Below are 50,162 nucleotides of genomic sequence, written 5' to 3'. Positions count from 1 at the left end.
CGCCCACGGCGGCAAGGGGACGTGCCGGGGGGTGTCCGCCCGCAGTGGCCGGCGTCAACACGCGGCCCCTCCTGGCTTAAGGCGACCGCCGGTCCGAGGACGGACACCCCCCGGCACGGCCCCGACCCACCCACCGCACCGCAAGCGCTACGCGCACCCCCACCGAACCGCGACAGGCCGCCGCAGGCACCCCTCAGCTCGCCCCGGCGAAATGCTCCCCGACCAGGGCACGCACCACATCCACATCCCCGGCGATCAACGCATCCAGCAGAGCCGTGTGTTCCGCCGCGTCGGCGAGGAGGTCCGCGTGGCCGCGGCCGGACGGGCGGGCGGGGCTCACCAGGGGCCACTGGGCGCGGCGGTGGAGGTCGTCGGCGATCTGGACGAGTTGTTCGTTGCCGCACAGGGACAGCACAGCGCGGTGGAAGGTACGGTCCGTCTCCGCGTAGGTCGCCCGGCAGCCGGTCGCCGCCGCGCGGACCGTCGCCTCCGCCAACGGCCGCAGTTCCGCCCACCGTTCGGCGGCGACCGTGCGAGCGAGCCGGAGCATCACCGGGACCTCGATCAGCGCTCGCACCTCGACCAGCTCCGCCAACTCCCGGGCACCGCGCTCGACCACCCGGAACCCCCGGTTAGGGACGACCTCGACGGCCCCCTCCAGCGCGAGTTGCTGCATGGCCTCACGGACCGGCGTCGCGGAGACGCCGAAGCGTTCGCCGAGGACCGGGGCCGAGTAGACCACCCCGGGCGTCAGCTCACCGGTGACGAGCGCGGTGCGCAGGGCGTCGAGGATCTGCCCCCGCACCGAGGCCCGCTGGACAACCGCCCGAGGCCGCGGAATCGGCGTCTCGCTGTGGGTGTGCTCACCCCGGGCCGTCGGCGCCGGGACACCCCGTCCCGCGTCCGCACCCGAAGCGGCACCCGCATCCACTCCCGGGGCTCGCCCCTGCGACGGCACCCGCGCCACACCCGCACCCGTACCGTCCGCGCCCGCCCGGGCCTCCAAGCCCTGCGACACCGGCAAAATCCCCGTCACCGCGGAGCTCTGCGCGCCCTGCTTCACGGGTCCTCCTCCGGATGTATCGGTACTTGGGGTCATTACGGCGGCTTGTTACTCACCCGTCAAGCACCTTAGGCGCAGAACGCGACAGTTCAAACCGCAGCGATCTTGGGTAAGGTAAGCCTTACCTTCACCACCTCACGGATCGGCGGTCCGGAATGCCTGTGCCCCCCTCCGCCCTCGCGGACGCCTACACCCGTCTCGCCGAGGTCTTCCCGGGGCTCGCCATCACCCAGCCGGCCACCGACGCACAGCTCCCCCGACACGACGGCTGGGTCACCGCAGCCGCGCTCGCGGACGGGGGCGCCGACCTGGACACGTTCCTGGCCTGGGACGACGCGCAGATACAGCGCGACTACGGACAGTCCGCGCGCGCGGACGTCGTCGCCAGCTTCGGCCTGCACCGCTACGCCTGGCCCGTCTGCCTGCTGATCACCGTCCCCTGGTTCCTGCTCCGCCGCGTCCCCCGCTTCCCCGTGACGCATGTCTCGTACGACCGCACGGCCCCGGACCTCCCGATGGGCGCCCTCGCCGCCCGCCCCGCCACCTTCGCCTGCCTCCCCGGCGACCCGGCCGCCACCGTGCCCGGCGCGCGGGTCGTGCCCGACGAGGAGGCGCTGCGCGCCGAGGTGCGCGCGGCGATAGCGGAGCACCTCGAACCCGTGCTCACCGGCTTCGGCCCCCGCATGCGACGCCGCGGACGCGCGCTGTGGGGCATGGCGACCGACGAGGTCGTCGAGAGCCTGTGGTACGTCGCCCATCTGCTCGGCGACGGCGAGCAGGACCGGGCGCGCCGCGAACTGGAGCTGCTGCTGCCGGGCGCGACGAAGCCGTACGTCGGCTCGGCCGCCTTCCGTGAACTGACCGGCCCGAACGGCGAGTCGCTGCCCACCCGGGACCGGGCGAGCTGCTGCATGTTCTACACACTTCGCCCCGAGGACACCTGCGCCACCTGCCCGCGCACCTGCGACGCGGACCGGGTCACCAAGCTTCTGGCCGCGGCCAGTTGACGCCCCCTCAGGCACGCGCGTCAGCCTTCGTGCCGTAAGATCACCCGCGAGCAGGGCACCCGTTACGGTTACAGGCGTTTCACAAATTCCTCACTTCGCGCAGGAACTTTCCGTGGAACCACCCGCACGGGTAGTGTTGTTCGAACTCAACTCCTGCCCCTCAAGCGGCAGTTCGAGCAGAACGCCGCCCCGGGCATCCCCTCGCACTTCCTTGGCGGCCTCTTGCCCCGAAACCCCCTGAGGGCCAGTGGGATTGGGCCAATATGGCGGGCGTTACGCCCTATCCCAATGCAAGGGACCCCAGATGAGATTGACCGACATATCGCTGAACTGGTTGCTTCCGGGCGCCGTCCTGCTCCTGGGCCTGCTGGCGGCGATAGCGGTGCTCCGGCGCGGGAAGTCCGCGGGGAAGGACACGAGCGCGGACGACTCGTGGGAGCGCAGCGAGGAGCGCCGTCGCCGCAAGGAGGCCCTCTACGGCACCGTCTCCTATGTCCTGCTGTTCTGCTGTGCGGCGGTGGCCGCGGCACTCTCCTTCCATGGCCTGGTCGGCTTCGGTGAGCAGAACCTCGGCCTCACCAACGGCTGGCAGTACCTCGTGCCGTTCGGCCTCGACGGCGCGGCGATGTTCTGCTCCGTACTCGCCGTCCGCGAGGCCAGCCACGGCGACGCGGCCCTCGGCTCCCGGATACTCGTGTGGACGTTCGCCTTCGCCGCGGCCTGGTTCAACTGGGTGCACGCGCCCAGGGGCATCGGCCACGACGGCGCGCCGCACTTCTTCGCCGGCATGTCCCTGTCCGCGGCCGTGCTGTTCGACCGGGCGCTGAAGCAGACCCGCCGTGCCGCTCTGCGTGAGCAGGGTCTGGTGCCCAGGCCTCTCCCGCAGATCCGCATCGTCCGCTGGCTGCGGGCCCCCCGCGAGACCTACAAGGCCTGGTCGCTGATGCTCCTGGAGAACGTGCGCAGCCTGGACGAGGCGGTCGACGAGGTCCGCGAGGACATGCGGCAGAAGGAGACGGCCCGGCTGCGCCGCCGCGAGCAGCAGCGCATGGAGCGGGCCCAGCTGAAGGCGATCAGCCGGGGCCACCGCGGCTTCGTCGGCCGTGGCGCCCGGCAGGGCGAGACGCAGGCTCTGGAGCGCGCGTCGGCCCAAGTCTCCGCGGAGCCTGCCATATCGGCGCCGGAGCAACTGCCCGTGCGCTCACGTCCGTCACTTCAGCCCGTCCGCACCGGTTCTGACCCGGTGACCGTCGACCTCACCTCGGAGGACGACACAATGGCCCTGCCAAGGCTCGACTCCCTGGAGCGCAAGCTCAAGGATCTCGAGCAGCAGTTCGGCTGAGCACTCCGCTCGTCAACGGCATCGACGGCCGTTGACGGCATCGACGGGAAGGGGGCGCGACCCGAGGCTCGGGTCGCGCCCCCTTCCCGTCGTCGTACGACATGCGACACCGGCATCGCGCATCACGCGGCATCCGCGTCGAGTGCGAACCACACCGCCTTCCCCACCCCGTGCGTCCGCACGCCCCAGTCGTCCGCGAGGGACTGGACCAGCACCAGGCCTCGGCCGTTCGTACAGCTGTCGGCGTTCGGTACGCGCAGTCTGGGCCGGCGGGCCACGAAGTCCCTCACCTCCACCCTGAGTCCGTGCGGCCCGACGATCGCCGTCAGGATGGCGTCATGGTCGGTGTGGACGATCGCATTGGTGACGAGCTCGCTGGTGAGCAGTTCGGCTATGTCCGATCGTCCGGGTTTCCCCCAGTGCCGTAACAGCTCGCGCAGAGCCCTGCGTGCCTCCGGTACGGCCCGCAGGTCCGCCCGTCCGAGTCTGCGCCTGAGCTGCGGCGACTGCGCGTGTTCCCCGGCGCTCGCGGCCTTGTCCTCCACTGTCTGTGCCGAGGAGGCCCCGATGGTGATGGGACCGCCTCCCCGTGCCTGCCTTTTCATGACCCCCGCCCGCGTGCCGATGTCGGTTCCCCTCCTGCTCGAACACGTTCACGGGAACCATTTCCCAGTCGGACCGGCGGCAGTCATGTCGAATCGTCAACGACCAGGTGTTCGGCCACGGTTACGGCAGGCCATCGCCAGTGGATGAAACCCGGAACGTCACCCGCCGGCCGCCCGAAGGCCGCCTCTGACGACGACCGGATCGAGTCGGTCACCGGCCACGGTCTCGGGCTGCGGGCCGCGGGTGTGATTCTGGCGAGGGGAGGCAAGGCGGTGCAATCCGCCCCCGCAGGGGCGGCCGACCAGGGCAGTCCCGCACGGCATGGTGACGATGTCCCCGAGGGGCTGCGGACCACTGGGGATCGGACCGTTCGGCGACCCCGCTCTGCGGAGATGGCCGTACCCGACCCGGACACCCGGCGGGTGAGGCTCGACGTCGAGGAGCCGTAGAAGCCGCTGCGCGCGGTCTGTGAATCTGGCCGGAATTCGCTACCGCAGCGGTGCCGGTGGTGCCGCGTGGTGGCGGGGCCGCCCGCCCGACCCCCGTCCGGGAGGGCGGCCCCGCTGGTGAGGTGGGCCTGTGGTGCGCCGGTCAGTAGAGCTTGTTGACGGCGGTGGTGGTCGTCTTCTTGAAGGCCTTCACCGGTGCGTCCGTGAAGTCGCCCATCTGCCCCCACTGCACGACGGTGACGGTGCCGCCGTCCCGGCCGACCGAGACGAGGTGGATGTCCATGGCCCCCCACGAGGCACGCGTCGCGAAACCGTGGACGCGGGCGCCCTCCTCGACCGGCAGGCTGCCGTAGCTCTTGTGGTCGGCCTCGATCTCCGGGTCGGCGTCCATGCGCGTGACGCAGCGCTTGATCTCCTTGTCGAGGCGGGTGGCGAGGGCCTTGGCCTTGGCGTTGTCACCGACGACGACGTTGAGCTGCTCGGCACCGGTGTCGAGTTCGGTGCGGAAGGTGCGGTAGCGGGAGTCGTAGGCGAGCAGCGCTTCGCCGAAGCAGTACTGCATCTCCTCCGGCACCCCGTCGGCGACCGGGGCGGCGGTCCAGCCGGACGAGGGGTGCGGCGGGAGCTCGGTCGCCGACAGGAACTTCGGCGCGGGCGCCTTCGTCACGGCGCCGGCGGGTGCGGCGGTGAGTGCGGCGCCCGCGGCGAGGCCCGCGACGGTGAGTGCGGCGAGCGTGCCGGTGCGAGTGCGCTTGGACATGGGTGTCCCCCCGTGAATGACATGACAGCGTGAACGATCGGAAGTGAGCCGGCACCGACGGCGGATGGTCCGTCCGGCCCTGGTCGGTGCGACACCAAGAGCATCAGCCGTCACAGCGGGAGACCGCAAGGGCCGACACCCGATCCGCGACGGTGGAACCATCCCAGCCCTTCTGACGTGCAGGTATATGGAGTGCCTGGGATGCCGTCCCGGGACGGTGAGGACTCGGGGGAACGGTGTCGGCAGCACAGGACGACGTCCAGGAGTTCGCGGCGTTGCTCAGCCGCCTGAAGGACCGCACCGACCGCAGCTACGGTCAGCTGGCCCGCCGCCTGCACATGAACACCTCCACGCTGCACCGCTACTGCGCCGGCGACGCCGTCCCCGTCGACTTCGCCCCCGTGGAACGCTTCGCCGCGCTGTGCGAGGCGACCTCGCAGGAGCGGCTGGAGCTGCACCGGCTGTGGATCCTGGCGGTGGCGGCACGGCAGCGGTCCCGCTCGGCGGCTACCGGCACGGCCGGCAGCGCCCCTTCCGCGGCGGACGACTCCCCCACGGACGCGGCCGAGGAGCCGACGGGGCTTGTGACCGCGGACCCGACTCCGACCGACACCCCTCCCCGTCACCCCTGGTATCGCCGCCGGCGCCTGCTCGTCTCGGCGGCCGTGGCGACGGCTCTGCTCGCCACGCTCGGCAGCCTGTCCGCCCTGCCTGACGACGACCGTCCCCGCGCGAGCGACTCCGTCCAGGGCACCGAGCCGCCCCGTACGACGCCCACAGGCTCTCCCCGCCCGGAGTCGACGGCCTCGCCGAGCCCGTCCCCCAGCGCCCCCTCCCCCTCGGCCGACGCCTCGAAGAAGTCCTCGCCGAAGTCGGCCCCGCCCACCGACCGCCCCTCGAAGGGAGCCGGACCGCAGCAGGCCCCGGCCGGCGTGCCGCTCACCTGGAGCGCCAACTCCCATGTGTGGCAGGCCGGCTGCGGCCACGACTACGTGGTCGCCCGGCCGCCGAGCCAGGTACCTCCGCCTCCCGCGCCGCAGGATGCCGAGGTGTGGGCGGGCTCTCAGGGCGCGGTGCACGGGGAGCAGACGATGGTCGAGATCTCCGTGCAGGGCAGGACCTCCACGGCCGTCGTGCTGAAGGCCCTGAGGGTGCGCGTCGTCGGCCGCTCAGTGCCTTCCAAAGGCACCGTCTACACCATGGACCAGGGCTGCGGCGGAGCGCTGACACCTCGTTACTTCGACGTCGACCTGGACAAGGACCGCCCCATCGCCCGCCCGGCCGACGGCAACGACACGGGCGTCACGATCCCGGCCATGCGCCTGCCGTACCGCGTGTCCGCCGAGGACCCGGAGGTGCTGCTGGTCGACGCGCGGACGCAGAACTGCGACTGCAGCTGGTACCTGGAGCTGGACTGGTCCTCCCAGGGCCGCACCGGCACGGTCCGCATCGACGACCACGGCCGCCCCTTCCGCACGACGGGCATCAAGGGGCTGCCCATGTACGTGTACGACACCTCGGCCCGTTCGTGGGTGACGTACCGGCCGTAGCCGAAGCCGCCGTCAGGCCTCCCAGACGGCCGCCGCCGTACGGTCGTCGGCGTACCCCTTCACCCGGACCTGGGTGTCGGCGAGGAACTCGGCGAGGCCGGGCGGTTCGGGAGCGGACCACCGGCCGGTGAGATGGGCGGCGAGTTCGGGCTCGCCGCGCAGGGGGTCGGCGAGGCCGCCGGTGCACATCAGGAGGGTGTCCCCGGGGCGGGCCACGGACGCGCGGAAGCGGAAGGGTTCCCGGGGTGGTTCGGGGGCGGGGTCGTAGGGGCTCGGGGGTGTGGTGATGCCGAGGTCCATGGTGAGGCGGTCGCCCTCGGGGGTCTCGGCGGGGAGCGAGCCGAAGCCGACGACGGGTTCGCCGGTGACGTCGGTGACGCGGGGTTCGATGTCCTGCCATTCGCCGCCCCGCAGGCGGAAGAGTCCGCCCGCGCCGACTCCGAAGAAGACCCGGGTCCGGCACTCGGGGTCGGCGGGGAGGAGAAGGCAGCGCAGGGTCGCCGCGTACTCCTCGGGTTCGATGCCCTGTTCGGCCGCGCTGGCGCGGAGCTTGCCGAGGCTGCGGTCGGTGAGGCGGTGCAGGCCGGACTTCAGGTCGCCGCGCCTCGCTGCCCTTATGTCGTCCGCGAGCCTCCCGTGACTGCGGCCGACGGCCCGGCCGATCCAGTGGCAGGCCTCGGCGGCGGCGCGGTGCGCGCCCGGAGTGGCTCGGGCGCCGGTGGCCATCGCCACCAGGACCAGGGCGTGTTCGCCGGTGCCGAAGCGGGCGGTGAGCAGGCAGTCGCGGCGGGGTTCGCCCCGGTAGCGGGCGGAGTCGCCGCGCAGGGACACGGCACGCAGGGTTGAGGCGCCGTAGCGGGCGCCGTCGAGGACGGTGTCGGCGACCAGGTCGTCCAGGTCGTCGGGGTCCGCCGGTGGCAGAGCGGTGGGTTCGGCGGCGTAGGTGGGAGGGCCGTCGCCCACGTAGTCGAGGGGGGCCGGGGGGTGGGTGGGGAGGTCCACCTGGGTCGCGGTGCGGGGCTCGTCGTCCGTCGTCGGAGCCGCCCGCTCCCGGGGCTCCTCCACGGTGAATCCCGGCGGTTTCGGCAGGCCCGCGGGGAAGGTCGACGGACCCGCCACGGCATCCGTGCCGGCCCGCGGAGCCGGAACCGGGGCGCCGGTTCCCGACACCCCCGCCGCCGAGGCGAACCGGTCGTCCAGTGTGTCGGGCGCCTTGGTCGGGCCCGTGTCATCGGTGAAGTCACCGTACAGCTGCCCCCACCAGTCGTCCTCGTGACCGGTGGCCTTTCCCCCCTGCTGGCTCATGCCCCCAATTGTCCACCGCACGGCCCGTATGAAAACGGGGCATCCGGAAAATCCGACCCGGTGAACCGCCTCGAAAGGCGTGGTCGAGTGAGGTGTTGAACACTTGTGCGAGGCAAGTGACGGAACGGGACGTGAAACAGGTCGCCGGGCAGTCCCACCCCCCACGGGAGAACCGCCCGGCGACTGTCGGGTGACCCGGGCCCGGATCCCCCTCGCGCGCCTCAGCGCACGTCGTAGGCCCGGGTCACGATCTGGGTGACCGATGTGCCGTTCGTGTCGGTCAGGACGGTTTTGAGTGTGACCTGCTTTCCTGCCGCTCCGCTGTGGTTCACCTTCGCGGTCCAGGTCCCGTCGTCCTGCTGTGCCGTCCGCGCCTCGGTCCAGGTACCGCCTTCGTCGTAGGAATAGGCGAGTTGGGCCTGTGTCAACTCACCGGGCCGGTAGCCCGCGTGGCCGGTCGCCGTCAGCGTGATCACCTGTCCGTCCTCGGCGGGGAGTGTCTTCAGGCCGTCCTCCGGCAGCGCGTACCGCGGGAAGAGCATCGGTATGCCTTGCGAGTACGCGGCCTCGTCCGGTGCGGAGCGGAAGGTCCAGGTCGTCGTCGTGCTCGTGGAGCGCTTCCAGGCCGCGGCCGGAGGGCCTATCTTCGCGGTGTTCAGGGTGAGTTCGTACGTCGAGTCGGTGGCCGGGACGGTGAACACCCCGAACGGATACGGACTTTCCCCGATCGTCTCGCCGTCCCGCCGCAGCGTCATGCCGCCGATGTCGCCGAAGCTGCCCTGCACGCCCTGGTGTTGACCGTCGCCCCAGAAGCCGGGTGCCACGCCGATCAGGTTGCCCTGCCGTTCACCGGCGAGGGCGGGTCGGCCACTGTCGTCGAGCGGCGTGGCCGGGGCGAGGACACCGCCGTACCACTTCTCGGTCCGCCGCTCCCCCTTCCCGTACGTCCGCATGGGGTCGATCATGAACTCGCCCCACGGGAAGCTGCTGGACACCTCGTGCTCCCAGCCGGTCGTGCCCGGCGAGTGGTACTCGGTGCGGGTGAAGGGCGCGGCGACCGTCTCCAACCCGCCGAAGTAGCCGCTCAGTCCGTTCGGGCGGGTCATGGCCGTCAGGTCGATGTGGTCGGTGCCGGCGGACGCCATCGAGTTGTACGTCGCCGTCGTCGCCGCCAGGTCCCGGTCCCGGACGCGATAGGTGCGGTCGCCGCCGATCGGGCCCTGCTCCGGGAAGGCGAGGTTGTAGACGTACGGGCTCTTGGCGGTGGCCTTCCAGCGCAGGGTCACGTCCGCGGCGGCGAGCAACGCCTTCGCCTCGTCAGCGGGGATGGCGAGGACGGGCAGTGCGCCGCCGGTGAAGCCGGCCGAGGGGTACCAGCGGCCGGGGGCGTCACGGTGGACGAGGAGCGCCACCGCACCGGCCTCCTTCGCGCGCCGCGCGACCTCGTAGGCGCTCCCGCCGTCCGGGATCCCGACGAGCGCGATCTTCCCTGCCGCCCCCGAAAGCTCCTCCTGTGTACCGGACTTGGCATCGACGAGCGGCGCCCGGCCCGTGCCGTCGAGGTTGGCCGAGTTGAAGGACGCGGTCATCGGATGCAGCGACCGGCCGCCCACGACGGCGAGTTCGGTGATCTGCGGGGCCGCCGCGCGCCAGAAGCTGTCGAACTCGAAGTCCCCGTCGGCCGCCCTGCCCGTGACGGAGGCGTAGTAGCCGCGCAGTTCTCGCCCACCGGCTGCCGTGCCCGCGTGCAGCCAGGTGTCGTCCCAGCTGCGGGCGAACCCGAGTGTGGCGCCGCGGAGTTCGGTCGGCCGGTCCGTCCTGATGTTCAGCCGGTTGGCCTTTCGGGCGTCGAGGACGACGGTCGTGTCGTCGCGGAGATCCAGCTGCGGACGGCCGAGGTAGGTGAGGGAGTCCAGGAGCGTGCCGCCGGTCTCGGGGGTCGTGATGAAGCTGGAGAGGAAGTAGGCGCCCGGACGGATCCGGTACGTCTGGTCCGCGGCGCCCTCGTTGAAGCGCCGCTCGCCGGCCGCGTCGTCGGTGCCGATCAGGTCGACGGAGGAGGCGCCGTCGGCGGGCCTGCCGAGGCGGTCGGTCAGCTTCACGCGCAGGGTGACGGTCTCCGGCTGGACGTAGAGCGCGAAGGGGGTCGAGACCGTGCGGCCGTCCTTGGCGGCGGCGAGGACGCGGCCCGTGACGTCGCCGTACTGGGCCCGCGTGAGCGTCGCCGTCGGATCGATCCGCAGCGGGACCTCGACCGTTCCGCCCGCCGGAACGGTGACCGAGCGGGCGCCGAGGCGGGCGATCGACGAGCGGACGGTGGAGCCGTCGTTGCCGGTTACGGCGGGCACCGACAGCTTCAGCTCCACCGCCCTGTCCGTGGTGTTGGTGTAGGGCACGGCGACCGTCGTGCGGTCGCTCGCGTCCTGGGGCCAGTTGAACGTGCCGGCCTGGACCGCGGCTGCGCCCAGCACCTGCTGCCCGATCGCGGCACGTACGTCGAGGCGTCCACCGCCCGTCTCACGGGCGTCTCCGGGGATGTCCGTGTCGGCGGCGGAGACGAGGGCCGCCTTGATCTGCCGGGCCTTCCAGCCCGGGTGGCGTTGCTTGACGACGGCGGCCGCGCCCGCGACGTGCGGGGTCGCCATCGACGTACCGCTCATGGACTGGTAGGCGTACGCGCCACGTCCGCCGGCCTGCGCGGCGGAGATGCCGACGCCCGGTGCGGCGATCTCCGGCTTGAGGGTGTGCGAGCCGTACGCCGGGCCGCGGCTGGAGAAGGGTGCCGTGGAGTCGTCGCGGTCGACGGCACCGACGGTGAGGACGCTCGGTGCGCAACCCGGGGACGAGATCGTGTTGTTGCCGGGCCCGGTGTTGCCCGCGGCGATGACGAACAGGGTGTTCTCGCTCGACCGGGCGAGCTCCTCCGTCGCCTGGGCCATCGGGTCGGTGCAGTCGGTGCGGGCCGGGTTGCCGAGGCTCATCGAGACGACGTCGGCGCCCTGGTCGACGGCCCACTGCATGCCGGCGATGATCCACGAGGTCTCGCCCTGGCCGTAGTCGTTGAGGACCTTGCCGTGGAGGAGGTCGGCACCGGGCGCGACGCCCTTCTTCCTTCCGTCGCTCGCAGCGCCCGTGCCGCCGACGGTGGAGGTGGTGTGGGTGCCGTGACCGTCGTGGTCGTCGGCGTCCGGGGAGTCGGTGAAGTTCTTCGAGGCGGTGATACGGCCCTTGAGGTCGGGGTGTTCCGCATCGGCACCGGTGTCCAGGACGGCGACCTTGGTGCCCTTGCCGTCGTAACCGGCGGCCCAGGCCTCGGGAGCGTGCACCTGGCGGGTCGAACGCTCGAGGGTCGCCCGGACCTTGGCGTCGAGCCACAGTTTCTTCAGGTCGCCGGCCGTGCGGGAGCGGGAACTCGTGACGTCCGCCCAGAAGTCGGCGGCCTGCTTCTTGTCGGCCTCCAGGGCCACACCGTCTATCGGGTCGAGGACGAGACCCCGTTCGGCTCCGCGTGGGGCGGGCGGGACGGCTCGGGCGACGGAGCGGTCGTACGTGGCGATCAGCGGGAGCGTCTTGCGGTGGGCGTCGTCGTAGCCCTGGCGGATCAGACCGGTGACGTTGAAGAGCTCCTCGTCGACGCGGCCGGCGGCGATCGCCTCGACCGCGCCCGCGGGGTAGACGTACAGGTCCTCGCCGGAGCGGCGGGTCTGCGTGAAGGGGGCCGTGCCGTCCTCGCCCGGCAGTGCGACGGCCCCGTCGCGGGTGACGAGGACGCGGTCGCCGGTGACGAGGGTGACGACGGAGCCGGAGCCGGCGGCGGGGGTGGCCCGGTCGCCGGTCAGCTGCCTCGGGCCGTCGGTGGTCGGCTGCGCGGCTACAGCGGTGGCCGCATGCGTGGGTACGGCTGTCGTCACGGCCAGGATCGCGGCGGTCGCCGCACCCGTGGCCGTACGCGAGATCGCTCTCCCCAAGATCGCCCTCTTCCCTTGCTGCCGCCTGCCGACGGGCGCGAAAGCGCAGACCGGGAAGGCCCAAGTCGGACAAAGCGGGCGGTGGTTGATGCTGCGGTGGCGTCACCTTGGCAGAGTGGCGGGTGGTACGGCGATGATGTGCGAAGGCGGTTTTGCGCCGTGGCCGTTTTCCGCCACGGCCCGAACACCGGTGTTCTTTTTGCGGATGTGCGGATGTGCGGATGTGCGGATGTTCTTCGGGGAGGGCGCGGCCCGATGCTGGGAGCGATAGGTCTCGACGAGACACACGAGTCGGCGTACCGCGTCCTGGTGTCCGTGGGCGCCGCCGACGTACCCGATCTCGCGCGACGGCTGACGCTCGGTGAACACGACACCGAGCGCGCCCTGCGCCGCCTGGAACGGCACGGGCTCGCGGCGCAGTCCTCGGCCCGGCCCGGCCGCTGGGTCGCCGCGCCGCCCGGGGTGGCGCTGGGCGCGCTGCTCACCCAGCAGCGGCACGAGCTGGAGAAGGCGGAGCTGGCGGCCGCGATGCTCGCCGAGGAGTACCGGGCGGGGGTCGCCGAACCGGCGGTGCACGACCTGGTCGAGGTGGTGATCGGTGCGGCCGCTGTGTCGCAGCGCTTCCTGCAGCTCCAGCTCGGGGCGAGCGAGGAGGTGTGCGCCCTGGTCACCGGCAACCCCGTCGCCGTCACCGGCGTCGAGAACGAGGCGGAGGAGCAGGCCGCCCACCGCGGCGTCCGCTACCGGGTGGTCCTGGAGCGCTCGGTCCTCGACCAGCCGCACGGCATCACCGAGCTGTCCGCCGCCCTCGGCCGCGAGGAACAGGTACGGGTCGTGGACCAGGTGCCGACCAAGCTGGTGATCGCCGACCGCACGCTCGCCCTGGTGCCGCTGACCTCGCACACCGCGGAGCCGGCCGCGCTGGTCGTCCACGCGAGCGGGCTGCTGGAGCTGCTCTCCGGGCTGTTCGAGTCGGTGTGGCGGGAGGCGCTGCCGGTACGCCTCGGCACGTCCGGCGTCACCGAGCAGCAGCCGGACGGCCCCGACGACACCGACCTGGAGGTGCTCTCCCTGCTGCTGGCCGGCCTGACCGACGCGAGCGTGGCCAAGCAGCTGGACCTCGGGCTGCGGACCGTGCAGCGCCGGGTGAAGCGGCTGATGGAGCTGACCGGGGTGACGACCCGACTGCAGCTGGGGTGGCACGCGTACGAGCGGGGGTGGGTGGCGCGGGAGCGGCAGGGGTGACGGGCGTCCAGGTGCGGGCAGGGTGACGGTGGCACACCCCCGCCGGCCAGGCTGATCTGCGCTTTCTCCCGGGCTCCGGCAGTCTGGTCAGATGGGAGTGTGGGACCTTGTGCTGGTCGGCCTGGTCCTCCTGCTCGGCCTCTGCGGAGTGCTGGTACCCGGCGTGCCGGGGTCGTGGCTGGTGTGGGCCGGGGTCATGTGGTGGGCGCTGAAGGACCCACAGCCGGTCGCGTGGTGGGTACTCGTCGGGGCCACCGTCGCGCTGTTCCTCTCCCAGGTGGTGCGCTGGGCACTCCCGCCCCGCCGAATGCGCCCGAACTGGGCCGCACCTCGCATCGTGGTCTACGCCGGATCGGGTTCGTTCCTGGGCTTCCTCCTGATCCCCGTGCTCGGTTCGATCCCCGGTTTCATGGCCGGCATCTACCTGGGGGAACGGCTCCGGCTGGGCCGCCACGGCGAGGCGAGGGCCGCGCTGCGGACGGCGATGCGGGCGGGCGGTTCCAGCGTGCTGGCGGAGCTGTTCACGTGCCAGCTGATCGCGGGGGCGTGGCTGGGCGCGGTGATCTGGGGCTGATACATCCGACCCAGCTGATACATCGGGTCTATTCGCAACCCGTGGGCCGCCTCCGGCGAGCGCACGGTCCGCATCGCCCTGCGGAAGGGCGACTCGGCGCTGATCACGGCGCGCGGCGACCGGCCGGACCTGACGATCGCGCCGGTGCGGCCCAACGAGCCGGCCCCGCGCTGGGGACTCCCCGCGCAGCAGGGGGTGCGGCCGGAGTAGGCCCGTGGCCCTAGGGCGAGCAGCCGATGCGCCGACGAGACGAGGGTGTTTCGCTGGCCGTATGACCGAATTCAGCGAGGCGGAACGGGCGTACCTGAGGTCGCAGCGGCTGGGGCGGCTGGCCACCGTGGACCCGGCGGGTCAGCCGCAGGCCAACCCGGTCGGCTTCTTCCCCCAGGACGACGGGACGATCCTGATCGGCGGCCAATCGATGGGCACCACCAAGAAGTGGCGCAATCTGCGCAACAACCCGAAGCTCGCCCTGGTCGTCGACGATCTCGTCAGCGTACGGCCGTGGCGGGTGCGCGGGATCGAGATCCGCGGGGACGCGGAACTCCTCACGGGCCCGCACGAGCTGGGCCCGCACTTCAGCGAGGAGGTCATCCGCATCCATCCGCGGTGGGTCCGCAGTTGGGGACTGGAGGCGGACTAGAGCCTGCCCTCCAGCGTGAGCAGCCGCATCTTGCGCTCCAGGCCACCCGCGTACCCGGTCAGCGACCCGTCGGACCCGATCACCCGGTGGCACGGGCGGACGATCAGCAGCGGGTTGGCGCCGATGGCGCCGCCGACGGCCCGTACGGCGGCACGGGAGGCACCGATCCGCGCGGCGATCTCGCCGTACGTCGTGGTGGTGCCGTAGGGAACGGAGTCGAGAGCGGCCCAGACCTGCTCCCGGAACTCACTGCCCGCTGTCCGCAACTCCAGCTGGAACTCCTTGAGTTCACCGGCGAAGTAGGCGGCGAGCTGTTCCTCGGCCGCGCCGAAGAGGGCGGGGTCGCGCCGCCAGCCGTCCTGGACGGTACGGCCGCCCTTCTGGCCCGGCACGGAGAGGGAGGCCAGGGCGCCGGTGGCCGGGTCGGCGGTGAGGAGGAGGGGTCCGACGGGGCTGTCGACCTCGGTCCAGTGGGTCGGAGAAGCGGCCGGGGCGGCGACGGTGGTCAGGGTCGGGTTCGGGGTGGTCATGATTACTCCAACTCCCCTGCTGCACGCAGGTGTTGCAAGGCGTAGGAGCGCCAGGGGCGCCAGCTGTCCGGGGTGTCGGTGCCGGGCGGGGCGACGTCCGGGTCGCCGAGGGCACGGGTGCGGATGACGGCGACTGTACGGGCATCCAGTCCGGGCAGGCCGAGCAGGACACGGTGGGCCTCGTCCCGGTCGGCGCCCGGGTCCAGCCGTAGGGCACCGTCGGCGAGGGCTGCGGCGAGCGCGCCCAGCGGCCCGTGGGGCTCGGCCCCGGCGAGGACGGCCGCCTCGGGGAACAGGTGGGTGAGGCTGCCGCAGGGCGCGTCCAGAGCCTTGCCGTACCGGCGCACCAGTCGCTCGGCCTCCACCGGCCCGACCACTGCCCGCACGGCCAGCTCCTCCGCGTCGGCTGCCCCGGGCGACCGCAGCCCCGGCCGCACGGCGACCATGGGTCCGAGCCGGGGATCCTCGCCGAGCCGCTCGTCGACGGCGTACGGATCCGCGTCGAGGTCGAACAGCCGCCGAAGCCGCTGCACGGCGGTGGTCAGGTCGCGCGGGTCCGTGAGGTGCAGACGGGCGTCGAGCCAGCCGCCGGGGTGGGTCGCCGAGGCAGGTGTGGCGCGGAGCCGGGAAGCAGGGGCAGCCAGAGGTCCGGGCGCGCTCGGGCCGGGGGCGATGTGGTCACCCGCGGGCGCCCGCTTCCGCACACCGCCCATCCGCTCCTGCACCGCCACGATGCCGGTGCCGTGCGGCAGCCGCAGGGTGCGGCGGTACGTCCGGCGCCCGGCCGGCCCGCTGACGTCCTCGACGCCGGGCACGGCCTCGCGCTCCAGCAGGTCGAGGACGAGGCCCGCCTGGTACGGCCCCCGGTACGCGAGCCGCAGCGGGATCCCGGCCGACTCGGTGGCCGTACGCCGGTCACCACGGCCGCCCTTCGGAGCGGCGGCGGCCCGCAGCTCGCTCGGGGTCGACGCGTACACCTCCCGGATCGTGTCGTTGAACTGCCTCACGCTGGCGAACCCGGCGGCGAAACCGATCTCGGTGATCGCCAGCGCGGTGGTCTGCAGGAGCACACGCGCGGTGTGCGCCCGCTGGGCCCGGGCCAGCGCGACCGGCCCGGCGCCCAGCTCGGTGGTGAGCTGCCGCTGCACCTGCCGGGCGCTGTAGCCGAGCCGAGCGGCGAGCCCGGCGACGCCCTCCCGGTCGACGATTCCGTCGCCGATCAGCCGCATCGCCCGCCCCACGACATCGGCCCGCACATTCCACTCCGCGGACCCCGGCACGGCATCCGGCCGGCACCGCCGGCAGGCCCGGAAACCCGAGCCCTGCGCGGCGGCGGCCGTAGCGAAGAACCGCACGTTGCGCCGCTTCGGCGTGACCGCGGGGCAGCTGGGGCGGCAGTAGATCCCGGTCGTCTCGACGGCGAAGAAGAACTCGCCGTCGAACCGGGCGTCCCGGCTGCGCACCGCCTCGTACCTGGTGTCTTCGTCCATCACGGTGTCCAGTCTCCGCCGTGACCGGGAGGGCTGCTGGCGGAAATCGGACACAGCACTCCAACGCCCCTCAAGGGGCGCGGGGAACTGCGCGACCAGCCACGACGAGCCCGCAGCCGCGGGCCCGCAGATGAGGCACCCCAGTCGGCGCTACCGCCGCTTCCCCCGCTTCGCCTCCATCGCCGCGCGCCCCTCCGCCCCCTTCCGCTTCCAGTCCTTCTTGATCTCGGCCCTGAGGCGCGCATCGGTCTTGGCCACGATCCACTGGTTCTCCCGCATCAGCTTGCGGTAGCTCTCCAGCCGTCGTACCGGCAGGTCCCCGGAGTCGATCGCAGCCAGCACCGCGCACCCCGGCTCGCTCTCGTGGGCGCAGTCCTGGAAGCGGCACTGCCCGGCCCGTTCCTCGATCTCCGAGAAGACCTGGCCGACCCCGGCCTCGGCGTCCCACAGGCCGACCCCCCGTAGCCCCGGGGTGTCGATCAGGACGCCGCCGCCGGGCAGGGCGAGCAGGTTGCGCGTGGTGGTGGTGTGGCGGCCCTTGCCGTCGACGTCGCGGGCGGCCTGGACCTCCATCACGTCCTCGCCGAGCAGCGCGTTCGCGAGCGTCGACTTGCCCGCGCCGGACTGCCCGAGCAGCACGGACGTACCGCCGGAGACGACTGCGACGAGGACTTCGAGTCCGTCCCCGTCCACCGCGCTGACCGGCAGCACCGGCACACCCGGCGCGGTCGTCTCCACGTCCTGGACGAGATGCGAGAGCGTCACCGCGTCCGGCACGAGGTCGGCCTTGGTGAGCACCACGACGGGCTGCGCGCCCGACTCCCACGCGAGCGCGAGGAACCGCTCGATGCGGCCGAGGTCGAGCTCGACGGCCAGCGACACGGCGACGATGGCGTGGTCGACGTTGGCGGCGAGGATCTGCCCCTCGGACCGCTTGGAGGAGGTGGAGCGTACGAAGGCGGTACGGCGTGGCAGATACGTCCGTACGTAGCGCGGATTGCCCGCGGGTTCGACGGCGACCCAGTCGCCCGTGCACACGACCCGCATCGGATCGTGCGGGGTGACGAACGCCGTGTCGGCCCGTACGACACCGTCGGCGGTGACGACGTCGCACTGCCCGCGGTCGACCCGCAGGACGCGCCCGGGCAGCAGCCCTTGCGCGTCGTGCGGGGTGAACGCGTCGGCCCAGGCCGAATCCCAGCCGTAGGGAGCCAACGCGGAGAAAACAGAGGTGGAAGTCAACGGGTGACCCTTCACACAAGGGTGGCCCCGGCAGCCGCGTGCATCGGACGCGGAGAGGTGAGTGAGATCAGCCGGCGGCCACGGAGGTGGACTTGATGAACTGGATGCGGGCAGCGCTCGTCGCAAAGACAGCCATCGGTCGACACCTCCTCATTCATGTCCGCTCGACGGCGGCGGCCATCGGCCACCGCCCTGATCTTCCGTCACTCTAGCCCGGCCCCACGAAGGCCCGTCAACCGGTTTACGCGCAGTCGCGCCCGTTCAGCGTGAAGTCGTGCGCCGGGGAGTTCTCGTCCTCCCAGGAGGCGAGGAAGCCGAAGGCGAGCTTGCCGCCCTCGGGGACGGTCCTGTTGTAGTCCGCGGCGGTGGCGGTGACGCGGGAGCCGTCCTGCCCGAAGCTCGCGTCCCACATCTGGCCGACCTCCTGGCCGTCCCGGAAGGACCAGGCGACGCGCCAGTTGTCCAGGGCGCGTTCGGTGGTGACGGTGACGGTGGCCTGGAAGCCGTCGGGCCATTCGTTGACCAGGTGGTAGTCGACGCTGCAGGTCACCGGTTCGCTGGTGGACGGTTCCGGGTCGGCCTCGCCGGCCGTGGCCGAGCTCGTGCCCTGCGGGCCGGGGCGGGGGTTCTTCCGCCCGGACGGCTCGGGCGACTCGTCACCGCCGCTGGTGGCGCTCTCCGACGGGTCCGGGGAGTCCGAGGAGGGCTGCGTGGCCGCCGTGACCGGCAGGGTGATGCCGGGGTCGGCGACCGGCTGCCGGTCGGACGGGTCGCCGCCGGCTTTGACGCCGCCGCCGGTGGAACCGCCCGGCATCATCGACACAGCGAGGGCGAGCGCGGAGACGAGGACGGCGGCGACGAGGAGGCCGCTGCGCACGACGCGCGCCTTGTGCGCACCGGGGTCGGGCGGGCCACCGTCCGCGTCGGCCGGCGTCGGGCGCCCGCTGAGGCGTACCTCGGCGGCCCGGCGGCGGCGCTCCAGGTAGGCGAGGCCGCCCCAGCCGATCACCCCGCCCGCGAGGGCGCCGGGCAGTCCGCCGCCGTGCAGCCGCAGACAGGCGGCGGCCTCGGCGCACTCCACGCAGGTGGCGAGGTGGCGGGAGAGGTCGCCCGGGGTGTCGGCGCCGGCGGAGCGGGTGACGGCGTCGAGGAGGCGGGCGTAGCTGCGGCACTGCGCGGCCATCGGCGTGTCGAGGTGGTTGCGCTGGCAGCGGTCCCTGAACAGGCCCCGGACCTGGGAGAGTTCGTCGGACACGGTCGCCGGGTCGAGGCCGAGCCGGCGGGCCACCACCTGCAGCGGCAGCGCCTCCACCTCGGCCAGCCACAGCAGGACCGCGTCCGGTTCCTGCATGTCGCGCAGTCCGCGCAGCGCGAGCGGGCGCTGCAGCGGGGGTCCCGTGTAGCGGGCGGCCTTCTCGGAATTGAGCCACAGGCGCAGGTCGGGGTCGAGTCGGTGGCCGAGCCCACGCTCCTCCCAGGCAGCCGCCGTGGCACGTACGGCGGTCAGCAGCAGGGGAATGCGGGGCAGTCGGGCGGGGCGGCGGCCCGCGCTCCTGAGGTTTCCGGCCTCGGCGTCGCGGGCCTCGCGTATACCGGTCGAGAACGCCTCGGTGGCCAGTTGTTTGGCCGCGTCGGAGCCGGCCGTGCACAGGTCGGCGTACGACAGCACGGCGTCCCAGCACTCGGAGAACAGCGCGGCCTCGGTGGCGTCCTGGGGAGTCGGCAGGTCGGGCATGGGTCTCCTGCATCCACATGCGAGGTCAACTCGCCATATTGGCAGTGGAGTTGGGGGGAACCTCGCGGCAGGGCATGAGCCTTTCACGTATTCAACACAACTGACAAGCGCTGTGTTCACATGTCATGACAGACCGTCGCGCCCCCACAACCACAGCCACTTGTACGGGCGCGGGCCCCGTCCGTCTCAGCTACACCGCGGAGGAATTCGAGGAGTTCGCGGAATTCTCCGCGGGCAGGCTGTCCATGAAGGAGCTCACCGAGAACACCGCGTTGCCGGGGCCGGGCGGGCCGTAGCCGGGCGGGGACGACAGGCCGAAGTCCTCCATGGTGGCGCGGTACGCCTCCAGCAGGCGGATGTGGTACTCCAGCGGCGCGCCCTGCGGATTGGCCTTGCCGAGCGGGGTCGTGGGCTCAGGGCACCAGGTGGTGAAGCGGGGCGTGATGCCGTTCGACATGAAGAAGCGCAGGCCCTCGGTCGTCGAGGCGATCGCCTCGTCCACCGTCGTGAAGCCGAACGGCTCCGCCATCTCCACGCCGGCCACGAAGTTGGGGATGACGTTGCGGGCGCCGAAGATGTCCGCCGAGTCGAGGATCCGCTTGTGCCACTCGTCGCGGCCGACGTAGCGCTCCTTGCCCGGGCAGTACATCTTGAACAGGTACTCGTCCCACACCTCGTAGTTGGGGTGGTAGATCTGCACGCCGTAGTCCTTGAAGCGCTGCACGTCGTCGCGCGGCAGCGCCTGGGCCACCACCTTGCCGATCCAGCGGCCCGGGAAGCGCTCCTCGATGGCCTTGGCGTAATGGCCGTAGAAGTCGGCCTCGTCACGGCCGGAGACGGTCTTGGTGATCGCGCCGCCGGTGAGCGTGTAGGCGGTGGACGCCTTGGCCGTGTCGTACCGGTCGATGATCTCCAGGGCCTCGAGGACCTCCTCGACGTCCTTCACGCCCGTGTACGGCCGGCCCGCCGCCTTGTGCTGGCGCCAGTTGTGGTTGATGTCGCAGTACTGGCACTCCTCCTTGGCGCCGAAGTACTGGCAGACCCGGAAGACGGTGAGGTAGATCAGGTAGCCCCACTGGATGGTCGGGGCGACCTCCATCACCGACTTTCCGTTGGCGAGCGTGTGCCGGTAGTACTCCGGCATCGGCGGCACACCGACGTCGGCGATCCGCTTGCCGTCGAGGTAGAGGCCGAGCACACCCTCCTCGTCGGCGGCCACCCGGTACGGCGAGGACGGGTTCACGCGCACCGAGACGACGGTCCGCCGCAGGTCGTACGGGCCGCCGGTGAGGATGATCTCCTCCGGCGGGCGGCGCAGCGCGGCCTCGCCCAGCTCCGGCAGGGTGCCGTGGTCGAAGGAGAAGATGAAGTACGACTTCGGCTTGACCTCGCCGTCCTCGTTGTCGCTGAGGGCAGAGGGGTCGAAGGCCACCCCGCCGCGGAGCAGATCCTCCTTGAAGACGGCTTCCCGCGGAACGTGCGGGAATCGCTCCATCAGATCCTCGACCAGTGCGGTGCGGCTGCCCATCCGTGTCTCCTCCCGGCTCAGGCGTACGACTCCTCACGTTATGCCCCCGCGCGGTCCGGGGTGGGGGCGGGGGGCCTCATGTTGCCCGTCGGGGTAGTTTCCACCTGGGAATTCCTGGTTGACGTTGTCCTCGGGAGGGGCGATCACATGGCCGAAACCGTGACCAACTGGGCGGGCAACATCAGCTACGCCGCCAAGGAACTGCACCGGCCGTCCTCGCTCGACGCGGTCGGCGCCCTGGTGGCCGGGAGCGCGAAGGTGCGGGTGCTGGGCAGCGGGCACTCCTTCAACGAGATCGCCGAGCCGGGCCCCGAGGGCACGCTGGTGTCGATCGCCGATCTTCCGCCGGTGATCGACGTGGACCGTGCGGCCCGAACCGTCCGGGTCGCCGGCGGCGTACGGTACGCCGAGCTCGCCCGGGCGGTGTACGGGGAAGGGCTCGCCCTGCCGAACATGGCGTCCCTGCCGCACATCTCGGTGGCCGGCTCGGTCGCCACCGGCACGCACGGCTCGGGCGTCGGCAACGGCGCTCTGGCCACGTCCGTGCGGGAGGTGGAGCTGGTCACGGCGGACGGGTCGGTGCTGACCGTCGGGCGGGGCGACGAACGGTTCGGCGGCGCCGTCACCTCGCTGGGTGCCTTCGGTGTCGTCACGGCACTCACCCTCGACCTGGAGCCGTCCTTCGACGTCGAGCAGCACGTCTTCACCGAACTGCCGCTGGAGGGGCTGGACTCGGCCGCGTTCGAGGTGGTGATGGCGTCGGCGTACAGCGTGAGCCTGTTCACCGACTGGCGTGAGCCCGGCTTCCGGCAGGTGTGGCTCAAGCGGCGCACCGACCAGCCGCTGCCCGTCTTCCCGTGGGCCGCGCCCGCCGTCGAGAAGATGCACCCGGTGCCGGGGATGCCCGCGGTCAACTGCACGGAGCAGTTCGGGGTGCCGGGGCCGTGGCATCAGCGGCTGCCGCACTTCCGGGCGGAGTTCACGCCGAGCAGCGGGGCCGAGCTGCAGTCGGAGTATCTGCTGCCGCGCCGGTACGCCATGGACGCGCTCCGCGCGATCGACGCGATCCGCACGACGGTCGCCCCCGTACTGCAGACCTGCGAGGTCCGTACGGTCGCCGCCGACGACCAGTGGCTGAGCCCCTGCTACGGGCGGGACACCGTGGCGCTGCACTTCACGTGGCTCGAGGACACCGCGGCCGTGCTGCCCGTGGTTCGGCGGCTGGAGGAGGCGCTGGAGAACTTCGAGCCGCGGCCGCACTGGGGGAAGGTGTTCACGACGCCGACGGAGGTGCTGCGCGGGCGCTATCCGCGGCTGGCCGACTTCCGGGCGCTGGCGCGGGAGCTGGACCCCGGTCGGAAGTTCACCAACACCTTCGTGCAGGACATACTGGGTGACTGAACGCCTGGGGGACTTCGTAAACCCCCTTTCCTAACCCCTTGTCGAATAGTCCCGCACGCCATAGCCTTGCGCCGCGCCGGCGCCGACCGCGAACCGGCATGCCGTGAAGGGACGGGGGCACGCCGAATGAAGCGCACATCACGTGACATCCGCACCGCGAACCGCTACGAGGTGCTGCGCCAGATCATCGCCGCGTCGCCCACCTCCCGGCAGGAGCTGGCCGCTGCCACCGGGCTCAGTCTCGCCACGGTCGCCACGCTCGTGGGCGAGCTGCTCGACCTTCGCATGATCACGGAGGTCGGGTTCGAGGACTCGGCCGGCGGCCGCCCCCGGGGGCTGGTCGCCGTCAACGCGTCCGGCGGCGCCCTGATCGGCGTCGACATCGCGGAGACGTACGTCCACGTCGAGCTGTTCGACCTCGCGCTGAACGTGCTGGCCCGCGCCGAGGAGGACGTCCGCCCCGGCGAGAGTCTCCCCCAGCAGGTGGTCGCCCATGTCGCCGCCGCCGTCGGCTCGGTGGTCACGCAGGCGGGCGTGGAGGGCGCGCGCGTGCTCGGCGTCGGGGTGAGCGTGCCGGGACAGGTGGACCGTGCGACCGGCTTCTCGGAGTACGCGCCCAACTGGGACTGGCACGACGTGCCGCTGCTCGACCTGCTGACCGAGCACATCGCCTACCCGCTGTACCTGGACAACCCGCTGCGTGCCTCCGCGGTGGCCGAGCTGTGGTTCGGGGCCGCACGAGGGCGCGGGGACGCCGTGGTGGTCAACCTCGGCACCGGCGTCGGCGCCGGGCTGGTCCTGGGCGGCGGGCTGCACCGGGGGGTCAGCAACAGCGCCGGCGAGTGGGGTCACACCACGATCGTGCTGGACGGAAGGCTGTGCCGGTGCGGCAGGCGCGGCTGCGTGGAGGCGTATGTCGGGGCGTCCGGCATCATGCTGACCCTGCGGGAGTCGACCGGCGACAGCCCGCTGCTGCACGCGGAGGACCAGACGGCCACCATCGACGCGCTCGCCCGGGGGCTGCGGGAGGGCGACCAGGTGGCGCTCAAGGTGGTTCGCGACACCGTGCGGTACCTGGGGGCCGGCATCGCCGACCTGGTGAACCTGTTCAACCCCGAGGTGGTCGTGCTCAGCAGCTGGGTCGCGGCCGCCCTCGGTCAGCCCCTGGTCGACGAGGTCCGCGAGGCCGTCGCCCGGCACGCCCTGCCGCGCCCGATGGCCGCCACCGAGATCGTCCTCTCCCCCATCCCCACCGATCCGGTGTGCCTGGGCGCGGCGACGTTCGCGCTCGAAGGCGCCCTGCAGACGGTGGGCCAGCGGGCGCCGGCGAAGCGGACCACGCCCGCGTAGAGCCGCACCGGGACTCCCTGACAGCCCGTCACGTCCGGCATTCCGAACGCTGCGCAACGCTTCGCACCGACTTCGTCCAACCCCTTGCCGAAGCATTAGCCGAAGGTTAACGTCCCGCACCGCAACCCCCTTTGAGCCAACTGGCGCCGAGCCGCTCCAGCCAGGCACAGGGGCCGAGCCGTACTCGAGACAAGGACGTCAGCATGTCGGCATCGAGCAACAGCAACTGGGACCGCCGAACCGTTCTGCGGGCCGCGATGGGTCTGGCCGCCGCGGGCGGGCTTGCCGCATGCGGCGGCAACAACGGCCGCGGTGGCGGGTCGGGTTCGGGCGCGAACCTCGTGCAGATGTTCCACGCGTACGGCGAGGCGGGCACCGAGCAGGCCATCAAGCGGTACGCGAAGGCGTATGAGGAAGCCGCCGTGACCACGCAGTGGATCACCAGCGCGGACTTCGAGAGCAAGCTCTTCTCGGCCCTGCTCACCGACAACGCGCCGGACCTCTTCGAGTTCCACCCGCAGATCCAGATGGTCAAGAGCGGCCAGGTGGCGGACCTGACCGACATCATCGACCCGGTCAAGGACGACTTCAACCCGGCCGACATCAAGTCGCACACCGTCGACGGGAAGATATACGGCGTCCGGATGATCGACGACCCGCAGTTCTTCTTCTACCGCAAGTCGATGCTGGAGAAGGCCAAGGTCGAGGTGCCGACCACGCTCGACGAGCTGATGGAGGCCGCGGCCAAGCTGACCACCGGCAAGGTCAAGGGCCTGTACATGGGCAACGACCTGCACAGCGTCAACGACACGTTGATCTGGTCGGCCGGCGCCCAGCACCTCGACGAGAAGAACGAGATCGCCTATCACACGGACGGCGTCGTCGAGGGCCTGAAGAAGATGCGCAAGCTGTTCACCAGCGGCGACCTTCTCCTCGGCGCTCCGACCGAGTCCTGGGACCCCTCCTCGTTCAATCAGGGCCTGTGCGCCATCCAGTTCTGCGGCATGTGGGCGATGCCGGCGATCCAGGACGCGCTCGGCGACGACTGGGGGATCTTCCCCTTCCCGAAGGTCACGGACTCCGGCAAGCAGTCGGTCTACAACGGCGGCTGGTCGATGTTCGTCAACGCCAAGGGCAAGAACGTCGACGCGGCCAAGGAGTACGTCAAGTGGCTGTGGATCGATCAGAAGGAGTACCAGGAGGACTGGGCCACCTCGTACGGCTTCCACATTCCGCCGCGCACCTCGATCGCCCAGAAGGCCACCAAGCTCAAATCGGGCAACGCCGCTGAGGGCGTCCGCCTCTTCAACGAGTTCGGGCACTTCGACAACATCGGCTGGACCCAGGCCATGCGCACCGCCTTCGAGGACGTCTTCGCCAACTGCGTCCGCAAGGAGATGGACCCGGAGAAGGCTCTCGACAAGTGCGACACGGCCGTCAACCGCGAGCTCAAGAAGCTGTTCGGATAGGCCGCGGGACGGACCACGACATGTCGACGACCACCAGGGTCGACCTCGCCAGCTCCGCCCCGGCGAAGGCCTCGTCGGCCCAGCCGCGGCGGGGTCTGCGGGGCAGCCCCACGTTCGCCTTCTGGCTCTTCACCGGACCGTTCCTGCTCGGTCTGGCGATCTTCGTCTACGCGCCGATCCTCTGGAGCCTGTGGCTGAGCTTCTTCGAGGCCCGCTTCACCGTCACACCGGACGAGTTCGTAGGGTTCGACAACTACACGTACATGCTGACGAACGAGGACTTCGTCGGCTCGCTCGGCACCTTCACCGTCTTCGCCGCGTTCATCGTGCCCACCACCTGGGCGCTGTCGCTGGGGCTGGCCCTGCTGGTGAACCGGATGCGTTTCATGCGGGCGTTCTTCCGCTCGGTCTTCTTCCTGCCGACCGCGGTCAGCTATGTCGCCGCGGCGCTCATCTGGAAGATGTCCCTCTTCAGCGGGGTCCGCTTCGGTCTGATGAACACGGTCCTCGGCTGGTTCGGGATCGAGAACATCGCCTGGCTGATCGACCCCAACCCGCCCTGGTACTGGCTGGTCATCGTGACCGCCCGGCTGTGGCTCCAGTCCGGCTTCTACATGATCCTGTTCATCGCGGCGCTGCAGAACATCCCGGACGAGCTGTACGAGGCCGCCGCCATCGACGGTGCCAAACCGGGCTGGCAGACCTTCCGGTACATCACCCTGCCCCAGCTGCGTGCCACGTCCACCGCGGTGATCCTGCTGTTGCTCATCGCCGCCTACCAGGCCTTCGACGAGTTCTTCAACCTGCTGTCGAAGACCACCTGGGGCCGTCCGCCGCTCGTCGAGCTGTACTACAAGGCCCTGGGCGAGAGCCAGGACTACGGCGCCGGCAGCGCGGGAGCGCTCATCCTGACCGTGCTGATCTGTGCCGTGACCCTGCTCCAGGGCAAGCTCATGGGCTTTGGAAGGGGGGACGAGTCCAAGTGACCACCACCGTGCCCGAGGTGCGCGAGTCCGCGCCGACGTCAGGCAAGCCCCGCCGCGTCCGGCGCGGTGGCGGCGTGATGAGCTCCACCGGCCTCTACATCGCCACCGGCGTCGCCGCCTTGCTCTTCCTGATCCCGTTCTACGTTCTCGTCCGCAACGCCCTCTCCACCGACGCCGAGATCACCGGGGAGAACTGGAAGATCTTCCCCACCGACATCCAGTGGGGCAACGTCAGCGAGCTGTTCACGGACGAGACGGTCCCCTTCGCCCAGTCGCTGTGGAACTCGGCGGTCGTGGCCACCCTGCACACCGTCGGCGTCCTGCTGGTGTGCTCCCTCGCGGGCTACGGCCTGGCCCGCATCCCGTACAGACATGCCAACAAGGTCTTCTACGCCGTCCTGGGGACCCTGATGGTCCCCACCGCGGTGACCTTCGTCCCGAGCTTCGTGCTGGTCTCCTCGCTCGGCTGGGTGGACACCTACCGGGGCCTCATCATTCCGGGCCTGTTCAGTGGTTTCACCTGCTTCCTCTTCCGGCAGTACTTCTTGGGGTTCCCCAAGGAGCTGGAGGAGGCGGCGCGCATGGACGGACTCGGCTACTGGGGCGCGTACTGGCGCGTCGTGGTGCCGAACTCGCTGAACTTCTTCGCGGCGATGGCGACCATCACCTTCATCAACGGCTGGAACGCCTTCCTGTGGCTGCTGGTCATCGGCCAGGATCCCAGTTCGTGGACCGTCCAGGTCGCGCTCTCCAGCTACATGACCAACCAGACCGTCGTCTTCCATCTGATCTTCATGGCCACGGCCGTTTCCATCCTGCCCCTGGTGTTCGTGTTCCTCTTTCTCCAGCGCTGGCTGGTGCAGGGGATCGCACAGACCGGCATCAAGGGCTGACGTTCTCTTCCCAAGACCTGGAGACCGATGTCTTTCCGCACCTCCACTTCCGCCGACTACGTAGAGGACGTCTCCCCCGGCACCGGGGCCCTCCCGCCCCGTGCCTGGTACGCCTCCTCGGACGCGAAATCCCTGTCCCTGAACGGCAGTTGGCGCTTCCGCCTGTCGGCGACCGCCGACGCCGAGGACGACTCGTTCGCCGGGGAGGGATACGAGGCCGGGGGCTGGGGCGAGGTCACGGTCCCGGGCCACTGGGTGCTGCAGGGCGACGGCGCCTTCGGTTCCCCGATCTACACCAACCACCTCTACCCGTTCCCGGTGGACCCGCCGCACGTGCCGACGGAGAACCCGACCGGCGACCACCTGCGCGTCTTCGACCTGCCGGACGACTGGCCCGCCCTGGACGACGGCGGCGCCGTGCTGCGCTTCGACGGCGTCGAGTCCTGCGCCCGCGTCTGGCTGAACGGCACGGAACTGGGTGAGTTCAAGGGCTCCCGCCTGCCGCACGAGTTCGCGGTCGGCCGGCTGCTGAAGCCCGCCGGCAACGTGCTCGCCGTCCGCGTGCACCAGTGGTCGGCCGGCTCGTACCTGGAGGACCAGGACCAGTGGTGGCTGCCCGGGATCTTCCGTGACGTCACCCTGCTGCACCGCCCGGCGGGCAGCGCGGGCGACTTCTTCGTGCACGCCTCCTACGACCACACCACCGGCCAGGGCACCCTGCGCGTCGACTCCGACGTCGACGGGCGGGTGTCCGTGCCCGGCCTCGACATCGATGTCGCGACCGGCGAGCAGGTGACGGTCCCCGTCGAGCCATGGTCGGCGGAGGCGCCGAGGCTGTACGACGGCGAGCTGGTCACGGCCGGCGAGCGCGTGCCGCTGCGCATCGGCTTCCGTACGGTGGCCCTCGAGGACGGCCTGATCAAGGTCAACGGGAAGGCGATCCTCTTCAAGGGCGTCAACCGGCACGAGTGGCACCCCGAGCAGGGCCGCGCCCTCGACGAGGAGACCATGCGCGAGGACGTGCTGCTGATGAAGCGGCACAACCTCAACGCGGTGCGCACCTCGCACTACCCGCCGCACCCGGCCTTCCTGGACCTGTGCGACGAGTACGGCCTGTGGGTCATCGACGAGTGCGACCTGGAGACCCACGGGTTCACCGAGCAGGGCTGGCGTGACAACCCCGTCGACGACGACCGCTGGACCCCGGCCCTGCTGGACCGCGCGGCGCGCATGGTGGAACGCGACAAGAACCATCCGTCCGTCGTCTTCTGGTCCCTCGGCAACGAGGCCGGCACGGGCCGCGGCCTCACCGCGATGGCCGGGTGGATCCACGGCCGGGACACCTCGCGGCTCGTGCACTACGAGGGCGACTGGAACTGCCGGGACACGGACGTGTACTCGCGGATGTACGCCTCCCACGAGGAGGTCGAGCGGATCGGGCGTGGCCTGGACGGGGGTGCGGCGAGAAGGCGTGAACTCCCCTTCATCCAGTGCGAGTACGGGCACGCGATGGGCAACGGTCCGGGCGGGATCGCCGACTACCAGCGGATCTTCGAGGCGCACGACCGGCTCCAGGGCGGCTTCATCTGGGAGTGGATCGACCACGGCATCAAGCACCCCGAGCTGGGCTACGCCTACGGCGGCGACTTCGGCGAGGAGCTGCACGACGGCAACTTCGTCTGCGACGGCCTGGTCTTCCCGGACCGGACCCCGTCCCCGGGGCTCGTCGAGTACAAGAAGGTCATCGAGCCGGTCCGCATCGAGGGCGACGGCGCCGACGGCACCGTACGGGTGACGAACGCGTACGACTTCGCGGATCTCTCGCACCTGGAGTTCGAGTTCTCCCACCAGGTGGACGGACTCCCCACGGGCGCGCACACGCTCACCGTGCCGCCGCTCGCGCCCGGTGAGTCGGCGGAGGTCAAGCTGCCCGCGGCCGCCCCCGACGGCAACGGCGACGACGTCCAGTGGACGGTCCGCGCGCTGCTCGCCGAGGACACGCCGTGGGGGCCCAAGGGCCACGAGGTGGCGTGGGGCCAGGAGACCGTCACCTCGCGCACGGCCGTCACCGTCGCCGCCTCGCAGCGGCCCGTGCCCGGCGAGCGGCTGATCACCCTCGGCCCGGCGGCCTTCGACGCCCGCTCGGGTCGGCCGACGACGATCTGCGGTCTCGACGTGACCGGGCTGCGCCTGGACGTGTGGCGGGCGACGACGGACAACGACGACGGCGCGTCCTGGCAGGACGACACACGCTACGGCGTGCTGTGGCGCAAGCTCGGCCTGCACCGCATGCAGCACCGGCTGGACGCCGTGGAGGTGACCGACGACGCGTTGACCGTCCGCACCCGGGTGGCGCCTGCCGCCGCCGAACTGGGCCTGCGCACGGTGTACCGCTGGACGTCCGACGGCGCCCTGCTGAAGCTGACGGTGTCCGTGACTCCCGAGGGCAACTGGACGGTCCCGCTGCCCCGCCTCGGCGTCCGTTTCGGCCTGCCGGCCGACGCCGCGCAGGAGGTCCTGTACTTCGGTGGCGGCAGCGAGGCGTACCCCGACACCCGTGCCGCCTCGCGCCTCGGTCAGTGGATGCCGGGCATCGACGCCCTGCACACCCCGTACGTACGGCCCCAGGAGAACGGCGCCCGCGCCGACGTCCGCTGGGCCGAACTCGGGGGGCTGCGGATCGAGGGCGACCCGGAGTTCTGGTTCAGCGCCCGCCGCTGGACCAACGAGCAGCTGGACGCGGCCCGTCACCTGACCGACCTCACTCCGGGCGACACGCTCTGGATCAACCTCGACCACGGCCAGCACGGCATCGGCTCGCAGTCCTGCGGTCCGGGTCCGCTGCCGCAGTACTTCCTGAACGCGGAGCCGACGGAGTTCTCGTTCGTGTTCTCGCCGACTGAGTGACCTGCGTCCGCCAGCGGCCGGTCGGCACGGGTGCCGACCGGCCCTGGCTTTCTTCCCACTTGCTTGCCCGTCAAGGGAGTTGATGTCCTTCCTGCTCCTGGGCCGTGTGCACTTCATCGGCCGGCAGGTCCAGGAGGGGCGGATCGACATCTACCTGCTGCGCCCGATGCCGGTGCACCGCCAGGTCCAGCTCGACTACTTCCCGACGAACGCGATCGCGACCTGACGGTCGCGGCGGGCCTGATGGTGGGCGCGCTCGGCCGCAGCGACCTGGACTGGACGCCGGGCCGTGTCTCCTACCTGGTCGCCGCGGTCATCGGCGGCATGCTCCTGGAGGCGGCCCTGTTCACGGTCGTGGCCTCCGCGTGCCTGCGCTACCCCGCCGCCGACCAACGGATAACGTACCGGCCGGCACCCGGGGGGCCGGCCGGTACGGGGCGGAGTGCCTACGGGCAGCTGATCCGCACGTCCCCGGCATCCGTCGTGCAGGTGTCCAGGCCCAGACCGCCGTTGGCGGTGTCGTTGGCCGGGACGTTGTCGACGGTGTCGAGGCGGTCGTTGCCGGAGTTGCCGAGCAGGGTGTCGTTGCCCGGGCCGCCGGTGAGGGTGTCGTTGTTCAGGCCGCCGTCGGCGCGGTCGTTGCCGAAGTTGCCGTACACCGTGTCGGTGCCGCTGCCGGCGTTGATCGTGTCGTCGCCGCCGAGGCCGCACATGACGTCGGAGCCGCTGGTGCCGGTCATGGTGTCGTTGCCGCTGGTGCCGATGCGGGTGCAGCCGCGGGAGTTGTTGACCGTGGTGGGGGCCGTGGCCGTGTTGTTGGCGGTGTCCGGGTCGGACTGGGCCGCGCTCACGGTGGCCCGGTCGGTGAGGGTTCCCGTGGCCCGGGGTTCGACGACGACCGTCACGGTGGTGCGGGCGCCGGCGGCGAGGGTGCCGAGGGCGCAGGTCGCGCCGGTGGCGGAGGTGGTGCAGGTGCCCTGGCCCGGGGTGGCCGAGATGACGGTGGCCGCCGGGCCGGTGACCGTGTCGGTGAGGGTGACGCCGGTAGCCGAGGTGGTGGTGCTGTTGTTGGCGACTGTCACGGTGAAGGTGGCACGGTCGCCGATGCTGACCGCGCCGGTGCCGGTCTTGGTGACCGACAGGTCGACTCCGGCGGGCGGCGGGGGCGGGGTGCCTGCGCCGCCGAGGTAACGGGCCATGACACGCAGTCCGTTGAAGCCGCTGTTGCCGAACGCGACGACCTTGCCGTCGCTCTGGAGGGCGAGGGCGTTCACCCGGTCGGCGGCGCCGAAGTCGGTGGTGGCGCGCCCGCCCGTGCCGAAACCGGTGTCGAGCGTGCCGTCGGCGTTGAAGCGGGCGAGCAGGAAGTCGCCGGCCTGCCCACCGCCGCCGGCGAGGATCCGGTCGTCGGGCTGGATCACGAGGTCGCTCACGCCGGCCGTGCCGCCGAAGTCCGTGGTCGCGACACCGCCGGTGCCGAAGCCCATGTCGCGGCTGCCGTCGACGTTGTAGCGCACGAGTGCGAAGCGGTCCGCGCTCTGTCCGCCGACGATGATCCTGCCGGTCGACTGCACGGCCACGGACTCGCCCCAGTTGTATCCGCCGAGGTCCGTGGTGACCTTGCCGTCGCCACTGAAGCTGGCGTCCGGGCTGCCGTCGGCGTTGTAGCGGGCCACGGCGAAGTCGAAGAAGCTCTCGCCCGCGTAGCCGGCCATGACGATCTTCCCGTTGGGCTGGAGGGCCAGGTCCTGCGCGGACGCACCGCCCCCGCCCGTCTCGGAGAACGAGGTCATGGTCACACCGTCACCACCGCCGAAGGCGCCGTCCGGGCTCCCGTCCGGCAGGTAGCGCAGGACCGCGAACCAGCCGCCGGCGTAGGCTCCGGCGACGATTTTCCCGTCGGGCTGGAGTGCGACTCCGGCGGCGTCCTCGGCCCCGCCGGCCAGGCCGGGACTGACCCATCCGTCGCCGCCCCCGAAGGATGTGTCGACGCTGCCGTCGGCGTTGTAGCGGGCCACCGTGAACCAGCAGCAGCCCGCGAACTCGTCGTCGGTCTCCTGGTGCCGGCCGACCACGACGATCTTCCCGTCGGGCTGGATCGCCACCCCCTGGGCCACGTCGTTGCCGTTCTCGAAATCGGTCAGCACCTCGCCGTCGCCGCCGCCGAAGGTCGTGTCGACGCTGCCGTCCGAGTTGTGCCGCGTCAGGGCGAACTCATCGTCGAGGTACTCGGGGTCCTGCTCCCCTCCGACCGAGACGATCTTTCCGTCGGGCTGGACGGCCACGTCCTCGCCCTCGGCGGAGTTGCTGGTGGGGATGGTGACCCGACCCCCGGTGCCGAACGTGGTGTCCAGGTCACCGGGTGCGGCGAACGCGTCGTGCGGTACGGCGACGACGAACGCCAGCGCCATGACCAGGGCGGCCAGAGCACGTGAGGATCCCCGTAGGGAATCAATGATGGGCATGGCGCCAGAGTCCGGTTGTGGAGACGGCGCCCTGGGACGGCTGGCCAGTGAATCGGCTTACTGGGCCCCAGAGTTCCACCTGCGGGGTGACCGTTCCGACGATATGAAGCGGAGCTTGGCGGGTCAGGTCCGGCGGCCCGAGCTCCGTATCGGCGTGAAGAGCGCGGCCCCGGCGATCAGTACGCAGCACGCGCCCGCGACCAGGCTCACCGGGGTCGTGCCCTGGTGTTCCGCGGCCCAGGTGTTCCGCGGCCCAGGTGAGGACGGCCGCGGTGGGCAGCCCCATGCGGGCGAGCGAGCCCGTCGCCCGGAGCAGCAGCAGGGGCAGGGCGATCAGTGCGATGGAGTCGCCGAGGACCCGGTCATCCGCCCCCCCCCGTCGATTCGACACCCCGGACATGAATCGAACGGCAACCCTGCGGGGGGCGACGACAACCGGGAACAACCCCTCAGTGGTCAGCGCAGCACGGCGTGGGATCCGGTACCTCGAACGGTACGAGCGTCCCGCCCACGGCCGGCATGGCGGTCAGGACGAGTTCGGTGCCCTGCCAGGTCGGGCGCATGTGGTCGCCCGTCATCAGGAGGGTGTCCGGCGCCGGTCGCCCCGGTGTGCCCAGGACCGTCACCCGGTCGATGGCCGAGCGGGACAGCACGTCCGCGATCGTCAGTGTGCCGGTCAGTGCCGTGACGCCCGGGTAGAGGACCGCCCGGCCCACCGCGTCGGGCGACCCTGGTGACACCTGGTGTCCCCCGGCCGCGAGCCGCTCCTGGGCGGTACGCAGGAGCGGCTCGGACGGCAGGGTGAGGGAGAACGCCACGTGGGGGCGATCCCCCCGCACCAGGTGGGTGCAGCCGAACGTGCCCTCGGGGAGGGCCAGTTCGACCGCCAGGCAGTGGAGCAGGTGGTCGGCGCTGCGGAGGTCCCTGACACCCGCGTCCACAGTCAGAACGTACGGTGTCACGAGGGCAGGACCCACACCGGGTTGGTGTAGAACCACAGGTCACGCCACGGGTCGGCGTCGCCGACGACGTCGATGGCCGGGCCGGCCGGGTCGACGGCCGCGCCCATCGCGCCGACGGCGCCGCGGTTGCCGTCGGTGCCGCGCAGACGGACGTAGACGGGGCGGTCGACCTTGCCGAGGTCGTACGTGAGGCTGACGACGCCGGTCGACTTGTTCACCTCGTACGACTTGACCACCTTCGCCGTCGGCGCCGTGAAGGTGTCCCTGTCCGCGACCGGGCCGGTCACATCGCCCTTGATGACGTCCACGCGAGCCAGCTTGGGGACGAAGCCCGCCCAGTTGGGTCCGCCGGCCATCGCCACATCGACCGTCAGGGTGACGCTCGTGCCCTTCCTGACGTGCAGGGCGCCGCCGAGGGTGGCCCAGCGGCGGCCGCCCATCACACGGACGTCGAGGCCGCTGAGCAGCTGGCCGTGGTCGACCCAGATGCGGCCCGCGCGGATGCCGTCCATGACGGCGGCGTAGGAGAAGCCGTCGGCACCGACGTGCGTACGGCTGTACTGGCCGGGCCAGTAGTCGCCCTGGGTGATGTCGATCTGGCCGGCGTAGACCGGGTCGTCGTAGCGGCCGTTGGCGTTGAAGTCACCGCCCCCGCGCGCGGCCGTGTCCCCGTACACCTGGTGGGAGTCGGAGTTGGCGGTTATCCACCACGGCTTGCCCTCGGCGAGGAGGCTGTCCCACAGGCCGCCGACGGTCGCGGTCATCCAGTCGAAGCCGCCCCAGGTGCGGTAGCTCTCCAGCGGATAGCCGGGGAAGGAGTTGGCGCTGGGGCTGTTGTCGTAGATGCCGCGGGCGCGGGCCATGCCGAGGGGCGCGGGCAATCCGGCCGCCTGGTGGCCCGGGGCGCCCTCGAAGCCGATGGCGATCTGCCGGGTACGGCCCGCGTCACGCCAGCCGCGGATCTCGTGCGGGGAGTCGACACCGCGCCGTGCCGGGTGGTTGGCGAGCATCAGCGCGTCCTTGACCTTGCGCCGTTCCACCTGCTCGGCAAGGAAGTCGAGACCTGCGATGGCGAGCGCCTCGTTGGCCGGCGTCGAGTCGCCGGCGTTCTTCACGCTGCCGTCGTAGTCGTTCTCGAACTGCTTGAGGACGGAGACCTCGTTCTTGCCGGGGTGCACGAAGACCGTGCCGTGCTCGGCGGCCGGGATGTTCCACTCCAGCCCCTGGAAGACGAGCGTGTCCTCGTACGCGGAGCGGGCCGCCCGGATGTCCGGGTTGACCTTCTCGACGCCGATCTTGGCATGGGTCGTGCTGCCGTGGTCGGTGATGACCAGCCAGTCCATGCCGTGCTTGGCGCCCTGGCGGACCTGGTCGACGACACGGTACTTGCCGTCGCTGCTGTACTGGGTGTGGATGTGGTGGTCACCGGCCAGCCACAGGAAGCCGTTCGTTCTACGGCCGCCGGAGGCCGGGGACGCAGAGGCGGCGGGCGTGGCGGCGGCGGCCGTGGCCGGGGCGACGACGCTGCCGGCGGCCAGCCCGGCACCCAGCAGACCCGCCCGGCGCAGCAGCGTGCGGCGCGACTGCTGCTCGGGGGTCAGGGCCTCATCGGGCACGGAGGTGTCGAACGCGGCGGGCAGGGCGGATGCCGCCGCGTCGTGCGAGTGGTCGTGGTCATGGCCGGGGCCGTGATGGTGATGCCCGTGCGTGTGTCCGTGTCCGTGTCCCATGAAAGGGCCTCCTGAAAGCCGCTGCCTTCTACGGCGCTGCTGTGCCGTGTGTGGAGGATCAAGGCGAAACATGAACGTTGAACGAGCGGCGAGTGGCGGCGGGGTGCCCCGCACGCGGCGGAACGCCGCGTCCCTCACTGTTTCCCCAACGGCCCTTGTACGTCACCCTCGTTGACACGGAACCTGAGCAGCGCTCATCTTCTTACGCTCATCTTCTTGGACCCCGTCACCCACGGAGACGCCCCCACCATGAGAAGACTCATCGGCACGCTCGCGGCCGCCGCGCTGGCCCTCACCGGTCTCGCCACCACCGCGGCGACGCCCGCGACAGCCGCCGACTCCGGCACCTTCAACGTCCTGACGTACAACATCGCGGGTCTCCCGCTCGGCCTCGGTGACAGCGACCCCGAGACGAACACCCCGCTCATCGGGCAGCGGCTGGCCCCGTACGACATCGTCAACGTCCAGGAGGACTTCAACTACCACGCGTCGCTGTACGCCAACGACACCCACCCGTACCGCACGGCGACCAGCGGCGGCGCGGGTATCGGCGACGGTCTCAACACCCTGTCGGACCAGTCCTTCGAGGACTTCGAGCGGGTGAGGTGGAACCACTGCACCGGCACGAACTGCCTGACCCCGAAGGGCTTCACGCTGGCCCGGGTGCGCCTGGCCGAGGGGGTGTTCGTGGACCTCTACAACGTCCACACCAACGCCGACTCCGACGACGCCGCCCTCGCCGCCCGCCGCGCCAACGTCGAGCAGCTGTCGGACTTCATCCAGGCCAACTCGTCCGGCAACGCCGTCATCGTCATGGGCGACACCAACACCCGCTACACGCGCTCCGGCGACAACATCCGCACGCTGGTCGCCGAGAACGGCCTGACCGACGCCTGGGTGCAGCTGGTCAAGGGCGGCACACCCCCGGCGGCCGGCGGCGACGCCCTGCTGTGCGACGCGACGGCCCCGACGAACGACTGCGAGGTCGTCGACAAGGTCCTCTACCGCGGCAGCAAGCTGCTGGGCCTCAACGCCACCCGCTACAACAACGACTGGGCGAACTTCCTCCGCTCGGACGGCAAGCACCTCTCCGACCACTTCCCGCACGCGGTCGACTTCTCCTACACCCTCAACTCGTCCCTGCGGGCAAGCGACTTCTTCGGCGGTCCGCACGGCACGGCCTTCAACGACGCGGACAACGTGCCGGCGTCCGTGTCCCCGCGCACCCTCACCCTGCGCGGCGGCACCCGCCTGGACGCGGTGTCCCTCACGCACGACGGCGGCACGGTCCTCACCCACGGCGGCACGGGCGGCACGGCGACGTCCCTGACCCTGGCCGGCGGCGAGCACCTCACCGCCGTGAAGCTGACGCGGGGCCAGAAGGACGGCCGTACGCGGATCTTCTCGGCGGCCTTCACCACGGACAAGGGCCGCACCTTGTCCGCCGGTACGGCCACCTCGGACGCCAAGACCATCACGGCGCCGTCGGGTTGGCAGATCGTCGGGTTCACGGGACGCTCGGGGGACGAGATCGACAAGCTCGGGGTGCTGTACGCGCCGATCAGCTGATCCCCGCCCGCGGGGACGCCTCCGCCCGGACGGTCTTGCGCACCCCGTCCGGGCGGGAGCTCCACGTCCGCCGTACGGTCGTCGCATGGACAGGACTGGGGACGATGCGACGGTGCTCGGCGTGGCGGGCACCATCCACTACCGGCCCGCGCGACCGGAGGACGGGACGGCCCTTGCGGAACTCGACGGTTCCTTCACGACGGACTTCGTGTTCGAGGTGGCCGCGACCGCGGACGGATTCAGCATCCGCCGGACTCCCGTGCAGCCTCCCCTCCACAAGGTCTTCCCCGCCGAGGACGGCAGCGAGGACGGCAGCGAGGACGACGACGGCCCTCCGGAGCTGAACCGGACGGTGGTCGCCTTCGACGGAGACCGGCTGTGCGGCGTGGTGGAGACCTCCTTCGCCCCATGGAACGCCCGCCTGACCATCCGCGACATCGAGGTCGCTCCGGCGTGGCGGGGCAAGGGGATCGGGCGAACCCTGATGAACCACGCCTTCGACTTCGCGCGGGAGTGCGGGGCCCACCATGTCTGGCTGGAGGTCAGCAACATCAACGCTCCCGCGATTCACGCCTACCTCCGCATGGGCTTCACCTTCTGCGGGCTGGACACCTCGCTCTACGACGGCACGGAGTCGGCCGGTGAGCAGGCGCTCTTCATGGCCCGCCGGGTGCCTGACGAGTCTTGAGAGCGCTTGTGCGATGCCATGGGGGCCGAGCGGGCCCGCCGGCTACGCTCACTCGCTCCGCAGCACCTCCGCGATCGACGGCCGCCCCGCCCTCCTCGCCCAGGCCGCCGTCCTGGCGTACGGGACGGCGTTGGCCCAACCCCAGCGCTCACTAGGATGGCTCCTAGGGGCCCTAGGCCAGTCTCATCACCGGAGGTCACCCACCCCATGGCCCGCGCTGGACTCACCGCCGACCGTCTCGCCACGGCCGCCGCCGAACTCGCCGACGAGGTCGGGTTCGAGAACGTCAGCCTGTCCGCGCTGGCCCGTCACTTCGGAGTGAAGGACGCGAGTCTGTACTCGCACGTCAGGAATCTTCAGGACCTGCGGACCCGGGTCGCGCTGCTGGCCGGCGGCGAGATGATCGACCGGATCGCCGTCGCCGTCGCCGGGCGGGCCGGCAAGGACGCGCTGGAAGCGTTCGCGGACGCGTACCGGGAGTACGCCCTTCAGCACCCGGGCCGCTACGCGGCGACCCAGATCCGCATCGACCAGGCCCTGGTCGCCGACTCCCCCGCCATGCGCCGCACCGCCGAGATCACCTACGGGATGCTCCGCGCGTACGGCCTGGAGGAACCCGACCTCACCGACGCCGTCCGCCTGCTGCGCAGCACCTTCCACGGCTACTGCGCCCTGGAGTCCACCGGCGCATTCGGCGCTCCCCGCGACGTACGGGAATCCTGGGAGCGTGCCGTCGACGCCCTGCACGTGGCGCTCGCGAACTGGCCGCGCAGCGAGCACGGCGGGCAGCCACCCCAGGCGCCACGCTGACCACTTAGACTGGAAGCTTCGCGGAGGTCACACGCCGCCACCACGGGGGAGGTTGCGTCTTGTCCCAACAGCAGCTCGGACGCGGCCCCTTGAGGTCCCGTCAGCCACGCCCGGACCCTCCCGCGCCCGACGAGGACCCCTCGGACGCCTCGCCCCCGGCGCGCTTCGTCGGCTGGCTCGGCGGACTAGGCGCGGCGGCCGCCGGGTACGGCGTGTTCCAGTTCCTGTTCAGTGTGCTGCCCGACTCCCTCGACGGTTCGGCCGCGCGGTATGTGATCTCCGGGGTCAGCGGGCTGGCCACCTTCGTCGCCGCCTGGCTTGCGGCGGCGCTGCTGCGGGCCCGCGCGGCAGCGGCTGCCGCCGATCCCGCGCGGGCCGCCGCCGTAGGACCTGCCGCGATGGCGCCGGGAGCGCCCGGCCCGCTCCCGAGGGTCTTCGCCTCCGCCTACGGCACCCTCGTCGACCAGGTGTCGGTCGTGGCGGACCCGGAGCGCGGGCGCCTCACCGGCTGGCCGCACTCCCTCGGCGAGAACACCCCCTCACGGCCGACGCCGGTCGGTACGGCGTACGGCCTGCACATCATGCTGGACCTGGGCGTGCCCGACGGGGGGCTGAGCACCGGCGACCTGGTGGACACACTGTGGCGGCTGCGGCTCCCGGACGGCGGCTGGTCGGCGCGGTCGCAGGGCTCCGAGGCCCGCCCGGAGGTCACCGCCCTGGTGCTGGGCGCGCTGGCCCGGGCCGGCACGTCCGCCGACCGGCTCGCTGCCGAGGTGGACCGCTGCACAGGCGCCTTCACCCGGCAACTCGACCGCGCCGGACTGGAGTCGACGCACGTCGTGACCACCGTGCTGCGCGGGCTGCTGCGTGCCGCGCCCCGCTGCGAGATCCTGCCCGGGCTGCGCGAGGCCCTCGCGGACGGCGCGATCAGCGACCCGCGCCGCGACCATCTGCGGTGCTGGGGCTACCGGCTGCAGCCGCCGTACGGCAGACCGTCCCCGCTGCACACCGCACAGGCCGTCGTCGCACTGGACCGGGCCGCCCGGGTCCTCGGCGAGGACACGGACGCGCGTTCCGCCCGGGCCCGCACCGCCCGCGAGGACGGTCTCCGCTGGCTGCTGTCCTGCCCGGACGCACCGCATGACACCTGCCCGGACCTGGAGAACCTGCACGAGGAGGTGCGCCGGCCACGCACGGACGACCCGTCCCGCCACGAGGTCCTGAACGTACGGCACTTCACCGCCTCCTGGCTGGTCCGCGCCCTGCTCTCGCCGGGTGCCCTGGAGATCGCCCGTGCCGACGGGCTGGAGGACGAGTGGCGGGTGCGGCTGGACGGGGCTGTCGCCGCGGTGTGGGCCGGGCAGTCGGACGGCATCTGGTCCTGGGGCCGGGGCGACAGCACCGAGCTGCGCCGCCCCATGTGGATGACCTATCAAGGCCTTTCGGCGTTGCGCGCGCATGCCGTATGGATGTACCAGCCGGACGGCTGAATCCGGATGTGACGAGCGGCCTCGGAGCGAGCGCGCGGTGGAGGATGAGTGCATGGGCGGTCGGCATGTCCTGGCGGCACGAAGGCTGCTGGCCGAGTCGCTGGACGGTGAACTGCCCGAGCACGACCGGGTGGCCACGGCCCGCCGTGTCGTCGCCGAACTCGGCGCTCCCGACCGGCTGTTGGAGCTGATCGCCGAACTCGCCTCCGGCGACGGCGACCCGGAGGGCTGCGCCCGGCTGTCGTACCGTCATGTCCTGGGTTTCGACAAGCTGCTGCTGATCGACGGCGGCCCGCGCCAGATGCTCCGCGCGCATGTGTGGCATCCCGGTGCCGGCGCGATCGGCGAGGAGGACATCCACAACCACCGCTCGCCGCTGGCCTCCTATGTCGTACGGGGCCGCCTGGCCATGGAGCTGTACGAGGTCGGTGACGGGGTCGGCGACCTTGCGGCGGCCCGTTACGAGGAGTCGCTGGCGAAGCGGTCGGCGGACTGGGTGCTGAGGCCGACCGGTCCTGCGCGGCTGCGGCTGACGCATGTGGGGCAGTACGCGGCGGGAAGTTCGTACGCGCTGCCCGCGCACACCCTGCACCGGGCCTGGTGCGACACGGACGTGCCGACGGTGACGCTCTTCCTGGAGACGGGCGCCGAACGGCGGGACCACACCGATGTGTTCACGGCGGCGGGCCCGCATCCGGGCGCGGTGGCGAAGGTGCCCCTGCCGGTCGGGGACTATCTGGACGCGCTGCGGGGACTGGCGGAACGGCTCAGGGCCCTGTGAACGCCTGCCGAACGATGTCGAGGTTGTACTCGTCGATCTCGACGTTCGTCAGCTCGGCCCGGTCGAGCCAGGCGGCGGCCTGGTCGGGCTCGGGCAGGGTGACCGCGGTGGACAAGGGCCTGACGAGGAAGTTCTCCTGCCAGTTCTTGATCTCGTGCCCCCGGTAGTCGCTGAGGAACGAGGACTCGCCGACCTTGCGGACGATCTCGCCGAGCAGTCCCGTCTCTTCCTTCAGCTCACGCAGGGCCCCGTCCTCGGGGCTCTCGCCGGGCTCCAGTTTGCCGCAGGGGACACCCCACACCCGTGGCAGGAACCGTTCCCTCTCGCTGCGGCGCACCAGAAGCACCCGCTGCTTGTCGTCCATCACGACGGCGGCCGCCAGTCGCCTGTCGCCGGGGATGTCCATGGTCATGGTTCCTCGGTCCCTCGCCGGTGATGAGTCCAAAGGGTCTGATACCCGGGAAAGAGTCAAGCCTAACAGGGACGCACTCACCGTCGCTGTGAGTCAGATCGCCCCCAGGGGCTCGACTCGCCCCGGCGGGCGAGGGCGTCCACGGCCCCGTACGACGGCGCGGCTCCGCCCGGCGCCCGGCCCGCCCTGATCGCCTCGACCGCGTCCAACGCCGCGCCCAGCGCCTGCCGGTAGAGCAGCGAGCCGAGGCTGACCCGGCGAACGCCGAGGTCGGCCAGGTGGGGGACGGTGGGGCCGGTGGGTGTGTAGAGGATGTTGAGGGGAACGTCGAGGTGCCTCACCAGGGCGGCGATCGCGCGGGGTTCGCCAAGTCCTGGCACGAACACACAGTCCGCGCCCGCCTGTTGATAGGCGTCGAGCCGGTCGATCGTCCCCTCGCCGTCTCCGATCCAGTACGTGTCGGTGCGGGCGTTGACGAAGAGACCCGGTGCCGCCGACTTGACCGCGGCGATCCTCGCGGCGTGCAGCGCGGTGGAGCCGAGACGGTCCTCCAGGTTGATGCCGACGGCTCCGACGGCCGTGAGCTGCCGCGCGAACTCCCCGACCTCGTCGGGATCCTCGCTGTAACCGTCCTCCGCGTCGACGGAGAGGAGGTACGGATCCGAGCCGAGGGCCAGGGCGAGCCGCAGTGTCTCGTCGCGGGTCTCCGACGCCCCGTCGGGCAAGCCGGCCGCCGCTGCGACACCGAGGCTCGTCGTGCCGATCGCGCGGAATCCCTGCTCTGCCAGCGCTCGCGCCGAGGCGTGGTCCCAGGCGTTGGGGAGCAGCAGGGGCTCGTCGCGGTGGTGGAGGTCGGCGAACGGGGTCATGAGGTGGCCTCCGGGTGGTCGGGGGGTCAGGACAGGTCTCCGACGGCATCGGCGTAGTACGTCGATCCCTCCAGGTGGCGGGCGATTTCGCGGAAGGTCCAGCCGTCGCCGGGCGAGTCGTCGAGCTGGTCGTCGCTCAAGGCGTCCAGTCGGTTGGCCCAGATGCGGGCGAGCCGGGTCAGCCGGCTGCGGGCCTCGTCGAGGTCCTGCGGGGTGAAGGGGGCGAGGTCCGCCTCGGTGGTGATGCCGGAGGCGTGCCAGTGGTCGGGCCGGGGCTGCTCGCCCGCCAGCCGGGCCTCCAGCTCGGCCAGGTGGTCGATCAGGTGGTCGGCGACTCGGCGGATCGCCTTGTGCGGGGTGTAGACGCGGTCATCGACACGGGCGAGCGTGCCGTCCCAGTTCGGCCAGGTCGCGGCCAGGGTGAGGACGTGGTCGACCATGGCGGTGACGGCGTCGGCGGGGGCGGGACGGGCGGTTTCGGTCATGCCTCGAACGCTAGGCGCCGGTCGTTTCGGTACCGGCCGAAGTGATCCGGTCCGCGGGCCTGTCGTCGTACTGTTGCGGCGATCATCATCGCGACCGGAACACACGGGGGCACGCATGACCGTTCACCGACCGGGACTTCCTCAGGACCTTCCGCCGGGCGAGGTGCTGTGGGCACGGTGGGCGCTTCTCGCCGCCGTCAAAGCGACCACCGAGCAGGAGGGGTGCCCGAGCGTGCACCGGACCGGCCACTGGATCGACGAGGTGGGCCTGCACTGGGACGACTGCGGCTGCACCTGGTGGATCATGTCCAGGATGGGCGAGGGCCGGTTCGTGCTCTACGGCGAGGACGAGTCGAGCGGCGTCAAGTGGCACGAGCCGCCCATCGACATGCTGGCGGGCGGCCCCGACTGGCTGCCCCACGAGGAGCTGCGCCACCGGCTGGAAGGGTACGAACTCGGCTGCGTGTACTGGTACGAGAACGGCGCCTGGAGCCGGGCACCCTACCCCGACAGCCTCAAGGACGACGGCCTGGACTGCGGCATGAGCGACTTCGTCGACCGCGGCAGCCTGCTGAGGGAGCTGGAGCTCCACTTCGACGACGCGACCGCCGCTCCGAGCCCGGACAGCCTCCTGGCCGACGCCGAGGCATACGGGCTGGACGCACGGTTGCTGCTGGAGCACGTGCGCGCCCACCCCGACGGTGACCCGGTGGACCCGCCCGCCGTCGCCAGAGCACTCGAGCGGGCGGGCATCACGGCGCAGGAGGCCAGGCGCTAGTCCGCACGTCGGCGTCCTCGCCGTCCGCCAACCGCACGCGGACCGCACGGCCGTCGTTCCAGCGGACATCGATCCCGCCATCGTCGTCCACGCGCACGGTCACCAGCTCGTCCAGCGGGGCGGGGTCCGGTTCGGCCGTGAGCCGGGCGAGGGCGACGAAGAGGGTGGGCCCGGCGTCGGTGACGCCGGTGAGCTCGTCGTCGAGCCGGGCGGCAGGGCGGAGTTCGGCGCGGACCCCGTCCCGCGCGGCCCAGCCCGTGATCCGAACCGGCGTCCCCGGCGCCGCCCCTGCCACCAGGTGGACCCGCACCTCCACGGCCCCCCGCGCCAGCACCAAGCTCGTCACTCGCGTTCCGTCGCCGACCGAGTGCCGGGAGGCCGCCCAGCCGTCCCCGACGCCCAGCGGCACGATGTCCGTACGGCCCGGATCGTCGCCGACGATCACGCTGTTGTCGTACGACGGTGCGGGGGTCGTGACCGTCGAGTAGGCGAGACGCGTGTAGTACGGGTCGTAGCGGACGTCCTCGCTGCCGTGGTTGTGAAGGCGGACCACCCCGTCCGAACTCGTCGACTGCACCAGCCAGTTGGGAGCGGCGATCGCGGTGACCGCGTCCTCGCGCTCGGCGGGCGCGGGTTCCTCCTGCGCCGTCCAGACGGCGTGGTCCGCCGGCAGGAGCAGGCCGAGGAAGCCCTTGCTCGCCCAGTACGGGGACGCCGGGCCCGAATAGCCCTGCAGGATCGCCTCGTCGGGGCCGTGCCAGCCGAGGGTCAGCAGACCGTTCGCGTCCACGGCGCCCCGCTCGAGGAAGTACTTGAGCGCACCGGAGGAGAGCCTCCGGGTCTCCCCTGCCGCGAGCGGCGTGCGGCCCGTGAGGGCGCCGAGCCACAGGGGGGCCGTGGTGGCGAAGCGGTAGGTCAGCGAGCGGCCCTGGTGCAGGGGGCCTCCGTCGCCGCCGAACAGGCGTGCGTAGTCCTCCAGATGCCGGGAGAGCCGGCCGCCGTACAGTTCGAGGAGCCGTTCGTCCTGCGCGAGCCAGGCGTGCAGCACGGGGTACAGGTGCATGGCCCAGCCGTTGTAGTAGTCGAACTTGCGGCCGTCGCCGTCGGTGTACCAGCCGCCGCCGACGTACCACTTCTCGATGCGCTCCAGCCCACGGTCGATCGCCTTGCGGGACTCCTCGGCCTCGTGTCCGATCTCCTGGAGGAAGCCGCCCACGGTCACCGGGAACAGCTCCCAGTTGCAGGGCCAGGCCTCGGCGGTCAGCGCGTCGCCGAGCCAGGCCGCCGCCCGCTGCCGCACCGGGTCGTCCAGCCGGTCCCACAGCAACGGCCGCGTCAGCCGCAGCGCGAGCGCGATCGAGGCGGCCTCGACCAGGGGCTGGCTGCGGTCCTCGACGCGGGGCCAGATACCGCGGACGCCGGCCGCGAGGCCGTCGGCATAGCGCTCCAACACCGTCTCGTCCCGGCGGAACGCCGCCAGGAGCAGCGTACGGGCGTAGCCCTCCAGCCCGTCGGAGAGACTGCCCGACCAGCTCTCGTGGTCGCCGGGTAGGTGGTAGAGGGCGCGGTCCTCGGTGGCGTACGGCTCGACCGCGGCGAGCAGGGCGTTGGCGGCCGCCTCCCAGTGGGCGCGGGTGTAGCCGGTGCGCGGGCTGCGGGTGCGGTCTTCGGGAGGCAGGTGCATCGGATCTCTTTCTCGCCGGCTCGGTCCGGACCTGGGACGCCCCGGTTCCGGTCGGAGCGCCCCAGGGGTTCATCCCACCCGCATCAGGCGCTCCGGCACCAGATGCCGGGCGACGAGTTCGTCGCGGACCAGCCCCGCGTACGTCGTGGCGCCGTGCACGGAGGTGTGGGTGTTGTCCCGCTTCTCGTTGTAGAGGTAGAGCGCCTTGGAGGCCTCGACGCCGAGGGACTCCACCAGCGCCTTGGTCCTCGCCGTCAGGTCGATCAGGGGGACGTCGTGTGCGGCGGCGACGGAGCGGATGACGGCGGGGTGGTCCACGCCCAGGCCGTTCACGAGGAGGGCCGTGCCGTTGTCCAGCGTGCCGTCGGAGTTGAACCAGCGGCGCACGACGGGCGTCACCAGGACCGGCTCCCCGCCCTTCTCCCGCACGCCCGCCACCAGGGTCTCCAGATTCGCCCGGTACGTAGCCTCATCGGTGGTCTTGTCGTTGTGGGCGAGCTGGATCAGGACCAGGTCGCCGCGCCTGATCTGCGGCCGGACGGTGGCCCACAGGCGCGGATCGGTGAGGTAGCTGACCGTACTCTCCCCGGAGTCGGCGTAGTTGGCGACGGACAGGCCCTTGCGCAGGTACTGCGGCAGCTGCTGGCCCCAGCCGGAGTACGGGGCGCCGGGCTGGTCGCAGACCGTGGAGTCGCCGACGAGGAAGATCTGGCGGGCGTGCCGGGCCGGGGTGACCTTGATGTCGGCCAGAGCGGGGGCCGATCCGCCGAGTTGCAGGTCCAGGCCGGGCGTCCCGCCGGGGCCGGTGGGCTCACCCTCGGGGGTGCGGACGTGCACGGTGAAGCTGCGGGCGACGCGTTCGCCTGCCTCGGCGGCCGTCTCGGGGAGCAGGGAGCGGCGGGTCTCCCCGGTGATACTCGTGCTCGACGCGGCCTCGCCGCCGAGGAGGACCTTCACGTCGTACGTGCCGGGCGGGACGTCGAAGTGGCAGGCGGTGGTGGTGCAGTCGGCGTGGGCGGCATGGGCCGGCACCCCCGCCAGTACGGCACCCATGGTGGCCGCCACCAGTACGACGGCACTGAATCGTCTCATCCGCGACTCCTCGCTCGGCTGGACCCGGCTGCGCCTGGACCGTACCCGTACGGACAAGCGCTTTCTAGAGTATGACGAGCAATTAGAGGACTGCACGGCCCAAGCCTGCGCAAGCCCTTTCGCGAAATCGATTCAACTGTCACCCTGCACAGCACCCGCACCCCACACTCCGAAGGAGGCACCCCCATGTCCGGATCCCCCGACAGATCCGTTCGCCGCCGCACCTTCGTCCTCGGCGCCACGGCCGCCGCAGGCACCGCGGCCCTCGCCGGCACAGCGCGCGCCGCGGCCTTCGGCTGGAGCGACGACGGCTCGAACTACGTCGTCGACACCGGCGCCAACCTCGTCTTCAAGGTCAGCAAGAGCAACGGCGACCTGACCTCGCTGGTCTACCGCGGCACCGAATACCAGGGCTACGGCGGCATGAACTCGCACATCGAGTCCGGCCTCGGCACGTCCACGGTGACCATCAGACAGTCCGGTTCGACGATCCTGATCTCGGTCGCGTACGGCACGCTGCGGCACTACTACGCCGCCCGCAGCGGCGAGAACAACATCTACCTGTGGACCCACAAGGCCGACACGTCGGTCTCGGCGACCCGCTACATCCTGCGCGTGAAGAAGGGCCTGTTCCTCAACGACGAGCCGGACTCCTACACCTACGCGCCCACCACCATCGAGGCCTCGGACGTGTTCGCGAAGTCCGACGGCCAGACCCGCTCGAAGCACTACGCGAAGCGCCGGGTGACGGACTACGACTACGTCGGCTGGTCGGCCGGCGGCGTCGGCCTGTGGATGGTGCGCAGCAACCACGAGAAGGCGTCCGGCGGCCCGTTCTACCGCTCACTGCTGCGCCACCAGAGCGCGGACGGCGGTGGCCTGTACGAGATCCTGTACTACGGCCAGAACCAGACCGAGGACCAGCGCTTCGGCCTCCAGGGCCCGTACGTCATCGCCCTCACGGACGGCGGGGCGCCCTCCTCGTCGCTGTTCCCGGGCACGCTCACCACGTCGTGGGCCGACTCGCTCGGCATGTCCGGGTACGTCGGCGCGAGCGGCCGCGGCAAGGTGACCGGGGTCGGGATCACGGGGCGCAACGCGGCGTACCCGTACACGGTCGGGCTCGCCAACTCGGCTGCGCAGTACTGGGGTCCGGCTCGGGCGTCGGACGGCTGGTTCTCGATCGGGGGTGTGCTGCCGGGGACGTACACGCTGACCGTCTTCAAGGGCGAACTCGCCGTGTACACGGGGTCGGTGACCGTCGCCGCCGGTGGCACGACCACCCTCAACACGATCGCCGTACCGTCCTCGAACGACCCGAGCAACGCCACCGCCATCTGGCGGATCGGGGACTGGAACGGCACGCCGAGCGGGTTCAAGAACGCCGACCTGATGACGTACGCGCATCCGTCCGACGTCCGGGCCGCCGCCTGGACCGGCAACGTGGTGATCGGCAACAACGAGACGGCGTCCTTCCCCTGCTACCTCTGGAAGGACGTCAACAGCGGCCTGCTCGTGTACTTCAGGCTGACCGCGGCCCAGGCGGCCGCCGCGCACACCCTGCGCATCGGCGTGACGACGGCCTACGCCAACGGCCGGCCGCAGATCGGCGTCAACGGCTGGACCTCGGCGATCCCCTCCCCGCCCACGCAGCCGGGCACCCGGTCCCTGACCAACGGGTCCTACCGGGGCAACAACCACACGTTCACCTACAGCGTCCCGGCGAGTGCCTGGCTCACGGACACCGGCCAGTACAACGTGCTGAGGATCGACGTGGTGAGCGGTTCGGGTTCGACCGGCTATCTCAGCGCGGGCACGTCGATCGACGCGATCGACCTGCTCGCCTGACGCCACCTCAGGTACCGCGCGTCCACTGCTGGTTCGTCGCCCCGTTGCACGTGTACGTGATGACCGCGGCGGAGTTGGCGGTGGACGCGCCGTTCACGTCCAGGCACTCCCCGGTCGCGCGGGACTTGATGTTCACATAGGAGCCGGTGGTGGTGACCGACCACTGCTGGCCGGTCGAGGAGGCGTTGCAGTTCTCCTGGGTGACCGTGTTCGCGTTCTCCTGGACGCACAGGGAGCTGTTCCTGACCATCAGCTGGTAGTAGCCGCTGCCCGCCGACCTGAACCAGTACTTCTGGTTGTTGCCGCCGTTGCAGTCGTACTGCTTGATCTGGGCGCCCTGCCACAGCGACTGGCTGGTGACGTCGGCGCACTTGGCGGAGTGCCGTGCGATCAGGGTGTTGTACGTGGCGCTCGTCCCGCCGATCGAACCGGTGGCCGTGTCGACGGTGATCTCCGGGGACCAGGACATGGACATCGAGGTCGAGGAGGGGAAGGTCAGCGGCAGCCAGACGTAGCGGGAGTCGTTGACGGTGCCGCCGAAGGAGTTGCCCCAGCGGTCGCCGAGGTAGAGGTAGGAGGTGGTCGAGCTGCCCTGCACGGGCAGGACGTACGCGGTCTGTGAGCCGTACGTCGTGGAGTCGCCGACGTTCGTCATCGCGGTCCAGGGACCGGCGATGCTGGTGGCCGTGGCGTACTGCTGCTGGTTCGGGCTCCAGCCGGTCGCGCCCGAGGTCAGCATGAAGTAGACGCCGTTTCGCTTGAACAGGGCGGGGGCCTCGCGATGGCCGCCGTGCCAGGGGTCGGCGACGAGGCTCGCGATGCCGGTGTAGTCGGCGGTCAGGCGGTAGATCTGCAGGTCGTAGTTCTCGCGGGCGGCGGAGATCATGTATCCGGCGCCGTCGGAGTCCACGAAGACCGTGATGTCGCGGGACATGTGCTGACCGAGCGGGCGGAAGCTGCCCTGCCAGGTGTAGGTGCCGTCGACCGTGTCGGACACGGCGACGGCGGCGCGGGCCTCGCTGTAGTCGACGCCGTTCTCCTTGTGCATCCACATGACGAACTTGCCGGTGGCGGCGTTGTACATGACCTTCGGGCGCTCGATGTTGGCGGTGGCGAGCTCCGGGTCGGAGGCCTCGGTCAGGACGTGGTTCCTGAACTCCCAGTTCTTCAGGTCCGTGGAGCGGTAGGCATCCACGTACCGGAAGGTGTTGTCGGCGTTTCGGTTCTCGCCGAACCAGTAGTAGTACGCGCCGACCTTGATGACACCGCCACCGTGGGCGTGCACGGGGTTGCCCGAGGTGTCGGTGAACTGGGTGCCGTTGGTGAGGATCTGTGGTGCGGCCTGGGCGGGCCCCGCGGTGGCCAGGGCGCCGGCGAGGGCCAGACAGAGGGCCAGCAGAGCGGCTTGGGCACGTCTCATCTCACGCACTCTCCTCGACGGTTGTGGCGGTCGCGGCGGCCGTGTCCGCCACGGGTATGCCGAAGTTCGGGGTGCCGTCCGGGTTCCAGCCGAGCTTCTGGACGCGGGTGTGGCGGTTGGGGTCGTTCAGCGGATCGCCGACGATCTCCTTGTACTGGCGGGCGTGATAGACGAGGACGTCGCTGCGGCCGTCCTCGGCGACGGTGAAGCAGTTGTGGCCGGGGCCGTACTGCTCGGTCGTGTCGTTGCTGGTGAAGACCGGGGTGGGGGACTTCGACCAGTTGGCCGGGTCCATCAGGTCGGCGTCGGCGTCGGCGGTCAGCATGCCTACGCAGTAGTGGTGGTCGGTCGCGGAGGCCGAGTAGGTCAGGAAGATCCGGCCGTTGCGCTTGAGGGCGTACGGGCCCTCGTTGACTTTGAAGCCGATGCACTCCCAGTCCAGCTCGGGTGTGGACAGCCGCACTTGAGGTCCCGACAGGGTCCACGGGTTCGCCATCTCGGACAGGAAGAGACCGGTGTTGCTGTCCAGCCCCGGTTCGTGCTGCGCCCAGCAGAGGTAGCGGGAGCCGCGGTGGGTGAAGGTGGTGGCGTCGAGGGAGAAGGTCTCCCAGGCGGTCCTGATCCGGCCCTTCTCGACCCAGGTGCCCTTGAAGGGGTTGGGGTGGGAGTTCTCCAGGACCCAGATCCGGATCTGCCACACGTCCTCGGCGGGCGCGGCGGCGAAGTAGACGTACCACTTGCCGCCGATGCGGTGCAGCTCCGGCGCCCAGATGTGCGCGCCCATGTCTCCGGTGGGGTGGGCCCGCCAGATGACCGATTCGGCGGCCGCGGACAGGCCGTTCAGGGTGCGGGAGCGGCGCAGGACGATGCGGTCGTACTCGGGGGCGGTGGCCGTGAAGTAGTAGAAGCCGTCGGTGTGGCGGTTGATGTGGGGGTCGGCGCGCTGCCGGACGAGGGGGTTCACGTAGGGGGCCGCCTTCGGGGGTACGGCGTGGGCGACACCGGGGAGGGCAGAGGCTGCGGTCAGGGCTCCGGC

Annotated in this window: 40 protein-coding genes and 1 pseudogene (1 of these 41 cut by a window edge); 21 read left to right on the top strand and 20 right to left on the bottom strand. The window is 71.3% G+C overall.

Annotation, left to right across the window (positions count from 1 at the left end):
* Positions 1–193 precede the first annotated feature (193 nt).
* Positions 194–1,063, bottom strand: a complete 870-nt coding sequence (locus ACFY5C_RS23655) for a GntR family transcriptional regulator (protein WP_389447180.1) — start codon at positions 1,061–1,063, stop codon at positions 194–196.
* Positions 1,064–1,218: 155 nt separating this feature from the next.
* Between ACFY5C_RS23655 and ACFY5C_RS23650 the strand changes: the two genes are divergently transcribed.
* Together ACFY5C_RS23650 and ACFY5C_RS23645 are read left to right on the top strand one after the other, a co-directional pair.
* On the top strand, positions 1,219–2,070 hold the full coding sequence (locus ACFY5C_RS23650) for a (2Fe-2S)-binding protein (RefSeq protein ID WP_389447178.1): 852 nt from the start codon (positions 1,219–1,221) through the stop codon (positions 2,068–2,070).
* Between the two features lie 304 nt (positions 2,071–2,374).
* The gene (locus ACFY5C_RS23645; protein ID WP_389447176.1) at positions 2,375–3,412 is read left to right on the top strand and encodes a DUF2637 domain-containing protein; all 1,038 of its coding nucleotides are present in this window, start codon (positions 2,375–2,377) and stop codon (positions 3,410–3,412) included.
* A gap of 122 nt (positions 3,413–3,534) precedes the next feature.
* On the opposite strand, the gene ACFY5C_RS23640 is transcribed toward ACFY5C_RS23645, so the two are convergent.
* The gene (locus tag ACFY5C_RS23640; protein WP_389447174.1) at positions 3,535–4,017 is read right to left on the bottom strand and encodes an ATP-binding protein; all 483 of its coding nucleotides are present in this window, start codon (positions 4,015–4,017) and stop codon (positions 3,535–3,537) included.
* A 144-nt stretch (positions 4,018–4,161) separates the two neighbouring features.
* Here ACFY5C_RS23640 and ACFY5C_RS23635 point away from each other — a divergent pair, with 144 nt between their 5' ends.
* Positions 4,162–4,467, top strand: coding sequence for a hypothetical protein (locus ACFY5C_RS23635; protein WP_389447172.1), 306 nt, complete (start codon positions 4,162–4,164; stop codon positions 4,465–4,467).
* Positions 4,468–4,609: 142 nt separating this feature from the next.
* On the opposite strand, the gene ACFY5C_RS23630 is transcribed toward ACFY5C_RS23635, so the two are convergent.
* Positions 4,610–5,227 (bottom strand): hypothetical protein, encoded by a 618-nt coding sequence (locus ACFY5C_RS23630; RefSeq protein WP_389447170.1) that lies wholly within the window; start codon positions 5,225–5,227, stop codon positions 4,610–4,612.
* 236 nt (positions 5,228–5,463) lie between these two features.
* On the opposite strand from ACFY5C_RS23630, the gene ACFY5C_RS23625 reads away from it, so the two are divergent.
* Complete coding sequence (locus ACFY5C_RS23625) at positions 5,464–6,777, top strand: helix-turn-helix domain-containing protein (RefSeq protein WP_389447168.1); 1,314 nt, start codon at positions 5,464–5,466, stop codon at positions 6,775–6,777.
* A gap of 12 nt (positions 6,778–6,789) precedes the next feature.
* Here ACFY5C_RS23625 and ACFY5C_RS23620 read toward each other — a convergent pair whose 3' ends face one another.
* Together ACFY5C_RS23620 and ACFY5C_RS23615 are read right to left on the bottom strand one after the other, a co-directional pair.
* Positions 6,790–8,082 carry a protein phosphatase 2C domain-containing protein gene (locus tag ACFY5C_RS23620; protein WP_389447166.1) on the bottom strand — a complete coding sequence of 431 codons (1,293 nt, stop codon included), beginning with the start codon at positions 8,080–8,082 and terminating at the stop codon, positions 6,790–6,792.
* A gap of 221 nt (positions 8,083–8,303) precedes the next feature.
* Positions 8,304–12,050: a S8 family serine peptidase gene (locus tag ACFY5C_RS23615; RefSeq protein WP_389447164.1), complete on the bottom strand. Its 3,747-nt coding sequence runs from the start codon at positions 12,048–12,050 to the stop codon at positions 8,304–8,306.
* A gap of 255 nt (positions 12,051–12,305) precedes the next feature.
* Here ACFY5C_RS23615 and ACFY5C_RS23610 point away from each other — a divergent pair, with 255 nt between their 5' ends.
* The 3 genes from ACFY5C_RS23610 (at position 12,306) to ACFY5C_RS23600 (ending at position 14,512) form a co-directional block, all read left to right on the top strand.
* Complete coding sequence (locus ACFY5C_RS23610) at positions 12,306–13,295, top strand: helix-turn-helix transcriptional regulator (RefSeq protein ID WP_389447162.1); 990 nt, start codon at positions 12,306–12,308, stop codon at positions 13,293–13,295.
* 91 nt (positions 13,296–13,386) lie between these two features.
* The gene (locus ACFY5C_RS23605) at positions 13,387–13,869 is read left to right on the top strand and encodes a DUF456 domain-containing protein (RefSeq protein WP_389447160.1); all 483 of its coding nucleotides are present in this window, start codon (positions 13,387–13,389) and stop codon (positions 13,867–13,869) included.
* A 271-nt stretch (positions 13,870–14,140) separates the two neighbouring features.
* Positions 14,141–14,512: a PPOX class F420-dependent oxidoreductase gene (locus ACFY5C_RS23600; RefSeq protein WP_389447158.1), complete on the top strand. Its 372-nt coding sequence runs from the start codon at positions 14,141–14,143 to the stop codon at positions 14,510–14,512.
* Here the strand turns inward: ACFY5C_RS23600 and ACFY5C_RS23595 are convergent.
* The 5 genes from ACFY5C_RS23595 to ACFY5C_RS23575 form a co-directional block, all read right to left on the bottom strand.
* The gene (locus ACFY5C_RS23595) at positions 14,509–15,042 is read right to left on the bottom strand and encodes a methylated-DNA--[protein]-cysteine S-methyltransferase (RefSeq protein WP_389447156.1); all 534 of its coding nucleotides are present in this window, start codon (positions 15,040–15,042) and stop codon (positions 14,509–14,511) included. The two genes, ACFY5C_RS23600 and ACFY5C_RS23595, sit on opposite strands and share 4 nt — an antisense overlap.
* A gap of 2 nt (positions 15,043–15,044) precedes the next feature.
* A complete protein-coding gene (locus ACFY5C_RS23590; protein WP_389447218.1) occupies positions 15,045–16,532 on the bottom strand; it encodes an AlkA N-terminal domain-containing protein in 1,488 nt (495 codons plus the stop codon).
* Positions 16,533–16,682: 150 nt separating this feature from the next.
* Positions 16,683–17,774, bottom strand: coding sequence for a ribosome small subunit-dependent GTPase A (gene rsgA, locus ACFY5C_RS23585; protein WP_389447154.1), 1,092 nt, complete (start codon positions 17,772–17,774; stop codon positions 16,683–16,685).
* Between the two features lie 241 nt (positions 17,775–18,015).
* On the bottom strand, positions 18,016–19,509 hold the full coding sequence (locus ACFY5C_RS23580; protein WP_389447152.1) for a cellulose binding domain-containing protein: 1,494 nt from the start codon (positions 19,507–19,509) through the stop codon (positions 18,016–18,018).
* Between the two features lie 190 nt (positions 19,510–19,699).
* Positions 19,700–21,037 carry a radical SAM protein gene (locus ACFY5C_RS23575; RefSeq protein WP_389447150.1) on the bottom strand — a complete coding sequence of 446 codons (1,338 nt, stop codon included), beginning with the start codon at positions 21,035–21,037 and terminating at the stop codon, positions 19,700–19,702.
* A 147-nt stretch (positions 21,038–21,184) separates the two neighbouring features.
* On the opposite strand from ACFY5C_RS23575, the gene ACFY5C_RS23570 reads away from it, so the two are divergent.
* The 7 genes and pseudogenes from ACFY5C_RS23570 to ACFY5C_RS23540 all read left to right on the top strand — a co-directional run.
* On the top strand, positions 21,185–22,438 hold the full coding sequence (locus ACFY5C_RS23570) for a D-arabinono-1,4-lactone oxidase (protein ID WP_389447148.1): 1,254 nt from the start codon (positions 21,185–21,187) through the stop codon (positions 22,436–22,438).
* A gap of 126 nt (positions 22,439–22,564) precedes the next feature.
* A complete protein-coding gene (locus ACFY5C_RS23565) occupies positions 22,565–23,788 on the top strand; it encodes an ROK family transcriptional regulator (RefSeq protein ID WP_389447146.1) in 1,224 nt (407 codons plus the stop codon).
* Between the two features lie 203 nt (positions 23,789–23,991).
* Positions 23,992–25,257: an ABC transporter substrate-binding protein gene (locus tag ACFY5C_RS23560; protein ID WP_389447144.1), complete on the top strand. Its 1,266-nt coding sequence runs from the start codon at positions 23,992–23,994 to the stop codon at positions 25,255–25,257.
* 20 nt (positions 25,258–25,277) lie between these two features.
* On the top strand, positions 25,278–26,243 hold the full coding sequence (locus ACFY5C_RS23555) for a carbohydrate ABC transporter permease (protein ID WP_389447142.1): 966 nt from the start codon (positions 25,278–25,280) through the stop codon (positions 26,241–26,243).
* Entirely contained in the window at positions 26,240–27,136 is an 897-nt protein-coding gene (locus ACFY5C_RS23550) for a carbohydrate ABC transporter permease (RefSeq protein ID WP_389447140.1), read from the top strand. Before ACFY5C_RS23555 ends, ACFY5C_RS23550 begins: the two co-directional genes overlap by 4 nt.
* 27 nt (positions 27,137–27,163) lie before the next feature.
* The gene (locus ACFY5C_RS23545; RefSeq protein ID WP_389447138.1) at positions 27,164–30,043 is read left to right on the top strand and encodes a glycoside hydrolase family 2 TIM barrel-domain containing protein; all 2,880 of its coding nucleotides are present in this window, start codon (positions 27,164–27,166) and stop codon (positions 30,041–30,043) included.
* Between the two features lie 91 nt (positions 30,044–30,134).
* Positions 30,135–30,433 (top strand): annotated as a pseudogene (locus tag ACFY5C_RS23540) (ABC-2 family transporter protein); the annotation flags it as partial.
* Between the two features lie 56 nt (positions 30,434–30,489).
* On the opposite strand, the gene ACFY5C_RS23535 reads toward ACFY5C_RS23540, so the two are convergent.
* The 3 genes from ACFY5C_RS23535 to ACFY5C_RS23525 form a co-directional block, all read right to left on the bottom strand.
* Entirely contained in the window at positions 30,490–32,508 is a 2,019-nt protein-coding gene (locus ACFY5C_RS23535; RefSeq protein WP_389447136.1) for a calcium-binding protein, read from the bottom strand.
* A 449-nt stretch (positions 32,509–32,957) separates the two neighbouring features.
* Positions 32,958–33,449, bottom strand: coding sequence for a hypothetical protein (locus ACFY5C_RS23530; protein WP_389447134.1), 492 nt, complete (start codon positions 33,447–33,449; stop codon positions 32,958–32,960).
* Positions 33,450–33,466: 17 nt separating this feature from the next.
* Positions 33,467–35,200: a PHP domain-containing protein gene (locus ACFY5C_RS23525; RefSeq protein ID WP_389447132.1), complete on the bottom strand. Its 1,734-nt coding sequence runs from the start codon at positions 35,198–35,200 to the stop codon at positions 33,467–33,469.
* Positions 35,201–35,449: 249 nt separating this feature from the next.
* On the opposite strand from ACFY5C_RS23525, the gene ACFY5C_RS23520 reads away from it, so the two are divergent.
* From ACFY5C_RS23520 to ACFY5C_RS23500, 5 genes are all read left to right on the top strand, one after another.
* Positions 35,450–36,769, top strand: a complete 1,320-nt coding sequence (locus ACFY5C_RS23520; RefSeq protein WP_389447130.1) for a jacalin-like lectin — start codon at positions 35,450–35,452, stop codon at positions 36,767–36,769.
* A gap of 85 nt (positions 36,770–36,854) precedes the next feature.
* The gene (locus ACFY5C_RS23515) at positions 36,855–37,457 is read left to right on the top strand and encodes a GNAT family N-acetyltransferase (protein WP_389447128.1); all 603 of its coding nucleotides are present in this window, start codon (positions 36,855–36,857) and stop codon (positions 37,455–37,457) included.
* Between the two features lie 207 nt (positions 37,458–37,664).
* On the top strand, positions 37,665–38,267 hold the full coding sequence (locus ACFY5C_RS23510; protein ID WP_389447126.1) for a TetR/AcrR family transcriptional regulator: 603 nt from the start codon (positions 37,665–37,667) through the stop codon (positions 38,265–38,267).
* Positions 38,268–38,326: 59 nt separating this feature from the next.
* A complete protein-coding gene (locus tag ACFY5C_RS23505) occupies positions 38,327–39,757 on the top strand; it encodes a hypothetical protein (RefSeq protein WP_389447124.1) in 1,431 nt (476 codons plus the stop codon).
* Between the two features lie 52 nt (positions 39,758–39,809).
* Positions 39,810–40,538: a hypothetical protein gene (locus ACFY5C_RS23500; protein ID WP_389447122.1), complete on the top strand. Its 729-nt coding sequence runs from the start codon at positions 39,810–39,812 to the stop codon at positions 40,536–40,538.
* Here ACFY5C_RS23500 and ACFY5C_RS23495 read toward each other — a convergent pair.
* The 3 genes from ACFY5C_RS23495 to ACFY5C_RS23485 form a co-directional block, all read right to left on the bottom strand.
* Entirely contained in the window at positions 40,525–40,950 is a 426-nt protein-coding gene (locus ACFY5C_RS23495; protein ID WP_389447120.1) for an NUDIX hydrolase, read from the bottom strand. The genes ACFY5C_RS23500 and ACFY5C_RS23495 overlap by 14 nt on opposite strands.
* Before the next feature lie 77 nt (positions 40,951–41,027).
* A complete protein-coding gene (locus tag ACFY5C_RS23490) occupies positions 41,028–41,819 on the bottom strand; it encodes an isocitrate lyase/phosphoenolpyruvate mutase family protein (protein WP_389447118.1) in 792 nt (263 codons plus the stop codon).
* A gap of 26 nt (positions 41,820–41,845) precedes the next feature.
* A complete protein-coding gene (locus ACFY5C_RS23485) occupies positions 41,846–42,304 on the bottom strand; it encodes a hypothetical protein (protein ID WP_389447116.1) in 459 nt (152 codons plus the stop codon).
* A 115-nt stretch (positions 42,305–42,419) separates the two neighbouring features.
* On the opposite strand from ACFY5C_RS23485, the gene ACFY5C_RS23480 reads away from it, so the two are divergent.
* Positions 42,420–43,082 carry a hypothetical protein gene (locus ACFY5C_RS23480; RefSeq protein ID WP_389447114.1) on the top strand — a complete coding sequence of 221 codons (663 nt, stop codon included), beginning with the start codon at positions 42,420–42,422 and terminating at the stop codon, positions 43,080–43,082.
* Here ACFY5C_RS23480 and ACFY5C_RS23475 read toward each other — a convergent pair.
* A complete protein-coding gene (locus ACFY5C_RS23475; protein WP_389447112.1) occupies positions 43,057–44,766 on the bottom strand; it encodes a DUF2264 domain-containing protein in 1,710 nt (569 codons plus the stop codon). The two genes, ACFY5C_RS23480 and ACFY5C_RS23475, sit on opposite strands and share 26 nt — an antisense overlap.
* A 69-nt stretch (positions 44,767–44,835) precedes the next feature.
* Complete coding sequence (locus ACFY5C_RS23470; RefSeq protein ID WP_389447110.1) at positions 44,836–45,858, bottom strand: rhamnogalacturonan acetylesterase; 1,023 nt, start codon at positions 45,856–45,858, stop codon at positions 44,836–44,838.
* Between the two features lie 186 nt (positions 45,859–46,044).
* On the opposite strand from ACFY5C_RS23470, the gene ACFY5C_RS23465 reads away from it, so the two are divergent.
* Positions 46,045–47,706: a rhamnogalacturonan lyase B N-terminal domain-containing protein gene (locus ACFY5C_RS23465; protein WP_389447108.1), complete on the top strand. Its 1,662-nt coding sequence runs from the start codon at positions 46,045–46,047 to the stop codon at positions 47,704–47,706.
* Positions 47,707–47,713: 7 nt separating this feature from the next.
* Here the strand turns inward: ACFY5C_RS23465 and ACFY5C_RS23460 are convergent, their stop codons facing one another.
* Together ACFY5C_RS23460 and ACFY5C_RS23455 are read right to left on the bottom strand one after the other, a co-directional pair.
* Positions 47,714–49,126 carry an RICIN domain-containing protein gene (locus ACFY5C_RS23460; protein WP_389447106.1) on the bottom strand — a complete coding sequence of 471 codons (1,413 nt, stop codon included), beginning with the start codon at positions 49,124–49,126 and terminating at the stop codon, positions 47,714–47,716.
* A 1-nt stretch (position 49,127) separates the two neighbouring features.
* On the bottom strand, positions 49,128–50,162 hold the 3' portion of the coding sequence (locus tag ACFY5C_RS23455; RefSeq protein WP_389447104.1) for a family 43 glycosylhydrolase. The gene runs 84 nt beyond the window's last position; the window shows 1,035 of its 1,119 coding nt (coding positions 85–1,119); its start codon lies off the right edge, out of view — the gene reads right to left on this strand; it ends in the stop codon at positions 49,128–49,130.

The sequence above is a fragment of the Streptomyces sp. NPDC012935 genome (genome assembly GCF_042900345.1).
GTDB lineage: Bacteria > Actinomycetota > Actinomycetes > Streptomycetales > Streptomycetaceae > Streptomyces.
This window is presented reverse-complemented; position numbering and strand designations above follow the sequence as displayed.

Bases quoted from the DNA above. Each gene is read 5' to 3' on its own strand.
- ACFY5C_RS23520 (WP_389447130.1), top strand. From the start codon at position 35,450: ATGAGAAGACTCATCGGCACGCTCGCGGCCGCCGCGCTGGCCCTCACC.
- ACFY5C_RS23605 (WP_389447160.1), top strand. From the start codon at position 13,387: ATGGGAGTGTGGGACCTTGTGCTGGTCGGCCTGGTCCTCCTGCTCGGC.
- ACFY5C_RS23560 (WP_389447144.1), top strand. From the start codon at position 23,992: ATGTCGGCATCGAGCAACAGCAACTGGGACCGCCGAACCGTTCTGCGG.
- ACFY5C_RS23515 (WP_389447128.1), top strand. From the start codon at position 36,855: ATGGACAGGACTGGGGACGATGCGACGGTGCTCGGCGTGGCGGGCACC.
- ACFY5C_RS23565 (WP_389447146.1), top strand. From the start codon at position 22,565: ATGAAGCGCACATCACGTGACATCCGCACCGCGAACCGCTACGAGGTG.
- ACFY5C_RS23600 (WP_389447158.1), top strand. From the start codon at position 14,141: ATGACCGAATTCAGCGAGGCGGAACGGGCGTACCTGAGGTCGCAGCGG.
- ACFY5C_RS23490 (WP_389447118.1), bottom strand. From the start codon at position 41,819: ATGACCCCGTTCGCCGACCTCCACCACCGCGACGAGCCCCTGCTGCTC.
- ACFY5C_RS23570 (WP_389447148.1), top strand. From the start codon at position 21,185: ATGGCCGAAACCGTGACCAACTGGGCGGGCAACATCAGCTACGCCGCC.
- ACFY5C_RS23635 (WP_389447172.1), top strand. From the start codon at position 4,162: ATGAAACCCGGAACGTCACCCGCCGGCCGCCCGAAGGCCGCCTCTGAC.
- ACFY5C_RS23500 (WP_389447122.1), top strand. From the start codon at position 39,810: ATGGGCGGTCGGCATGTCCTGGCGGCACGAAGGCTGCTGGCCGAGTCG.
- ACFY5C_RS23470 (WP_389447110.1), bottom strand. From the start codon at position 45,858: ATGAGACGATTCAGTGCCGTCGTACTGGTGGCGGCCACCATGGGTGCC.
- ACFY5C_RS23460 (WP_389447106.1), bottom strand. From the start codon at position 49,126: ATGAGACGTGCCCAAGCCGCTCTGCTGGCCCTCTGTCTGGCCCTCGCC.
- ACFY5C_RS23595 (WP_389447156.1), bottom strand. From the start codon at position 15,042: ATGACCACCCCGAACCCGACCCTGACCACCGTCGCCGCCCCGGCCGCT.
- ACFY5C_RS23640 (WP_389447174.1), bottom strand. From the start codon at position 4,017: ATGAAAAGGCAGGCACGGGGAGGCGGTCCCATCACCATCGGGGCCTCC.
- ACFY5C_RS23555 (WP_389447142.1), top strand. From the start codon at position 25,278: ATGTCGACGACCACCAGGGTCGACCTCGCCAGCTCCGCCCCGGCGAAG.
- ACFY5C_RS23510 (WP_389447126.1), top strand. From the start codon at position 37,665: ATGGCCCGCGCTGGACTCACCGCCGACCGTCTCGCCACGGCCGCCGCC.
- ACFY5C_RS23645 (WP_389447176.1), top strand. From the start codon at position 2,375: ATGAGATTGACCGACATATCGCTGAACTGGTTGCTTCCGGGCGCCGTC.
- ACFY5C_RS23545 (WP_389447138.1), top strand. From the start codon at position 27,164: ATGTCTTTCCGCACCTCCACTTCCGCCGACTACGTAGAGGACGTCTCC.
- ACFY5C_RS23495 (WP_389447120.1), bottom strand. From the start codon at position 40,950: ATGACCATGGACATCCCCGGCGACAGGCGACTGGCGGCCGCCGTCGTG.
- ACFY5C_RS23480 (WP_389447114.1), top strand. From the start codon at position 42,420: ATGACCGTTCACCGACCGGGACTTCCTCAGGACCTTCCGCCGGGCGAG.
- ACFY5C_RS23610 (WP_389447162.1), top strand. From the start codon at position 12,306: ATGCTGGGAGCGATAGGTCTCGACGAGACACACGAGTCGGCGTACCGC.
- ACFY5C_RS23630 (WP_389447170.1), bottom strand. From the start codon at position 5,227: ATGTCCAAGCGCACTCGCACCGGCACGCTCGCCGCACTCACCGTCGCG.
- ACFY5C_RS23485 (WP_389447116.1), bottom strand. From the start codon at position 42,304: ATGACCGAAACCGCCCGTCCCGCCCCCGCCGACGCCGTCACCGCCATG.
- ACFY5C_RS23575 (WP_389447150.1), bottom strand. From the start codon at position 21,037: ATGGGCAGCCGCACCGCACTGGTCGAGGATCTGATGGAGCGATTCCCG.
- ACFY5C_RS23580 (WP_389447152.1), bottom strand. From the start codon at position 19,509: ATGCCCGACCTGCCGACTCCCCAGGACGCCACCGAGGCCGCGCTGTTC.
- ACFY5C_RS23465 (WP_389447108.1), top strand. From the start codon at position 46,045: ATGTCCGGATCCCCCGACAGATCCGTTCGCCGCCGCACCTTCGTCCTC.
- ACFY5C_RS23590 (WP_389447218.1), bottom strand. From the start codon at position 16,532: ATGGACGAAGACACCAGGTACGAGGCGGTGCGCAGCCGGGACGCCCGG.
- ACFY5C_RS23525 (WP_389447132.1), bottom strand. From the start codon at position 35,200: ATGGGACACGGACACGGACACACGCACGGGCATCACCATCACGGCCCC.
- ACFY5C_RS23475 (WP_389447112.1), bottom strand. From the start codon at position 44,766: ATGCACCTGCCTCCCGAAGACCGCACCCGCAGCCCGCGCACCGGCTAC.
- ACFY5C_RS23620 (WP_389447166.1), bottom strand. From the start codon at position 8,082: ATGAGCCAGCAGGGGGGAAAGGCCACCGGTCACGAGGACGACTGGTGG.
- ACFY5C_RS23650 (WP_389447178.1), top strand. From the start codon at position 1,219: ATGCCTGTGCCCCCCTCCGCCCTCGCGGACGCCTACACCCGTCTCGCC.
- ACFY5C_RS23535 (WP_389447136.1), bottom strand. From the start codon at position 32,508: ATGCCCATCATTGATTCCCTACGGGGATCCTCACGTGCTCTGGCCGCC.